Origin of the sequence: Synechococcus sp. CS-1328, assembly GCF_025128095.1 — a bacterium.
Classification (GTDB): Bacteria; Cyanobacteriota; Cyanobacteriia; order PCC-6307; family Cyanobiaceae; genus CBW1002.
In genome coordinates this window covers 1-55,354 of record NZ_JAHLYT010000068.1, presented here as the reverse complement: position 1 = coordinate 55,354, position 55,354 = coordinate 1, and the positions used below count along the sequence as shown (strand labels likewise).

Here is a 55,354-nt window from a genome sequence, read left to right as displayed (position 1 = left end):
TGGATCTCTGGTGGTGAGACGGCGGCGTTCCTCAGCAGCCTGGAGGGCCTGGCGATCAGGGCCTGGCGGATCACGATCGCCAAGTACGAGCCGGTCAGCTTCATCGCCTGGCCCTGATCGTCCGTTGGCCCTGCCCCCACCTGGGGACAATCGGTAAACAGGTTCACTTCGTCACCGCGATTGGGCAGCCTGAGCGGCAGTGTGATCGTCACTGCTGCAAACCATGACGACGGGCACCTGCCTCTATCGCAACACCAGCCATAAGATGGTGATCCTGCGTTGTATCGGTCCGGAGGCTTTCTTTCAGGAGAAGGTGGTCTTCCCGTTCGAGGACTGGCTGTTTCGCTGTCCCCCACACAGCCGAATCGACATCTGGACCCATGGCCTCACGGGGGCGGAGCAACTCGATTCGATCAACGCGAAAGACCTGCTGCTGCCAGCCGAGGTTGTGACTGTTTAAGGGGGGCTGAGCAGGGGAGATGCGGTCTCCCAGCATCCTCCGACGACGTAGAGGAACGAACGTCCGTGTCTCCAGTAACGGGGATACGGGCCACAGATCCCTGCGTGGTCCCGATCTCGCTACTGCTCAACGGGCCAGCAGTGTGTTCCAGCCGTTGGGGCTCAGACCCTGCCCGAGAGGAGCACCACGGCCAGCAACAAGAGCGCCAACACAAGTTCGCTCAGCATCGTCTCCATACGGTCCGAGCAGAGCTGCTTTGGATCCGCACCGCCCAGCACCCCTGGGAGCGTGGATCCAAAGCTGGGGCAGATCTCGAGAGCCGCAGCAAGGACAAGGCCTGTCTATGGCCACGTGTACGTGCAAGCCCAGCATCCCAGTCCCGCAACACCACACCTGCAGGCTGCCGCCGATGAACAGGGTGATGCCGATCCTCCAGACCTCACAGACCCCATGGCCGAGCGGCTTCCCGGACCCGTGCCACCTGTGGAGGCCAGGCCCCCCGCCCGAGCAGAGGAGAGGCTCTACTCAGGGATCCAATCAAGCGAAAAGCGACCGCGACCTTCCCTAGGGTGGCCAAAACCCATGTGCCTCCCATGACGGCTGAAGCCTCCCCAGCTGCCGCCCTGTTTGAGGTGCACATGCAGGCAGAGATCAACGGCGATCTCGAATCCACCATGGCCACGATGGTGGACGACCCCCATCTCCTCAATCTGGGCTCGGGAACCGGTGGCCAGGGCGCCGAGGGCGTAAGGACGTTCTATGCCACCCGGCTGATCGGCCAGTTCTTTCCGCCCGATGTGGAGTTCATCCCGATCTCGCGCACGGTGGATGGAGAGCGGTTGGTGGATGAACTGGTGATTCGCTTCACCCACAACGAGCCCATCGGCCACCTGCTGCCGGGGGTGACCCCCACGGGCCGCCGGGTGGAGATGGCCTTGGTGGTCATCGTTGGCGTGCGCGATGACAAGGTGGCCTACGAGCACATCTACTGGGATCAAGCCGGACTTCTGGCCCAGTTGGGCCTGCTGGATCCTGCTGGGCTGCCGATCGCCCCGCACACGGCCGACCAGCTGTTGAGCTTCACTCGTCAGAGCTGAATCACTGATCGGCTTCGGTGCCTAAAAGTGATCGGTGTGGTGATGCACCACACACCACACCACCCGCCAGTCGCAGGCCTCTTTGCGGAAGATCGTGGTGGCGCGGATGTCTACCGGGATCTCCTCACCGGTCTTGGTCATGCCATTGGTCCGTTCTACGCCCACCATGTAGCCCATCTCAGCGCTTTCAACGAAGCGACGGTTGTCAGCCACCAGGGTGACCTTGAAGCCCATGCCGGACTCCTTGGCGAACTGTTCAAACACCGCTGTCCGCCCCGTGCAGAGATCACCGGTGGGGCCGAGGTGGCTGATGTCGTCGCCCTCGGACCAGATCTCCGCATAGGGTGCGCAATCGCCCGCCAGCATCTGGTTGCCCGCTGCGTAGAAAGCGTCAGCGGCGCCAGGGAGCGTGGTGGGCATGGCAAAGACTTGCAAGGGAGTCGGTCGATTCAGAAACAGCACCGCGACCGGCAGCCGTTCACGCCGCGGCTCATGCCTCTTGGCACTCCTGCATGGATCCACGCCACCGACGCGTGAATCGGCTGAACCTGACCAGTGCTCCTGCCGATGCCCGGGTGATTCGGGCTGCTCAGGTAGCCATCGCGACCTCGTCGACGGGCCCGTCGGCTCCCGAGGTGAGGGGACTACCTTTTGCATGGGGCTGCCGGACTTCCCCTTCCGGCAGAGATCAGCGAACCTCGACGCCGATGGATGGCAGGCGGACGTCCTCAGGACGTTCGAGAACCCCTGACCGGACGTGGGTTCCCACCGTCGCCAACGTCTCCAGACAAGCCACGGTGAACTGAAGCCAACCATGAATCAGCCTTCCATCCCCCGGTCCACAGGCGTGGCCACTGATAGGGCTGCGGTTCACCAGACAGCCATGCCACCAGGGTTGCGGTCGTGGATGCTGCAAGTTCGCGGCGGTTCCAGTCGCCTTTGGGCTGGCCATCACCTCCCAACAGCTTCAGGGCACCCAGGCAGCCGAACATGACTTTGTCACCCATCGTTCGATGGAGGGATGGCAGAAACTCGCCAAGCAGCGCCTGGTGGTCATCCCTGGCGCGGCGCACCATGCCCTGCTGGAGAGGCCCGAGGCCTATGGCGCGCACTTAGAGGCCTTTATACAGGCACACGATAAATCAGGGATCAATGCTGGGTAGTTCCCTGAATACAGGGGGGATCTTCGTGTAGATCAAGTGGTTGGCTGTTGCGCTTCAGGTGTTGGCTATTTGCGGTGAATCGACCAGAGCGGCATCGGTGAGCCTAAAGAGACTCTGGATAACCACCTGTTGAGAAACTGCCTTCTAGATAGGGACACGAGTCTCAAGCCTTAGGGAAGCTCTGGAAAACCACGATCTTTACGATCTTGATTCGTGAAAGCCCTTGCAGCGCTGTGACTCCCCTGGCCGTGACCGGGGTTTTCCAGAGTCTCCTTAGCTCGAGCATTTTCTTGGGTTATCCAGACCCTCCCTAAGGAAGAGGCCCCTGGGTGCCGTGATCTTGGCCATCGTGGCCTCCGAGAAGAAGATCCGTAGCTCAATCTGTCATTCTTTCTGTTGCTCATCCTGCATCTCAGGTCCCCGAGCGTGTGGCGGCGGTGAATTCGTAGCCCAGAGCCCTCCCGATCTGGGCCACCTGGGCCAGGAGCTCCATAGCCAGCTCCAGATCCATGGCCGTGAGCTCGCCATCAATGACCGTTTCAGACAGGTGCGTCGGCCAGGGCAAAGGCCAGCAGACCCCCCAGCAGCCAGGCGCCGAGGCGGCCGGTCCGGCGAAACGCGCGGCATAGAACGGAGCGAACAGCCAGCCCGAACCAATCGTGCTGGTCACCACGGCCAGGGTCATCGAGCGCAGGCCGAGCTGGCGGGAGAGGCCGCTGTCGCTCATCGATGCAAGGGGAGCAACTGGGCTGCGGCCATCCTGCTGGCGGATGGACCGCCCTTGCTAGGACGCCCCCGCCCGCTCCCCCAGGGCGAGGCCGGGCGCCACCTCGGTGAGGGTGCCCACCACGAAACGATCGTCTCCGTCCTTGACGACCCGGCCCGCTTCCACGACCCAGAGCGGCCGGCCCGAGCGGGTGGTGAGGTGGTAGCGCACGGTCCAGCGACCCTGGGTCCAGTCCCGGGCTGCCTCCACCCGGCCACGATCGTCCGGCACGATCGCCTTGACGAACAGCTCCGGATGTTCACAGAGTTCGGCGGGCGACCAGCCCGTCAGGGAGTGGATGCGCTGGCTCACGTACAGAAGCTCGCTCATTCCCTGATTCCACTTCCAGACCACCGCATCGAGGGCATCGGTGAGGCTGGAGAACTCGTTGAGGGCCGCCTCCGCCGCCCGGCTCATCTCCATCAGCTCGGACACATCGGTGAGGGTGACGATGGCGCCGCGGCGTCGGCCTTCCAGATCCTGGTAGGGCAGCACCTGAACCAGGTAGGAGACGTCTTCACTGCTGGCCTCGAGGCTGCGCCGCGGTTCCCCCTGCAGCACCGCCTCCAGGGCCTCCGGCAGCTGCGGCAGCGGCAGGGTGGTTGGAACGCGCAGCAACGGCTTGCCGAGATCGCTGGCCATCAAGGCGAAGACCCGCACCGCCAGAGGGGTGAAACGGGTGACGCAGAGTTGGCGATCGACGATCACCATGCCCTGGCTGAGCGAACTCTGGATGTTTTCCAGATCGGCGTTGAGCCGCTCCAGCTGTTCGGTGCGGCAGCTCAGGGTCTGGTTCAGCGTCGCCAGTTCTTGGTTGGTGACCTGCATCTCCTCATTGGAGGCCTCCAGCTCCTCGTTGGACGACTGCAGCTCCTCGGAGGAGGCCTGCAGCTCCTCGGAAAAGGACTCCAGATCTTCATTCGCCTGCTCCAGTTCGAGCAAGGAACGCTGCAGGGTCTCCTGACTGGTTAGCAGTTCACGCTCGAGGCGCTGGATTTCACGATCAAAGGCGGCAGCCCGTTCTCCCGGTGGCGCCGTTGTGGTGAGGCTTGCCTCCTCCTCCCCCTGCGGCACAAAGCTGAGCAGCCGGATGGAACGCCCATCCACCAGCAGGCTGCGAAGCTCCAGCCGCACCCACTGGTCGAGGTCTTCCAGATGCACGGAGGCACTGCGTGTGGTGGTGTTGACGGCGGGGGCAAGCAGGAACAGGGCCCTGGCCTCGCTGCGCAGTTCGGGCCGCAGAAACGATTGGGCGGCCGTCGTGAGGCGCCCTTCCGGCAAGCGGCAGTAGGGGGTGATGTCGCCGATCACCTCCACCAGATCATGCCGTTCATCCAGGACAAGGCTGGGCTGGCAGAAGGTACGGATCAGCACCTCAAGCAGGGCCATGTGCTGCTCGGGGATGCTCTCCCGCAGCAAGGTGATCGAACTGGCAGGCGTCGCTGCCAGCGCCTGCCGGCCCCCGGCGGGACCTGGCGGCAGTGACTGGCGCGCGAGCGTGTCGCCGGAGCGGCGGTACAGGTTCTGTTCCCCATCGGCCACATGGAAACCGCTGATGCGGCTACCAAGGGCGTCCGCATGGCCGAGGAACAACAGCCCTCCGGGCACCAGGGCAAAGCAGAACAGGGCCAGCACCCGTTCCTGAACGGGTGCGGTGAAATCGATCAGCGTGTTGCGGCAGGCGATCAGATCGAGCCGCGGAAATGGTGGGTCCTTGCCCATATCGTGACGGGCGAAGACCATGCAGGTCCGCAGCGATTCGCAGATCACGTGTTCGGCTCCCCGATCCATCAGGAAGCGCTGGCGTAACTCCGCTGGGATACCAGCCACTGCGGCGTCTGGATAGACCCCGCGGCGGGCAATCGACAGACTCTGCTCACTCAGATCCGTCGCGAAGATCTTTAGCTGGGCAGCCAGATCGTGGGGATGGCCCAGAAGCTCACTGATCAACATGGCGATCGAGTAGGCCTCTTCGCCGCTGGCGCAGCCCGGAATCCAGACCCGCAGGGAGTGCGGTGCCTGGCGCCTGGACAGGCCATCGAGCAGGAGCCGTCTCAGGGCCGAAAAGGCTTGGGGATCGCGAAAGAAGGCGGTGCCTGGAACCAGCAGGGTCTGGGCCAGTGCCTGGGCCTCTTCAGGGTCACTCTCCAGCAGGGGCAGGTAGGTCTGCAGGTCGCTGAGCTGATGGGTCGCCATGCGTCGTTCCACCCGGCGGCGCAACGACGACTCCGTGTAGAGGGACGCATCCAGACCGGTGGCACGCATCAAGGGCTCGATCACGGCGGACAAGCCAAATGGGGTGGCCGGCAGGCTGGAGCCAGGTGCTGCGGCCTCTCCGGCTGCCGCAGCGGTGAGGCTGTTCAGTCCGGCCAGATGCTGCCCGATCGCACCCGCCTCCAGCACCAGCACAGCGCCGCCGAGGGTGATGGCCGCCCGCGGCATGGCGCCGAACTTCGCCTCCTCCGGGTTCTGGGCCAGGGTGAGTCCGCCCGCTTCCTTGACCGAGCGCAGCCCGAAGGCGCCATCGCTGCCAGTGCCGGACAGCACCACGGCCACCCCGTTGGCACCCCATTCTCTGGCGATCGAGGCCAACAGCAGGTCGATGCTGGGGGCCGGACCGTAGCGAGGAGCCGGTGCCTGAAGACTCAGGCGGTTCGCCACGACCGTGACGTCGTGGTTGGGCGGCACGATCGCGAGCACATCGGGCTGCAGTGGCGCCCCATCGCGAGCCATGACCACAGGCAGTCGGCTGGTCCGGGCCAGCAGCTCGAGCAGATGGCTGTGATGGTCGGGATCGAGGTGCTGAGCCACCACGTAGGCCTGTCGTCCGCCGGCTTTCAGTTGGGTGACCAGATCCGTCAAGGCCGCCAGTCCCCCGGCCGAGGCCCCGATGCCCACCACCCGGGTGATCGTCATGTCCTGGGAGGTGTTCATTCTTGCCGAACCGCCAGTCTTGCCTCAGTGCAGCCATGCCCGGCAGAGCATGGTGGCCTGGTGTGAATCGACGAGGGCTCGCCACGGAAGGAGCACGCCATGTGCGAGGGAGAGCCGCTGCTGGTCGTCAGCCTAGATCTCTGGATCGGTGATGCATTGGCTGGCGAAACAGGCCAGGAGCCAGGAGCCAGCGGCGCTGAGCCAGCGGTTATCAGAACCATGCAGAATCATTGGTGATGTGCAAGTCGTTGTTCGTCGGACGGCGTCTCCTGTGGCCTCGATCCATTAGCGTTTTCAAACTGTCGAAAGCGGCAGTGGCATCGATGAACCAACTCGTGATCCGCCGATCCGCCATCCGATCAGCCTGCGGAATTGCCCTGGCCAGCGCTTAGCGTGGGCACGTCGATCCCGCAGCCATTCGAGCCGCAGCCCCAGGCTGCCGGTCTTGTTAATCCATTTCGGGACAGGCTGCTGCTGATCGATACCATCGACCGCAGTGCCGAGTTGATCAGCACGGTGGTTCCACTGCGGCAGCTCGAAGCCGCCTCCACTTCCGTGCCGTGGTGGCACTACGGATTCGAGTCGTCGTTCGGTGGCGTTGCGCTGGTGGCTGCCATCCTTCCCGCCTGTCATCTGCAAACGCAAGAGCACGATGGACTCACCGTTCTGCTGGGCTATGGAGGGGAGCAACGGATTCGCCAGGAGTCCTACGACTGGACCTGTCAGGCGGATGACTGCCTGATTCTCAACGGCGCCTCCTATTCCTGCGACACCACAGCGGTGAGCACCCTGCTGTTTCATCTGCGGCCGGAGCGGCTCCTGAGTACGGCCATGGTGATGAAAGGGCTGCAGCACGGCCCAGCAGCCTGGAAGGACCTGATTCAGCAGAGTCAGTGCAGGAGGCTCTCCGCCGATCGCGACGGACCACCGCTTCAGGCCCTGCTTCGCCAGGAGATCAGCCTGGTCAATCAGCTGGTCGATGCCAGTCCGGCGTTGATTGAACGCCTGCAGGTGGATGAGCGGATCTACCGGCTGATGGCGGCGATGATCCTGCCGGACTTGCTTCAGGACAGCCCCCTGGATCGACTCCACCAGAAGGATCTGCAGGGGCGCGATATATTTGATGAGATGATCGACTACATCAAACACAACCTCGCCGAGCCGCTCAACCTCACGATGTTGGAGTCGTATAGCCATTACTCCAGGCGCGCTCTGCAATATGCCTTCAAGGAGCGGCTGGGATGTACGGCAACCCAGTGGATCCGCAACCAGCGGTTGGATCAGGCGCGCCGTTTTCTGCAGAATCCTTCGCCTGGCGATTCGGTGGCTCAGATCGCCACCCAGTGCGGCTACCGCTCGCTCAGCCTGTTCAGCGTCGATTTCCAGCAAAGGTTCCATGTCAAGCCCTCCCAGTTGCTGCGGGAGGCCCGGGCCACTCGTCCGCCGCAGTCGCGCTGAGGGTCGCGGGCATCTGCTCTGTCAGGGGAGCCTGGTGTTGCCAGGTTGGATGGTGAAGGGAGTCGCGGCGTAGAACGGCAGTCGTTGTTCAGGCCCCGCTGCTGATGCCGTCCTTCGTGCTTGCCTTGCTGCTTCCTCCGCTGTCGGTTGCCGCGCCGGGAGCCGCCTTCGCCTGGTCGCTGGTGCTGGCAGGTGCCGTGGTGATCGCCAGCCTGATTCCTCTCGGGGCTGGCCGCAGCCAGGCCGATTTCAGCCTGGCGGATCTCTCGGCGCCGCGGGCGATGTTCGAGCGCTTGCCGGCCTGGGGGAAGCGGGCCCACTGGGCCCATCAGAACAGCTTTGAGGCCTTCGGCCTGCATGCGCCGGCCTGCCTGCTCTGCCTGATCCACGCCCCGTCGGTGCAGGCGGCCGTTCCCTGGATCGCCCTGGCGGCCTGGCTGCATCCGGCCGCCCGTTTGCTCTACATCGGGGCCTACCTCGCCGATCTGCCGCCCCTGCGCAGCCTCTGCTGGATCAGCGGCCTGCTCTGCACCGCGCTTCTCTATCTGGCCGGTCTGCAGGGGGTGCTGGCCGGCTGATGGGGCCCCGTGCCCTGCTTAGGTCTTGTGGTCTTGCAGACCCTTGAGGGCGGCGAGCAGGGAGGCGGGGCTCTGGGGGTCGACCATCAACACCGAGCCGCCTTGGGCCCGGGCCATTTCCTGCCCCATGGCCATCCAGTCCTTGGCCAGCAGCAGCCGCAGGCTTTCGGCTGCGGCGGGATGGGTCTCGATCACCCGGGCCAGTTCCATGGCCGCTTCTGCCCGGGCCGCGGCCAGCACCTTCTGCTGATTCGCCTGGGCTTCGGCCTCCATCACCAGCGCCGTCTTCTTCGCTTCAGCGTCGAGCACAAGGGCATCGGCGCGGCCCTTGGCGCCGTTGAGCTGGGCTTCGCGCTCCCCCTCGGAGCGCAGGATCGCCGCCCGCTTTTCCCGCTCGGCGGTCATCTGTTTTTCCATCGCCTGCTGCACCCCCTGGGAGGGCACGATGTCGCGCATCTCGACCCTGGTCACCTTGACGCCCCAGGGATCGGTGGCGGTGTCGAGTTCCTTGAGCAGCGCCTCGTTCACCTCCTGGCGGGTGGTGAAGGTCTGATCGAGGTCGAGCTTGCCCATCTCGGCACGGATCTGGGTCAGCACCAGGTTGACCATGGCCGCCTGGAGGTTGTCGACGCCGTAGTAAGCGCGGGCGTGCTCCAGCAGCTGCCAGTACACCACCGCATCCACCTCGATCGAGACGTTGTCGCGGGTGATGCACTGCTGCGGTGGGATGTCCAGCACCCGCTCCTTGAGCGATTCGTGGCTCACCACCTTCTCCACCATCGGCATCACGAAGGACAGCCCCGGTTTGAGCTGGCGGTCGTACTTGCCCAGGCGTTCCACCAGCATCGAGCGGCCGCCGCTGGTGATCTTGACGCTGCTGATCCCGAGGACCGCCAGCAGGGCCATGGCGGGCAGGGAGAGCAAGGCTTCCATCGGGGCGGTGCCACAGAGCTCCCAACCTAGGCAGGATGAGAGCAGCGACAACCCGTCCTTGGCCTCTCTGATCTGGCTTGCCATTGCCGGCGGCCTGCTGCTGCTGGAGCTGGCCGGTGCCGATTTCGACGGTTGGCTGGTGGGTGCCGTGGTGGCCCTGCTCCTTTCGATCCTCACCGCCCTCGTGCCCCTGGCGCCCGTGGTGCAGGGCCTGCTGGCTGCCGCCCTGGCCGGAGCTGGCTACACCCTCCTGTGGCGCTGGTCGCACCAGCGGCGGGGGCGGGAGTTGCCACACCAGCAGGCGCAGGAGACGGCGGAGGTGATCGCCGGCTTTGACCGGCAGGGCCAGGGCCGGGTGCGCTGGAACGGTCAGAGCTGGGCGGCCGAAAGCCTCGAGCCGGAGCGGCGCCTCGAGGCGGGTCAACAGGTGACCGTGATGGGACGGGAGGGCAACCGGCTGCAGATCCTGCCGCGCTGATCCGGCAGGCCCCTCAGTCCAGGCCCCTCAGTCGAAGAACAGCAGGCTCACCACCTTGCCCATGTCCTCGGCGACCCGGCAGCTGGCCAGCAGGGTTTCGCTGTCGTGGAAGGCGTAGCAGATCAGCTGATCGCAGCGGGTGATGATGTCCTGATTGCAGAGGCTGCTCGCCATCGGCAGGGGCAGCTCATCGTGCTCAGGCTTCTCAACCAGGTGCAGCACCCGATCCAGTTGATCGCGGGATTCGCTCGGCTGACGATCGAGGCTCTGGGGCAGCAGCACCGTGAGGCGGGAGGCATCCACCTCCAGCACGCTGCGGATCACCGCAGCATTGACCCCCTGGGCTCCGGAGGTGATCAGGTTGTGGCCCTCCTGGGCCAGGGAGCGGGCCACCACCTCCACCAGATGCACCGAAACCACAGGCAGATGGCGGCTGCCGAGGATGGCGATGCGCCGCTTGCTGCGGTCCTGGAGCATGGCCAGCTCCTGGGCCAGCGTGTCGATCCGGTCCATGGCCGGCAGATCAAGGGACCGGGTCACCAGGTGCTAATCGCCACAGTGGTTGGGGTGAAACTAGCAGCGATCCGGAGGGTTCCGGGATCGGGCTACACCGCCGCTGGACATTGCAGTCGGTCGAACAGCTGGCTGAAATCGCAGTGCTCCTCCACGAGGCGCACGGCGTAGGTGGCCTTGACCGACTCATGCAACCGCACATGCCCGAAGGCCCGCTCGATCACCTCCACGGTGGTGAGGGTGTCGTGTTCCACCTTCAGCAGCGGCACCTCCAGTTCCTCGGCCCGGTTGATCAGCTGCGGCAGGGGATCGCCGGCCCCGGTCAGGATCAGGCACTGGGTGCTGGCCTCCAGCGCCGCCAGCTGGATGTCGGTGCGGTCCGCCCCGGTCACCACCGCCATGTTGCGCCGCCGCCGGAAGAATTCCATGGCGGAATTCACATTCATCGCACCGATCGAGAGCGTTTCGACCAGCAGGTCGAGGCGATCACGGCAGCAGAGCACCTCGGCTTCCAGGCGCCGGCCCAGTTCCTCCACGGTGACGCTGCGCAGCAGCGGGCTGCGCGGCATCACCCCGTAGACCGGCATGCCCAGCCGCTCCAGGGCCGGTTGCACGTCTTCGCGGACCCGTGCCACCGCCTCCAGGGACACGGCGTTGAGCACCACTCCGGCCAGGCGCTCACCCAGCTGTTGCCGGGCCTGCAGCAGGGGGTCGACACTGCTGCTGTCGGTCCAGAGATGGACCAGCACCACGGACGCGTCGAGCCCCTCCGCAAGCTGGGGCAGGCTGAGGCCATAGAGCAATCCTTCGCTGAGGCTGCCGGCGGCCTCCAGCAGGGCCAGGCCGTCTCCGGATCCGATCAGGGTCTGGTGGAGCTGCTCCAGGGCCGGATCGCTGGAGAGATCGCCGCGCATCAGCCGGTCGCGGGCGTTGTCCGGATCGAGCACGGCCAGGGAGGGCAGCAGATGGTCGTCGTCGAGGTGCAGGGTGTCAGCGATGAAGCGCACGTCGGCATCGATCCCCGTGGCCCCCGGCTCGGGGGTGGTGGCCAGGGGCTTGCCGAAGCGGATCGCCACCCCCCGCTGCAGCAGCTGCCTGGCCAGCCCCAGCACCACGGCCGATTTGCCGCTGAAGGGTTCGCAGGAGCCGATCAGCAGGGGGGTGGGCATGACATGGCCTCACTGACCGAAGGATTGGCGGTCAATTTAGTCATCGTGCTTCAGGCGGTTCCTGATGGCGTTCCCTGCCCGATCAGCAGCCAGCGCCAGAAGCTGGCCGGCAGCACCTCCCCCTCCCGCTCCATCAGCAACGACAGCAACTGGTGGGTGGGGATGTTGAAGGAGTAGGAGATCGGCTGTCCATCGGGCCTGAGCTTGTCGGTGAAGCTGAGCGTGCAGCGGGCCGGTTCCAGGGGGGCCGGCTCCGCCTGCCAGCGCAGCACGAAGGCATGGGTGCCGCCGCCGCGCAGAGGCCGCTTGCCCTGAAATTCCCCCAGGGCCAGCTGACGCAGCGCCTCCTCCATCAGGGACTGGCGTCCGAGTCCGCCGCAATAGGGGGCGAACAGGGGCAGCAGGGCTGCGTCCAGCAGGGGGGTGGGCATCAGCCTCGAAGGGATCCGAACGTGCTGCGGACCATGCTGGCGCGAAACCCCTGCCCCGCGCCAGACCCAATGAGTGGCCCGTCTGCCGATCACCCGCCCCGCAGCCGCCCCACGGTGGCGATCACCGGCGCCAGCGGCGCCCTCGGGCAGGCCCTGCTGCAGGCCTGGCACTGCCGTGGCGCCGAGCTGCTGGCCCTCACCCATGGCACCGCGGAGTTGATGGTTCTGGACGCGGCCGGTAACGCGATTCCCCTGCGCCAGGTCAGCTGGCAGGTGGGGCAGGAGGAGGCGCTGGGCCCAGTGCTGGAAAGCGTGGATGTGCTCGTGCTCAACCATGGCGTGAATCTCTACGGTGCCCGCGACAGTGCCGCTGTCGCCACCTCCCTGGAGGTCAATGCCCTGAGCAGCTGGCGCCTGCTGGAGCTGTTTGCCCAGGTGGCTGAGCGGCGCAGCGCGGTTGATCGGCAGGGGCGACACCGCCCCGAGGTGTGGCTCAACACCTCGGAAGCGGAGATCCAGCCGGCCCTCAGCCCGCTTTACGAGATCAGCAAGCGCCTGCTGGGGCAGCTGCTCAGCCTGCGGGCCCTGGATCTGGCCGGCCAGCCAGGCTCAGGGCTGCGTCTGCGCCGCCTGGTGCTCGGACCGTTCCGCTCAGCCCTCAATCCGATCGGGCTGATGAGCAGCGGCTTTGTCGCCCGCGAGATCCTGCGCCAGGCGGACTGGGATCTGGGGCTGATCATCGTGACGCCCAATCCGCTCACCTATGTGCTGATGCCGTTGACGGCTCTGAGCCGCTGGCTGTATTTCAGGCTATGCAGCCGCCGCTCCTGGGACGCTCCGCAGCCCTGAGCGCCGTTCAGAAGTCGCGGTCGGTGAGGATCTCGCAGCCGTCGCTGGTCACCACGATGGTGTGCTCCCACTGGGCCGAGAGGCTGCCATCCACGGTCACCACCGTCCAGCGGTCGCGCAGGGTGCGGCAATCCTTGCTGCCGGCATTGAGGATCGGCTCCACCGCCAGGGTCATGCCGGCCCGCAGCTTCATGTTGGGCAGATCGCGGGTGCGGTAGTTGAACACCGAAGGCTCCTCATGCAGGTTGCGCCCCACGCCATGGCCGGTGTAGTCCTCCACCACCGCATAGCCGTGCGCCTCGACGTGATCCTGCACGGCGCCAGCGATGTCCAGCAGTGTGTTGCCGGCCTTGATGCGCGCCAGCCCCTGCATCAACGATTCCTGGGCGACGCGGGACAGGCGCTGGGCTTCCTCACTGACTACCTCGCCGACGCAGATGGTCACGCAGCTGTCGCCGTGGTAGCCGTCGAAGTAGGCACCGGTGTCCACCTTGACCAGGTCGCCGGCCTTGATCACCCGCTTGGGGCTGGGGATGCCGTGCACCACCTCGTTGTTGATGCTGGCGCAGATGCTGGCCGGAAAGCCGTGGTAGCCCATGAAGCTGGGCACCGCCCCCATGGAGCGGATGCGGGTCTCGGCATGGCGGTCGAGATCGGCGGTGGTCATGCCTGGTTTCACCAGCTCGATGATCTCGCGCAGCACCGTGGCCACGATGCGGCTGGCCTTGCGCATGGTCTCCACCTCGCGCGCCGACTTGATCTCAACGCCGCGGCGGCTCTTCTGAATCCGGGGCCCGGTCTGGGTGACCCCATTGGCGGCGGCGGCGGCCGTGGTGCTGGCCAGCAGATCGGCGAACAGATTCATCGGGCCATGCACGAGGCGTGATTGCAAGTTATCAATGGCGGGGATGTCACTGCCGTGGAGAACGATGGCGGGAAGGAACCCGGTGGCCCCACACCCCTCCCTGCTGGTGCGTCTGCGCCAGTGGCACGGCAGCCTGGCCCCGGTCGTGCTGGCGCCGCTGCTGCTCACGGTTGGCAGTGGGGTGGCCTACCGCGTGCTGCGCGACTGGGCCGGCTGGGACCGGGATCGGGCCCACCTGCTGATGGTGCTGCACGAGGGCGAATGGCTGCGCCACTGGTTCGGTCCCCATGGTGAAACCGTCTACGTGGTGCTGAATGGCCTGGGGCTGGCCTCGATGCTGCTCAGCGGTGCGGCCATGGCCTTCCAGCGCCTGCAGCGCCAATGGCAAAAGCTGCGTCAGGGCGTTGCTCAGGGCTGATTCCAGGGGGCTGAGGACCGAGGTCGACCCGTGAGAAGGTAATCTCCTTGTTTGGCCAGGTGTCGCGGAGCTGGATGGCTGCCGTTACGGCACCCTTGGAACCGCAGGCTCCGGACTGCGATTCCTTGGAATCGCAGTTTCGGCTGCGAACGTGCCCCACGGACCTTCCGCCATCCCCAACCTCCGGACCACCCCCGAACACCGACCAGCCCGTGACTGAGACCGCAGTGACAGAGACCGCAGAGAACCAGGCTGAAGCGACAGCCGACGTGGCGGAAACCAGCGCCGTGGCCACCCCCGCTGCGGCGGCCGGAGCCACCACCGGCCGGCTCAGCCCCCAGGATCTGATCCGCGCCTTTGAGGCTGAGCAGCTCAAGAGCGATCTCCCCGACATCTATGTGGGCGACACTGTCAAGGTGGGCGTCCGCATCCGTGAGGGCAACAAGGAGCGGGTCCAGCCCTACGAGGGGGTTGTGATCGCCAAGCGCCACGGTGGCCTCAACTCCACGATCACCGTGCGCCGGATCTTCCAGGGCGTGGGTGTGGAGCGGGTGTTCATGCTCCACAGCCCCCAGGTCGCCTCGATCAAGGTGGAGCGCCGCGGTAAGGTGCGCCGTGCGAAGCTCTTCTATCTGCGAGACCGGGTGGGCAAGGCCACCCGTGTGAAGCAGCGCTTCGATCGCTGAGGTTCAGCCCTCGTTTCAACGGGGACATCGCCTTGCGCCGTTAGTTCAGTTGGTAGAACGCAGGTCTCCAAAACCTGATGTCGGGGGTTCAAGTCCTCCACGGCGCGTTCGATGTCCCCCCATGCCGTTTCGTCATCCAGAACATGGAGTTGGATCTACAGCCCGGCGATGTGGTGAAGGTGCTTGAATCTGCTGCCCTCGGCTGGGTTCGTGCTCGTGTGATCCGTGTCAAGTCGGGTGGCCGTGTGGTTGTCCAGAGTGATCAGGGTCGTGAATTCACGGCCCGCGGTAATCAGGTTCGCCTGATTGAGCCGGCAGGCTTCAGGCCCTGACAGCGTCTGAGTTTGAAGGCCGTATCTCCATCTCAACTGGCAGATGGTAGAGCGCTGTCTCAACTGGCAGTGCGCTGAGGATTTTCGTAGCAATCTCCTGGTTTGAGCCTGACACATCACTGTCAGGCTCAATTCGCCTTCACTGACTCAAAGTTTCTGCGGCTGAGGTTGTCATCCTCTTCCCATCCGCAGCTCTGCCGCCATGGCCGAGTCTTCACCGACTCCTGGCCCTGGTGGCTTTGCATTGCAGTACTGACGGTCTCCGACGAGAAACCGATCTCTGCCTTTCCAGGCCACGACATGGCTGCCGTCAGGTCTGGTCCGTGGCCGGTTCGGGTGCCGGCCTGCGGGGCTGCAATCGGTTGACGAAGGGACGGTTGAACGCCGATACTGATTTGGTCGGAGGGCGGAAACGTCACTGATTCGGCCACCACGTTCAGATTTGATCTTCGGTTTCAATCCAAAGGACTTCGATCCAGCGGACGTTTCCAAAGATTGCTGCTGTTGTAGGTTGCCTCTGGCCTGCCTTCTGGCCTGGCTGGGACTGTAGTTCAATCGGTTAGAGCACCGCCCTGTCACGGCGGAAGTTGCGGGTTCGAGCCCCGTCAGTCCCGTTTTTGATTCATCCGGAGAACGCCGAAGGTGACGGTACGGGTTCGTCTGGCTCCCAGTCCTACCGGCACGCTGCACATCGGCACAGCCCGAACGGCAGTTTTCAACTGGCTCTTCGCCCGGCGCCAGGGTGGCCAGTTTCTGCTGCGGATCGAGGACACCGACAAGGAGCGCAGCCGGCAGGAGTACACCGACAACATCCTCGAAGGCCTGGCCTGGCTCGGTCTGGACTGGGACGGGGAGCCGGTGATCCAGAGCGCCCGCCTGGCGGAGCATCAGATGGCCATCGAGCAGTTGCTGGCCAGCGGCCACGCCTATCGCTGCTACGCCACCGAAGCCGAACTGACGGCGATGCGGGAGCAGCAGGCGGCGGCCAGCAAGGCCCCCCGCTACGACAACCGCCACCGGGATCTCAGCCCCGAGCAGGAAGCCGCCTTCATTGCCGAAGGCCGGCAGGCGGTGATCCGCTTCCGCATCGACGACGCTGCCACGATCAGCTGGACGGATCTGGTGCGCGGTCCGATGCGCTGGGCCGGCAGTGACCTCGGCGGAGACATGGTGGTGGCACGCCGGGCCCCCGCCGATCGGATCGGGGACCCGCTCTACAACCTGGTGGTGGTGGTGGACGATGCCGCCATGGCGATCACCCACGTGATCCGCGGCGAAGACCACATCGCCAACACGGCCAAGCAGCTGCTGCTCTACGACGCCCTGGGGTTGCCCCAGCCGGTCTTCGCCCACACGCCGCTGATCCTCAACAAGGAGGGCCGCAAGCTCTCCAAGCGCGATGGTGTCACCTCGATCAGCGACTTCCGCGGCATGGGGTATGACGCTGTCGCCCTTGCCAATTACATGACCCTGCTGGGCTGGTCCCCGCCGGAAGGGATGGGGGAACGGTTCACCCTCAGCGAAGCTGCCGCCGTGTTCGATTTCGAGCGCGTCAACAAAGCGGGCGCCCGCTTTGACTGGGACAAGCTGAACTGGCTGAACGGCCAGATCCTGCATGCTCTGCCCGCCAGCGAACTGAGAGAGCAGCTCCTGCCGCTCTGGGCCGAGCAAGGCTGGATTCCATTTGCCCAGATCGAGATAGATCCGATCAAGTCGTCAGACCCGATCGAGTCAGATCCAATCAAGCCAGCACAGATTGCAGCGTCACAGAGTCAATCCTGGCAGCTGTCGCTTTGCGAGCTGATCGGCTCCTCCCTCACCTTGCTCGCCGATGGTGTGGACCAGGCCAAGCCCTTCTTCGAGCGGCCGGAGCTGGATCAAGCCGCGCGCGACCAGATCGGTTCCGCCCCAGCCCAGGCAGCCCTTGCCGCCCTGCTGGAGGCGCTGCGCGGCCATGGCGTCGAGGCCCCGCTGGAGGCGGAGCAGGCCCAGCAGCTGCTGGGTGCCGCCTGCAAGGCGGCCGATGTCAAGAAGGGGGTCTTGATGAAAAGTCTGCGGGCCGCCCTGTTGGGCAGCCTGCAGGGCCCAGACCTGCTCAGCACCTGGTTGTTGCTGCACCACGACGGCGAGGACGTTCAGCGCATCGAGCGCTGCCTCTGAGGTGCACGACCATCAACTGAGCCCCGATCAGCTGGCCCTGGCCTCAGGCTGAGGGTTGTGCGGTGGCCTTGCCGGCTTCTGCGTTGCCGCTCTGGGGATCACCGGCCTCTGGGGAGCCGACCTCGGAATCGACGGGGCTGATCAGCTGCAGCCGTTGGGCCAGCAGCCGGGCACTGAGTCCCTGCAGACCGACGGTCATCAGGATGGTGAGGAACACCAGCCCCTGCAGTCGGCCGGCCCCAACCACCCCTGCCTCCTCGAGGCGAATCGCGAACAGGCTGGCCACGGCTGCGGTGACGATCCCCCGTGGGGCCAGCCAGCTGAGCAGGGTGCGCTGGGGCAGGGTGTACCCCATGCCCCAGGTGGCCAGGCCAATCGCCACCGGACGCACCACCACCATCAGGGCCAGAACGCAGGCCACCCCGCCCCAGCCGAGCGGGCTCAGCTCCGCCCAGCTGACATCGGCCGCCAGCAGCGGGAACAGCATCGTGATCGCCAACTGGGCCAGCTGACGAATCAGTCCGTCGAGTTCCTCCGCATTGGTATCGGGGCGGCGCCCCACCACCACTCCGGCGGCCACGGCAGCGGGCAGGCCCGATTCGGGCAACCAGTGCTCACAGGAGGAGTACATCAGGAACAACACCCCCAGAGTGAGCTGCAGCCGCAGGCCGGCCCGGGAGCTGGAGGGCAGGCGCCTCAGGGCTTCGGCCAGCAGGGCGCCGCACGCCAGGCCCACCACCAACCCCACTCCGAGGCGCAGCATCAGGCCGCTGGCCACGGATCGCCAGCCCTGCAGATCGCCCAGCACCAGCTCGAGCAATAACAGCGCCAGCACCGCACCGATCGGTTCGAGCACCAGCCCTTCCCCCTCCAGAACCTCCCCCAGCGGGGGCATCAGACGGATCTGCCGCACCAGGGGGGTGACCACCGTGGGCCCGGTGGCCAGAACGATGGCGCTGAACACACTGGCCAGTGGCCAGCTCAGGCCAGCCAGCCAGTGGGCCGCCAGCAGGCCGCCCACCAGGGCGAGCACCAGGCGCACCAGCACGATCCGCACCACGAGCCACTTGAGCGCATCACCGGGCAGGCGCAGGTTGATGCCGCCGTCGAAGAGCACCAGGCTGACCAGCAGGCCCACCACGGTCTCGAGGCCGATGCCGAGATCGAGCGGTTCCACCAATCCCAGCCCCGAGCGACCGATCAACAGGCCTGCAGAGAGCAGCAGCACGACCCCCGGCAGGCCGGTGAGCAGGGCGATGGTCTGGGCCACGGCTCCGGAGAACACCGTGATCCCCCACAGCAGAGTCAGCCTGTCCGGAGTCATGACGGCTGCCTCTGGTGGAACTCAGTCATCCACCGATCCGAACTGGGGCTCGACCCGGATGCCGATCACGGCGCTGGGGCGTACCACCAGGTATTCACCCTCCAGTTCACCGATCGGCACATTCACAAAGGCGTCCGGCGCCGATGCGGTGAGCACGCTGCCGTACCACTGCTGGAAGGCCTCCAAGGTGCGGAAGTGGATCATTTCGCGCTGGCCGCCAAGAAGAAGCAGATGGATGGCATAGCGGCGGATGGTGCGGGCCATGGGGGCGTGACGCATCGGCGGTTCGGGACCCCAGGATGCCGCAACGGGGCCGGAAGGGCTTGCCGACCGCTGAATCTCGAGAGACAGGCAGCTGGCCACTTGCTCCTGGAAAGTCCATAGGCTTTCCCCAGTACCGCTCTGATCGATGCCGGCTTCCAGCGGCGATTCCACCCATGGGGCTTCTGATGGTCAGGAGTCCCGGCCCCGCCGGAATCGCCGGCCGCGCCGACGGGAGCTGCTGTGCCCAGCCCATCCCGACCAGCGCATGGAGGGCAACGGCCGCAAGTATTTTCTCCACCTGCTCAGCCCCGAGCAACTGCGCCAGCGCGGTATGAACGCCAAGCGGGCCAGGTTGGTGTTGCAGGCCTATCCGGTGCTGGTGTTATCGAACGAGTGGCTGGAGGAGCTGTTCTGCCCCGCCTGCGGCAGTTCACGCTGGTGCCATGTGATCCGAAACGAGGGTCTGGATCATTCCGTTCGCTGGGCAGCCCGGGACCTCTGGGAGCAGGTGGCCCACGTCGATCCTGTCGTGGCGAATCCAAGCGTGAGCGAATACAGCCGCCGCGAAGCCCGGCGCCACCGTGATCGGCGGGTCGATGGCGGTCGGTGGAGGGACGCCTAACCCGGAGGCTCAGGCCTTGGTCCAGAGGCAGACATTGGCTTGGCGGGGCCGCAGCCCCAGCAGCCACCCCAGCGTCTGAGCAGCGGTGGGGGGATGGGCTTGTCGCCAGGCCATCCAGTCCGCCTCGGTGGCCAGCTCGGCCAGGATCCTGCCGTCGGCATCCACGATCAGGCAATGACCGCCGCCGCTGGATCCGGTGATGGCGGTGTTGATTGCCTCCACCGGCAGGCGGCCGCTGGCCCCGCTGCGCGTGTGGGCCAGCAGCCTCAGATCCATGGTTCCGTAGCAAACCGCCGCCCGTTCCACCACGCCATCCGGCAAGGCCACAGGGGGCTTCTTCTGAGCGAGGGGCTCGGCCGGCCGGCGGGGGAGCAGGAGGGAGCCGCGTTGCAGCTGGGCAGGTAAGGCTCCGGCCGGATCAGGGCCGGGCAGCCGCACCAGACTTTCGATCGAGAGCAGGCAGGCCCAGCCCGCCAGGCCGATCAAGACAATCCGCCGCAGTGAAGAGGCCTTCCTCGGATCCTGCGTGCTCATGGCACGTTGGAGCGGCGTCGGCGCAGATGCCACTCCAGCAAGAGCAGGTAGGCCCCACAGACCAGGCTGCCGGCCAGCAGGGAGAAGAGCTGGGCGCCGACGCCACCGTGCCAGAAGGCGAAGCCGCGCAGGGCGGCCAGGAGACCAGGCCCCGGATCCTCCACGGTGAAGGCCAGCAGGGCGATGCGGATCCCATTGATCAGGAACACGCCGATGGTGGTCACCATGATCAGCGCCACGACTCCAATCCACCGTCCGCGGCGGGGCAATGGCAGCAGGATCAGCAGCGTCACCAGGCTTGCCAGGCAGAAGCTGAGCGTGCTGCGGCCCGTGCAGGTGCCATCCACCAGCAACACCTGGGCGCTCATCACGATCTGATTGCCCTCCGCAAAGGCGGGCTGGCCCACCAGCCAGAGCAGCTGGGCGCTGATCCGGGCCGTGGCCAGCGCCAGCGGTTCCACCGGCAGCAGCAGGTTGACCATCCCCTGGGCTGGAAGCAGCAGGCCAAGCACCGCCAACTGCCTCAGCACTGGCGCGCCCCAGGACAGGCCCACCAGCAAGGCCAGGCCGATCAGCGCCACTAAAGGCACCAACCAGAAGAGTGGGTCGTAGAGGCGGCCAGCGAAGCTCAGCACCAGCAGGCACCAGAGCACTGCCAGAACTCCGGCCCACCAGCGACTGGCAGGAATGGCGGCAAGAGCAGGTACGTTGCTTTGCTCGTCCTGCTCGATCAGCAGGGTGGCGCCGGCCAGCCAGGGAAGGGCGGCCATGATCGTGAAATCCGGGACACCGGCCCGGCCGGCCAGGGTGATCTGGCTGCTGGCCAGGCCGGCCAGCAGCGCCAGCCGGGCCAGCGCGATCATGGGAATGAGCCCTCGCTGGAGGCTTCAGCGGCTTCGACGGCCAGCCGGTCGGCACGGGCCTCGAGGATGCGATCGCGGGTGTCGATCAGGGAGCGGGGCCACAGCAGCGAGGCGGCCAGATGGAACAGGCCATAGATGAGGGCGCTCAGCCCCAGCCGCAGGGCCTGGCGGGTGAGATTGCCGCTGGCATCGGCGCGGCGACGGGTGCTCTGCTGGCGGAGGTTGGCTTCGGCACGATCCAGCAGCTCGGCGGCGCGAGTGCGCTGCGCCGCCAGGGGGCTGTCATCGGCGGCGGACGGTTGCTCCTGGCGCAGGGCTTCGAGCATGCCTGGCTGGTTGGCCATGAGCTGCCGCAGGCTGGAGCCATCGGAGGCCGCGGCCACGGCCTGGCGCAGCCGCTGCAGCCCCACCAGGCTGGTCTGCAACTCGGCCTCGAGCTGGCTGATGCCGCTGCGCTCCACCGCGAGGGCCGTGCCGACCACCGCGAGGGCGGTGAGCAGATACAGCAAGGCCGCCAGCCTCAGCAAGGGCCGCAACAGCCGCAGCAGGCGCCATTCCAGAAAGGCGGGCAAGGTGGTGCCGGTGAGGCCGAAATAAAGCAGAACCACGGCCACCACGGGCACGGTCGAGTTGCCGATCAGCTCGGCCAGAACGGCGAACGCTCGCTGGGGATCATGGAGGGGCAGCGGCAGCGTGGCACCGACCAGCGTGATCAGAAACGTGAGCAGCAGCGTGTAGGCGCTGAGGCGGGCCAGGCTGCGGGCCCGAGGTCCGCTGAAGTCCATCACCGCAGCTCCGTTGAACGGGAGGGTAGGCGCCACCCATCGAACGTCCATACAATCGTGCCAACCCGGACAGGCCATGACCAGCGGCGCCACGCCTTCGATCACGCCGCAGGCGGGTGTGGTGGCGTTGCCCCTGCCAGCCTTGGGGGAGCAGCAGGAGAGCGGGTTCCGGCCCCAGGATCTGCTGAAGGTGCTGCGCCGGCGCCAGCGGCCCTTCCTGATCACGCTGGTGCTGGTCTCGGCGTTCTTCGGGTTGAAAACCGTCTGGCAGCGTGTGGATGCACCCGTGTTCCAGGGTGGCTTCAGTCTGCTGATCAGCGATCCGATCAACCAACCGCGATCAAATACAGCGGGGTCCAGTGGCACTGACATCGCCTCGGTGGCCCTGAACGAGAGTCGGCTCGATGTGCCCACCCTGATTCGAGTGCTGGAGAGCCCTGCGGTGCTGGAGCCCGTGTACAGCCAGCTGCGCAAGCAGGATCCGTCAACACCCCTGCCTTCCGTCTCGGTGTCGCTGGTGCCGGCAGGTCCGAGTGCTCCGGGCTTGCTGGCTTCCGGGGTGCTGGCTGTGGATTCCCGCGGACGGGATCCAGCCCTGGTGCGCCGCGCGCTCGAACTGACCGAGAAGGCCTATCTCGACTGGTCACTGCAGCAACGTCGCGAAAAACTGAGCGAGGGGGTGCGCTTCCTCGATGAACAGGCGCCGGCCCTGCAGGCCCGCTTCAGGGCCCTGCAGAGCGAGGTGGAAGCCTTCCGCCGCGCCAATTCCGTGCTGTTGCCCGAGGAGGAGGCAACGGCCGTGTGGCAGCAGGTGAGCGAGCTGCGCTCCGAACTGGCCAGCCAGCAGGCGGAGCGCCAAAGGTTGGCGAAGCTGCGCGACGACGTGGCGGCGGGCCGTCTGACGGCGCGATCCTTCAGCAGTGGCGGCGGGGAGCGCCGCGGCGATGGTGACGCCAGCAGCCTCCAGGTCAATTTGCCTGATCAGGCCCTGCTGGAGAAGCTCAACGACCTCGAAGAGCAGATTGCCGCGGCCCAGGCCACTTATCAGCGCTCCTCGCCGTTCCTGCGCGATCTGCTCTCGGCCCGTGACCAGCTGCGCCCGGAGGTGCGGCGCAAGGAACTGGAGGCGATGAATGCAGCCATGCTGCAGATGGACAGCTCCATGGCCGTGAACAGGGCCAAGGTGGACCAGCTGGAAGCACAGTTCGAGAAGCAACCGGCGCTGCTGCGTCAGTACGCCGATCTCCAACGCCAGTTGCAGGCGGCCGAAGCCAACCTGGCCAGCTATCAGCGCACCCAGGAGCAATTTCAGCTGGAGATCGCCCAGAACAATGTGCCCTGGAAGATCATCGCCCCCACGGCGGTGAACACCAACCCTGTGGAACCCAACCTGGGCAAGGGTCTTCTCCAGGGTTTGCTGCTGGGCCTGGCGGCAGGCGCTGGGGTCGCTGTCTTGCGCGACCGGCTCGACCATGTCTTCCACAGCCCTGCCGAGGTGCGCAACGACCTGAAGCAGCCGCTACTGGGCCACATCCCTTACATCTCCTTCTTTGAGGGGGTGAGGGCAGAGAAACGCTTTCTGCTTCACGACCTCGACAATCAGCAAAGCGGCGTGGCTGGATACCAGCGCTTCCACTACCAGGAGGCCTTTCGCAACCTCTACACCAGCCTGCGGTTCCTGAGTACGGAAACCCCTGTGCGCTCCCTGGCACTGAGCAGTTCCCAGCCCTCGGAGGGCAAGAGCCTGGCGATCGTGCTGCTGGCCAAGACGATGCATGAGCTGGGCCGCAGGGTGCTGCTGGTGGATGCCGACCTTCGCAAGCCGCAGATGCACCATCGGCTTGGACTTGACAACGTCGAAGGTCTCAGCAACCTGATCACCGAAGACGGGCTTCACTGGAGAGACGTGGTGCAGACGGTGCCGGACTACCCGAACTGGGACACGATCACGGCAGGGCCACGACCGCCCGATCCACCACGCTTGCTGAGTTCAGCGCGGATGGGTGAGCTGGTGGCAGACATCGCTGCGAACGGCGGCTATGACCTGGTGCTGTATGACACACCGCCGGCCCTGGGCCTGGCGGATGCTTCCCTGGTGGCGGAACATCTCGATGGGATTGTGTTGCTGGTCAGCCTGAACCGGGTGGACCGTGCCTTGCCGGAGGAGGCGATCAAGCGGATCGCGGCCGCCGGTGCGCCGTTGCTGGGTGTGGTCTCGAATTCGCGGGTTCAGAGCGGAAGTCTCGATGGCATCTATGGGTACGGGTACGGCGGAACCGGTCGGAGCGGCTATGGCTACGGCGGATCAACGGCCGAGGCCGCGCTTGATCCCAGCACCGCCTATGCCTACTACCGCCACGGCCAAGGAGCAGATGTGCCGGCCCAACCCCGCGGCGGCATCATGACCCTGGTTCCCAATCAGACCAATCGTCGGCGCTGGACCCGGTCTCTGCGGCGGTGGATCGACAGTTGACCAAGCTCTTGATTTTTAGTATCTCAATGTTACTCAAGGGGTGGAAGTCTTCTGGTGGGAGAATGATTGAGCTGTGAGAACTGAGTCGATCAACCCCATGGCACTACGGCGCCAGCCTGCCCATCACATTGCTGCAAGGAAGCGTTCTGGCTGGAAGGCTAGCCTGCTCACGTTGATTGGGTGTATGGCTTGGGGTGTGAGCTCCCAGCAGCCTGTAAAAGCGATCACGATCACGATCAACAACTTTACGGATGTCTACAGTGTTTCGAATTGGACCTCTGTGCCCGGCACTGGCAGCATCAATACCTCTGGCGCTCCGAATCTGATTGCACTCACCAGCGGTAACAACGGCAGCGGGACTTTCAGTCAGACAACCTTTGGAATTATTGCTCAAGGTACTGGTACCATCAGTTTTCGGTGGCGCTACAGCACGTCGGACTCTGACGGGCCTGTATGGGATCCTTTTGGCTATTCGTTGAATTCGGTGTTTACCCAATTGACCAATGATTCTGGCGGCAACAATCAAAGTGCCACGATTTCGGTTCCGGTTGTGATTGGTGATCTGTTTCAGTTTACCCAGCGCACTCAGGATAATTTCTTTGGCAGCGCTACCACCAGAATTGACCGGTTCAGTGCTCCGAAATTTGTTCCAGCGCCTGCTCCTGCCTTGGCTCTCGTCCCCCTGCTCACAGCCGTGTCCGTTCTGAGGCGACGCTATCGCTCGAGCCACCCCCGCTGATGGAGGCGTTGGGTGCTCATAGCATCTCAAGTGTATAGACGGTTGGTCTTGTTGGTGCGAAGAGGCATGCTTTCGCTTCGGCAGGTCATTGCACTAGTAGGTGTATGTCTCGGAACAGAGAGACCTGCCTATGGGATTACCAATTGCCTTGAAAACGTTGCCGCTAGCTATGTCAGTGCAAGCGGCCTTCTTTTGGGTCTTCACCTTTATTGCATTTTTGGCTTGTTTGTCAGTCCATGCACGGGCTCGGTCGCAGTATCGGCTTTTTGATATCAATTTGGGCTTGATTATGTCACAATCAGTTAGCTTTAATGCTACTGATGATATTGGAGATCAAATTGCTGATTTTGTGTTTAGCAATGGTGATCCCTGCAATGGAGCCAATCGACGTGCATGCGTTGCGGGCTCGGTTGCGCTCAGTTTTAGTATCTCCACTCCTCTCAATGAGGTGGCTGGCCAAGCGGTGGGGTTGAGCCTTCCTGGTTCCTGTCATGGTCCTGCTAATTCTGGTCCTGGCTTGAGAGCATTCACAGCCATCTCGGGCTTGATTCGCGCTTTACCTTTACCCTCCTCAGCCGCTCTGGAGTTTCCTCTGGGAGCAGCGATTCACTACCGCCGCAAGCGAATGAAAGCCCTGTGAAGTTCCTGAAGTGTGCTGATCATCTTTGCTCAGATTACCTGCATCCCCACCTTCCCCTCCGGCAAGTGGCGGTAGATCAACTGGCGGTAGCGCTCGCTCACCAGCTCCGGGGTGGCGGTGCGCCGCAGGTGTGCCAAGCCGGCGGCTCCATGGGCGGCGGATCGGGTGGGATCGGCCATCAGCTCTCGGATCCAAGCCACCAGGGCGTTGGCGTCACCGTTGGCGAACCAGCGGCCGCAGTTGCTGCTCTCCACCAGCTGGTGAAGCTCTGAGCCGGGGGGGCTGATGGCGGCGATCGGGGTGGCGGCGGCCAGGTGGCCGTAGAGCTTGCAGGGGGCCACTACGCCCACCGCCTCGATCGACACACTGACCACCGCCAGATCGGCTGCCGCCAGGGATTGTGGCAGGGCTTCCGGTTCCTGATACGGAAGAAAGCGCACATTGCTCAGGTCCCATTCGCGGGCCAGCTGCAGAAGGCGCCGGTGCTGCGGACCATCGCCCACGATCAGGAACTGGATGGTTGGTTCGCCCTTTAGCACCAGGGCGGCGCCGAGCAGGGTCACCAGGTCGTGGCAGCGGCCCTGGTTGCCGGAATACATCACGCTGAAGCGATTCTCCAGTCCGTAGCGCAGCACAAACCAGTTTCGCTGCTTCGGCAGGGGCCTGATCCGTTCGGGATCGGCCCAGCTGGGGATCACGTGCAGCCGTCCGGCGATGCCGGGGGCCTGGCACAGCACCCGTTCGGCCATCAGTTCACTCAGCACCACCACCTCAGCCGCCCCCTCGAAGGCCGGTCGGTTGAGTTGCCGCCACAGCCGGCAGAGCCAGTGGTCGCCGGGAAGCACGCGCAGCTCCTCGAGGACGTCGGGGTAGAGGTCGTAAACAATCAGCAGGTAGGGCGTGCGGGTGAGGCAGTGCACCATCCAACCGAAGATCGGCAGGTAAGGCGGCTCAGTCGTGTAGATGATCAGGTCGCCGCGGCGCACATAGCGCAGCAGGCGCAGGGCGCTGCGCAGGCAGAAGATCAGGCTGTTCACAGCGCGACCGCGGATGCGACGGGGCCAGAAGCGCGAGGCACGCGTGCGCCGAATGCAGCGGTTGGGCTGGAACTCGATCCGCTCGGCGTCTGTGGCCGGTCCGGCATAAGCGGGCATGCCGGTGAGGATTTGAATCTGCAGACCCTCGGCCGCCAGACGTGCGGTGAGATCCTCCAGTAGCTGGCCGGTGGCGGCGTAGTCGGGCGGGAAGAACTGGCTCACCACCGTCACCCGACACGATCGGCTTCTGTTGCGATGCCAATCCAGGCGCTTGCTCAGTAGCTGGATCCGGGTTGGCCCTCTCATCGGAATCGCCGTCTGCCGCGCTCCTTGATCTGGAGAGTGAGCTGCGGCACGGGATGCAGTCACTGAACGCCTGAGAGTGGTTCTACAGCATTTCTACTCAGGCCATCGCTTCTGGCTCGTTTCTCGACCTGCCAGTGGAGCGGCTCGAGCTTCGCCAGCCGACAAGGCAGGCGGGATTGCCTTTCAGGCCAACCTGGGATGGTTGGGGCTGGACATCCTGCAGTACCTTGCCGAGCTGAGCGATTCAGCCCTGCTGGAGCAATAGCTGGAGGACATCGTGCTGCTGCTGCGCTGGAATCGGATGGATGGCGGCGACAGGGGCCAACGGCCTTGTTGCAGCAGAGCCTGTCGCTAAAGTTGAAACCGTTGCTGAGATGCTGGCTCATTGATTCGCCACCTGCTGCCCCTCATCTGCATCTCAACAGCACTGCTGGCATCGGCGGTCCCAGCACAAGCGATCGTCTACGTCTTCAACAGCGCACAGGTGAGCTATACAAGTACCAGCGGTTTTCTCTCTGGTTGCAATCCTTTCGGCGGATTCTTAGGCCTAATTGGAAGCCCCTGCACAGGTACAGCGACAATTACAGGGCAGTTTGACATCAGCAGCGGCAGCATCGCCAGCTCCTCTGTGTTCTTCAATGCAACCGGTGGAGACACGGCTGATTTCACGTTCACCAACGTCGGCACCTACACACCTGCTGCCAATCTTCTGACGTTCAGCACTGGCAGTGTCTCGCTGAATCTCAGTTTGGCGGGGGCTATCACCGAAACCCCCTTTCAAACCATCGCTTTGTCAACACCTGGAAACTACACCAACCCCGCCAACTCAGGGTTGAGTCCCGATCTGAGAACGTTCACCTCCGTTTCTGGTTCCATTCGCGCCGTGCCTTCCCCCTTCTTGGCGCTCCTGCTGCTGCCCATCGGCTCACTGGCACTGCTTCGCCGTCGGGTGCTCACTCGGCTCGCTACGAAATGAACGGCAGTCGTCGTCGAATTCTGCACCGTTGGCTACGGACTTTCGAGCCTCTGCCCCACCACCACCGCCGGGTTGCCGCGCAGGATGGCGCCGGATGGCACATCACCGCTCACCACAGCCCCAAGACAGATCACGGCGCCAGGGGAAACCACCGTGCCGGGCGCCAGCACCGCCCGGGCTGCTATCCACGCGTCTGAACCAACGGAGATTGGCCCCAGACGCTGCTCGAAACCGGGGGAGCGGAAGTCGTGGTTGCCGGTGCAGAGGTAGGCGCCCTGCGACACGCACACCCGATCGCTAAGCGTCACCATGGCCAGGTTGTCCAGCCAGGCGTCCTCCCCTAGCCAGCAATGCTGCCCCACGCTCAGCCGCCATGGGAAGGTGACCCGCAGGCCGGGCTTAAGACGGCAACCGTTGCCGATCCGTGCGCCGAACAGCCGCAACAGGGCTACTCGCCAGGCGGATCCCGGCAGGCAGCGGGCGGCGAGCAGGGGAGCACCACCGCAGAACCAGAGGGTCTGAACCAGCCAGGGCCGCCCCGGAGACCACCCGGGCGGGGTGCGGTAGGCGGCAAGGTTCTGGCGCAGTGGGGTCGCGGTGATCTGATCAGCCATCACAGGGGCTTCCATCCGGCCATCAGCATCGACTTCCACATCCCAGGCAGACGCCCTGCCCCTCTGCAGTGCAGATCCTGGAAGCCAGCCTCTTGCAAGAGCTGGGAGAGGCTGCGGCGGCTCCAGAACTTGATGTGGCCACCCTCCCAGAGCGCTGTGAAATGGGCATCCAAGCGCCCACTGGCCGCGAGGGTCAGATTCTTGAGGTAGCCGTGGTAGGGCGTGGAGCAGATCAGCTGTCCCCCGGGTCTCAAGGCCTCAAAGGCCGCTGTGGCCCAGTCTCGAGGTGAGAAGCAGTGCTTCACAACCTCGGTGCTGATCACCACGTCAAAAGGTGGAAGGGAGAGAGCTTTCAGCTCCTCGGCGCTGGCAACCGCCTGGTGAAAGGTGATCGTTGGGTGGCGACGCTGGGCCACGGCAATGCCGCTTGGGCTTGGATCGACTCCCACCACCCGATAGCCGCGCTGGTGGAGCAGATCACAGAGCGCTCCATTGCCACAGCCCAGGTCGAGCACGCGGCTCCCAGAACCTGGCCCCAGCTCAAGGAAGCACAGCAATGGCCTGATCAGATAGGCCTGAGTATGGGGAACTCCATCACCCCAGCCGTAGTCCAGCATGCGCGCTTCGGCACCCCGCTCAGCCATCTTGGCGGGCCTCCCAGAGTATCAGGCTGAACAGGAGTTCCACGTAGGTGCGCTGGAAGGCATAGAACCAGCCACGCCAGCCGTCCAGCAGGCCGCGATGCCACACCAGGCAGAGCAGCAGCACGGCAAAGGGGGCAATCAGGTGGCGCTTGCGTAGGCGATCAGCACGGGAGAGCTGCTGTTGGGGGGTGCTGAGCAGTTTCTGTACCTCCAGATGTAGATATCGCCGCTGGGAATCCAGCCAGCGGTCGAGTGGTTTGCGGTCGTCATGGAGCACCGGCTCGTGTAGAGCGATCACATGGCCTTGGGGCACGAAGCGGTGAGCGTGGCCATCGTCCACGTAGGTGCCACTTGCCGGGCGCATCAGGTTGATGCGAGGCGGCAGGAGCGAACTGCGGAGCGGGCGTCCGTAAACCAGATAGCGAAAGGGCGTACGCACCGCATCCACTTCGGGCTCAACGTCCGCGATCAGGTGCGCCAGTTCGATACGGAAGGCGGCAGTGATGCCGTGATCGGCATCGAGGCTGAGACACCAGGGGGTGTTGATCAGGCCCAGTCCGAAGTTGGCCTGACGCGCAAAGCTGTCAAAGGCGCGCGTCACCACCTCGACCTGAGGGAAGTCTGCCAGGATCGTCAATGTGGCATCGGTACTGCCGCTGTCGACCACCACGATGCGTTGAGCCCAGCGCAGGCCTTCGAGAGTGCGGCCGATGTTGGCTTCCTCGTTGAACGTGAGGATCAGCGGAGTGATCTGATCGAGGGGGTCAGGCATCAGTCGATCAGCCCGGGGTAGACGGCAGCCAGGTGGGCGCGGAAGCGATGACGTGCTGCTGCTGGATTGGCGTTATCAGCGATCCAGGCCAGGGCCCCTTCGCTGAGTCTCTGACGCCGTTCAGGGTGGCCGCAGATGGCGGCGATGGCTTCCGCCAGAGCCGCTGGCTCGTGGCAGACCAGGGCGCCGGTTCTGCCTGGCAGCACGAAATCCTCCGGGCCGCCGCAGCGGGTGCTCACCACCGGCACACCACAGGCCATCGCCTCCACGGCGGCAATGCAGAGGCCCTCCTGGTGGGAGGGGATCACGAAGAGGTCCCAGCGGCGCAGCACCGACGCCAGTTGATCGCGGCTCTGGTAGGGGTAGCAGTGCACCCGATCGGCGATGCCGCGGGCTGCCAGCGCCGGGTGCAGGAAGGTGGCATCGTCCTCGCCGGTGAGCTCCAGCTGCACCGGCTGGCCCTGCCGGCTGAGCAGGGCCACGGCATCGAGCAGCAAGGGGAGCTGCTTGCGGGGATCGCCGTAGCGGCCCGCGAAGCCGATGCGCCAGGGCACCCGGGCGGCCGGATCGGGCCGGAACAGGGTCGGGTCGGGGGGCAGCAGCAGCACTCCGGCCGGTGCCCGTCCCGCGAGGGCCTCCAGGGCGGCAGCGGTGTGGCGGCTGATCGTGAGGATGCGACCCTGGGGGGCCCGCAGCACTCGCCTCTCCATCGCCCGCAGCACCGGCCCGTTCACGGCGGCATCGAGCAGGCGCCGGGGCCAGGGGAAGCGCCGCACCCGGTCAACGCGGTCGTCGTGCCAGGGGGTGCCGATCCAGGCGAGGAACGGCACACCGAACGGCAGGAAGCGGTGGGCGCAGAGGGGATTGCCGGTGACGGCCAGGTGCAGATCGGCGCCGGCGATCAGCTTCTGCCAGTGGTGACCGGGCAGGTAGTGGGTGAATTCGAGCTCCGGCAGCCAGCAGCCGATGCCCGCACCCGGAACGCCGTTCCAGGGCCTGCGATCCACAGCCCCGGGGCGTGCGCCACTGAGCACGCGGTGCAGCGGCACGGACAGCCGGTGGGCGCGACTCCAGGGCTCGTACCAGGCCACCAGACTGGAGATTCCGATTCTAGCCAGCTCACTTACCACCCAGCGGGTCTTGGCAGGCACGCCGCCGCTGAAAGGCTGGATGGTGCTGATCAGGGCCCGGGGGGTGCTCACGTGGCGGTGCCTATCTGGGTGGCCCCGCCGCCACGGCTGCCACCGGTGGCGTCTCAGAGCGCGCGTTCTGCCGGGCTGTCTCCTGGCCGAGCAAGCAGGGCACGGCAAAGACGGTGCCGATGCTGAGACCGCTGAGAAGCAGCACGAAGGGATCGCCGTACACGCCGGCGGCGGCCGCAAAGAAGGGAATCTGGGCGAGGGTGAATGACAGCAGTCCCAGTTCCAGAGTGGCTGTGGTAGTTGCCAGCAGGCGAATCAGAGCGAGATTTCGCACCAAGGCGCGCACCAGTTGAATCGCCAAGGGCACAAGGATCAGCAGACCTGGGATGCCCAGCTCGGCGGCCAGCTTGCCTCCGCCACTCTCCATCACGAAGGCGGATTGTCCTCCCTCCGCAGCCCCAAGCTGCAGGTCGCCGGTCTGGGCGAGGCTGCCAGCGCCGAGCCCGAGGACACCGGAGATCTGCAGCCCACTCAGGAAGCCACGTACACCGAGAACGTTGAACCGCTCCAACAGATCATTCTGGGCGGTAGCGGCACGGCTGATGTACTCACCGAAATCATCGCCAAGGATGGTGTCCGGCAAAAGGACCATCAGCACTAGGGCAAGACTGCCTGCAGAAATGAAGGTGGCGAGCAGGCGTCCGGCGGAGCGGCCGGGGGCGTTGCGGGCCAGCAGCCACACGAACACGGCTGCGAACACCACCACGTACACGATCCCTTTGCGGCGCCCGGTGGTGAGAGAGAGCAGGGAAAAGGCACCGGACAGCAGCAGCCAGCCGAAGCGCGACCTGTGCCGGCCGGCTGAGGCGGCCATCACGATGGCCAGGGCGGCCGAGGCGCTCAGGTGCCACGACGCGAGCTCACTGGTGCGCCAAAGGCCGCTGGATCCGAACACGAAGAAGCCGGGGCGGAAGTCGATGCGAATGCCACCGCCCACCTCCTGAAACAGGGGGATGTCCACCCCCTGGTAGTCGAGAAACACGGTGCCGGCCACCACGGCCGAGCACAGCAGGTACACCTGCAGCAGGCGGCGCAGAAAGAGTTGCTGCAGGCCGAGCTGGAAACCAACCCACAGTCCCAGCAGAGGCGCCAGGTAGAAGCCCACACCGATCAGGGTGCGCAGCGGCACGCCCGTGCGCACCAGAGCGTTCGCCGCCTGCAGGGCGACCAGCAGCACGAACAGGGGCACCCAGCGGTTGAGGGCAGGAGCTGGCCAGAACATCTCCTTCAGCTGCAGCTGCCCGCGGCGCTTCTGCAGCAGCACCACGGCGGTGGCGAGAAAAGCGATCAGCACCAGACCCACATAGAGGCCGGGCTGGCCGGGCGTGAGCTTGCGGATCGGATCCTGCAGGAAACCGATCACCAGCGTGAGCAGCAGGCCGCCGCGCCAGTCGCCGCCGAGCAACACGAGGGCCAGCAGCGTGAACAGAACCAGCGGCAGCAGCAGCGTCAACGGATCAGGGCGGCGTAGATGTGCTCCAGGCGCTCGGCGATGCCGGCCCAGCCGTAGTGGCTGAGGGCAAGGCTACGGGCGGAAGCCCGCATCGGCTCGTCCGGCCCGGCCAGCGCGGCTTCCAGGACGGCCGCCAGCTCGGCAGGGGCGGAGGGGCAGATCATGCCGGCGCCGGCTTGCCTTACGGCCGGGGCCACCGCCACCTCGGGGCTCAAGATCACTGGAGTGCCCGCAGCGAGGGCTTCGACGGCGGCGATGCCGAAGTTTTCGGACGCCGAAGGCAGCACGAACCAATGGGCCTGGCGGAGGGCCTGCCACTTCGCCTCGCCCTCCAGAAAGCCGAGCCAGCGGCAGCGATCGGCGAGCCCCAGTTGCCGGGCAAGGTCCCGCAGGCCGGCCACGTAGGCAGGATCTCCAGCCCCGGCGATGCGCAACTCCCAGGCGGCCGAGGGCTGGCGGCGCTGCAGAAGGGAGAGGGCGTCGAGCAGCTGCTCCAGCTGCTTCTTGGCATGGAGTCGAGACAGAAAGAGAAACACGGTGGGGGGTGGCGCAAGCTGAGGCACGGCGGCAAGGGCTGCTGGGGCCTCCACACCCAGCGGCAGCACGAAGGAGGGAGTGACCAGGCCAAGGGCCGCGGCTTCATCCCGCTCCGCATCGCTGGTGAAGTGCAGCGCGACTGCTCCTTCAAGGTTGCGGCGCTCGATCAGCCCCATCAGCAGGCGCTTGCGGCCGGGGCTGCGGCGCAGGCTCCAGTGGTTGAGCTGGCCGATGGGGCGCAACAGGTAGGGCACCTGCGCAAGGCGGGCCTGGGCCATGGCGGTGGTGGACGGCCAGGAGAAGAGCGCGTGCACATGCAACAACGCGAAGTCGCCGAGATGGCTGGCCAGCCAGCGGTTGAGGCCGGGAGTGATCGCGAATTCCCGCAGCGGCCGCAGCGGCGGGCTCCAGCGGGGAAAGACCAGCACCGGCACACCCTGCCGCTCACACCAATCGCCCAGGAGAAGGGAGGAATCGACGCCAGGCCCGTTGTCGTTGCTGGTGAGGATGGCCGCATCAACGCCGCGGCGGCGCAGGGCCGCGACCATCGCCAGCACCGCCGCTGACGGGCCACCCCGCAGCGGGCTGATCGAGGGAATCACATGGAGTACTCGGCCCAGGGACACGTCAGATGTTCATGTCCAGCAGATGAAACGCCGGTGCGGTGCGAAGCCTTCGGCGGGCCCAGCGGAGATCGCGGATCCAGAGTTGGTTCGCGCAGGAAGACGACTGCCAGGACTGAAGATGGCGCGACCAGGGGTCATAGTCGCAGGGGATGAAGCGCAGCTCACGCATCATTGCCGAAACTTCCTGGGATCGATTCTCCAGTAACAGGGCCCGCACCGCCGGGCCGGCAAGGGCCGCGATGCCGCCGCGAAGCACCTCAGCTTCGAATCCTTCAACGTCGACCTTCCAACAAAACGCACGGGCGGAGTCCGGCAGCGAGTCGACAGTCACCATCGGCACGATCGTGGCCAGGCCTGGGTAGTCGCCCGTCACCACCCGATTCATCGGGCCCTGATCAGCGCTGAAATTCACCCGTGTGGAAGCGGAACCGACACAGGCATTCACGGTGGTGACCTGATGATAAATCTGATTGATGGCCACATTGGCTCGCAAGAACCGAAGAGCGTGCGGATTGGGCTCACAGGCGATGCAGCGGGCGCCAACAACCGCGGCAGTAATCACCGTATAGGAACCCACGTTGCTCCCGATGTCGAGCATCAGGTCATCCGGCCTCAGGAGGTGTAGAACGAAAGCCATATCGGGCCATTCATGCAGACCGGCATACAGGTTTCCGGTGGCGCCGTGCATGGTTCGTTCATGTACAAGTGAAGCACCATTCACCCAACGCAATGCATACGGCTCTGTGGTGAAGAAACACCGGACCTGCCACCACAGCCATCGCCTCAGTGCCGCAATTCTGTTTCTGCTTGCCAGGGGATGATTCCAGATCCAGCGGAGAGTGGTGGTCAGCATCCGTTCAACCCAGGACAAGGCCGAGATGCCGGCTCAGCCAGTAGCGCAGCACGATCAGCGCCCAGCGGCGGGCCCAAGGGCGGAGGTCCATGTCGGCGGGAGTGCTGGGAAGGACGAGTGTCCCCTGGCCTGGCCGCAGGGGTGACCCGGTCTGCTCGAACCAGCTCTGGAAGGGAAACGCGAAGCCTCGCTTGCGTTCCAGGGAGACCGCCTGCAGCAGCTCCGGCACGGCGCGCTGCAGCAGCCCCTTGCCAGGCGCCAGGCGCTGAAGGGCGGGGATGGTGCTGAGCTCTCCAAGTAGCTGGGCATCCACCAGGGGCAGGCGCAGCTCCAGGCCATGGGCCATGGAATAGGTGTCACTATCGCGCAGGAGCTGGGGGCCCATGTAGCGGCTGCTCTCCAGCCAGGCGATCTGGTCGGCCAGGGTGGGGCAGGCGCCAGCCGGCAGCACATCCAAGTCCGCCGGAGGCGGAGCGAACACATGAGCCGGTGTGTCGATCTGCCAGTGCTGCAGCAGCAGCCGCACCTCATCCTGGGCAAACAGCCCCCGCTGGCAGCGATGGGCGGCCTCGACATTGCCCGGGCCGGACAGATAGGCCGCCAGCCGGCGGGCCCTGTGCGTGCGGCGACGGGACAGCAGTCGGGCCACAGAAGACCGGCCTGGGCCCAGGGCGCGATGCAGGCGCAGGAGGCGGGGGATGGCACGGAAGCTGGGGTAGCCGCCGAACAGCTCATCGCCGCCTAGGCCGCTGAGCACCACCTTCAGCCCTTCGGCCCGAGCCAGGGCCGACACGCAATAGGTGTTGAAGCCATCCACCGACGGCTGATCAATGGCCGCCAGAAAGCCTGGCAGCAACTCTGCGGCGGCGGCCGCATCAAGCTGCAGAGGCACATGGCGGGCACCAAAGTATTGGGCCAACTGCGCCGCCCGCGGGGATTCATCGAAGCCCTGCTGCTCGAAACCGATCGAGAGAGTGGTGAGCGCAGGCGGGGCAAGGGCGAGCAGAGCGCCAGAATCCAGGCCACCGGAGAGAAACAGGCCCACAGGCACATCGCTGATCAGATGGGCCTGCACGGAATTCTCCAAGGCCTGGCGCGTTCGCTGCGCCGCGTCGCCCTCCGGCACCGGCAAGCCAACGGAAACGGGTGCGTAGTTCGGCCGCCACTGCCGCCGCTGGGTCCAATGGCCGTTCTGCCAGGTGCCACTGTGGCCGGGGGGGAGGCTGCGCACACCGGCCACTAGGGTGAGCGGTTCAGGCACGCTGCCCGTCTCCAGGAAGCCAGCCAGAGCCTGGGAATCGAGGCGCTGCTCGATCAAGCCGCTGGCCAGCAGTGCGCGCACCTCCGAGGCGAACAGCAGATCACCCTCCGGGCCGTGCCAGAGGTAGAGTGGCTTGATGCCGTAGGGATCACGAGCCATCAGGGCGCTGCGGTGTTGGCGATCCCAGAGGCAGAAGGCATACATGCCGCGCAGCCGGAGCAGGGCGGCCTCACCTTGGCGAGCAAGCAGCTCCAGCAGCACCTCTGTGTCGCTGCTGGAGCGGAAATGGTGTCCCTCGGCTTCCAGCTCAGAGCGCAGTGCATGCTGGTTGTAGATCTCGCCGTTGAACACCAGCACGCAGCGGCCGCAAGCCGAGACCATCGGCTGATGGCCGGCGGAGGAGAGATCCTGGATGGCCAGACGGCTGTGTAGCAGAAGGGCAAATGGGCCTACTGAGGAATGCTCCTGCCAACAGCCAGTTGCATCAGGGCCGCGTTGCGCTATGGCGTCCTGAAGATCTTGCGCATGCCTGGGCAGATCTGCCGGGGCATGAGAGGCCGACGGTCCCAACCACCCGGCAATCCCGCACATCAAGCCGACGGGGTAAGGTCAATCACACTGCGGTTTCCCTTACGGTATTGCGCCCAACAGAAAACGTTGCTAGTTGACGAGCCAATAAGTAGGCGAGAATTCACGAGTATTTCCAGCTCCTGTAAAAACTCAATTGTAGCCTGAAATCGAGCGGAAGGCGGCAACAAGTTAAACGACCTCTGGCAATAGCCTTTTCTCTGTCGGCAAGGGCTAGAGATTATGGTCGCCGAGCCGCACTGTCGACGTAACTCCTCCACGGCCTGCTGGTCATCAGTGGCAACATAAATAGGCAAACCGGAATGGACCTCGGGCGGAAGCCCTTCGACAAAGTCTGCAATCGGGCAGAGGGGTGCTTCTGATATCTTGTCACCCCTTCGGATGTGAAGTGAAATATAGTCATCGCCGAGGGTGCGGCTCAGCCGAGCTGTATAGTCGTTGACGGCTTTTGTTGTATCACGATTGTAGACGAAAAGACTTTCAATGATGACTTCTTGGGCGGTCCACCAATCGCAATCTGACTGAAGAAAATTCCGCAGGGCATTATAAGAGGCGGATGAGGGTGTCTTTGGGGGGTTGAATGAATACATCATATTGCCTACGGCGCCTTTGAGGATCGCGTTGGCGGCTAGGCGTTTTACTGGGAATCTGCGCGAAAGGCCATAGGCTGGCTTGTTAAGAAATGACAGTATGGGGCTTTTTACGACTTCAAACAGTGGCAAGAAGTAGTCTTCAAAGCCATGCTCAACGCAATAGCCTTGTGGTCTACTCACCGATCCAAGCTTAAACTGAAGGCCAGATGCGAAACAGGCGTTTAGTAGCTTAAGCATGCCGATCATCTCCGCGCAAAAGCCTCCCCCGTTTCCTAGTTGCCAGACGAACGAATGACCATAGGATGAGTTAATGGTCAAATATCGCTCCCTTAGGTTTGTGAGGGCTTGTTCGGGCAGCATTTCAGAGGGCAGAGAGGCTTTGGCTAAATTCGGTCGAGCAGGCACCCACGGGAGTGGGGTATTAAAATGAACACATTATCAAAAGCCAACTGGCAAATCTTATCGATTCTACTCTTGAGTTTGAGATTTTCTCCATTGGTTTGTCAGAAAAGTGCCACTTGAGCACACTGGTCTTTTCGTAGCTGCTCAGCAGCAGGTTGCGCAGCCAAGTGTGCTCAAGGTGGCACTGTTTCCTGATCAGTCGGAATCAGCTCGTGGAGTGTGCTCCTGCATGGTGGCTGCCATCACCAGCCACCCCGGAAGGGATGAAATCTTGGCTCATGGCCTCTCCGATACAGTCTATGAGCCGAAACACAACTAGTGGATAGTCCTGCATCTGCAGCTTGGGAAAGAAGTGGACTCGCAAGGCCTCAATGATCTAGACGCTCCACACCTCTTTCTCGAGTTGGTGACGATCGATCGGGATTGCCATTCCATAAGCAGACTCTAGACTGGTTGCGGCGTTAGGGCTTGATCAGGCCGATCGGCACTTGCCAGGGTCTGATCGCCTCCATTTCTGCCAGAAATGACTGACCTGCAGGTGCCCGTTGTCGGTGGCCTGCCGTTCGTCCGAACTCTTGGACTCTGAGTCACTGATGAAATCCATCCTGGCCTGTGTTCACTGGGAGGTTTTCCCAAGAACTGCCTGTAACCCAGTGGTGCCTGAAAGTGATTCGGCTAGGCGGAACGCTGCCTTCCAGCCAACCGCTCGAGCCAGTTGCCGGTAAAGGAAAAGATCAAGTCCGCGTCGCTGCCCTTCACGGGTGATCTTCAAAGCCTGGCTGATTAAAGATTCGGCCCACCCATCCAGTCCGCCGGCTCCACATTGGCGTGCCAAGAGAAATTGGGAGCGAGCATATGTCTGCATTTCAGGAGAAGAGTAAGCAAGCCCGTAACGGACCGCATGGCCAAGGATTAGGGTTTTGGCCCTTGCCCGTTGCTCAAGCCGTTGGGGGTCCAGCGGATCGACCTCACGGCTTAAGCGGACACCATCATGATCTCGATGCTCGGAAACAATCTGATTGCACCACACCAGCTGACCACCAAGTGCTGCAATTCGGCAGTCGTACTCCCAGTCCTCTTCGAGGCACAGATCTGTCCACGGACCAGCTTGATCGCAGATGCTGCGGCGGTAGAGCGGGGTAGCTGTTTCCCACCAGCGTTCCAGTAAAAAGCGGGGAAACATGCAAGGGATTGGGATCCCTGTGGCTTTTAATGGTTCTGGATGAAGAACGTTGGAAGCATCGCGATACAATGTGATTCCATAGGCTACATCGGCTCCGGCCTGTTGACGAAGAGCAGTGACCTGGATCTTGAACTTGTTGGGTAACAGCACATCGTCGCTATCAAGATATTGGATGTACTCGCCACGAGCCGCCTGCCGACCAGTTTCGCGTGCCAACCCCGGCCCGCCATTGGGCCGTGAGAAGATCCGAATTTCCTCAGGATAAGCGGCCTGCAACTGATTAGCAATCGCAGCAGTATCCATGTCATTGCTACCATCGTCGATAACCAGAATCTCTATCGGCCTGTAGTTTTGAGCCAGAACACTTGCCACAGCCTGCTGAAGCTGAACTGGCCGGTTGTGCACAGGGATGATCGTGCTGACCAGATCCGGAATCATCTGCTTTGGGCTGGCTGCAAGTAGAGAGGTGCCCACAATTCCAGCAGTAACAGCTTCCAGGCCAGGTTTCGGTAGATGGAGAGGGGCAAGGGCCAGGGCTCACCCTGAATCCCCCGCTTCAGATATGCCTCCATTGCTGGTCGCAGTCCAAGTCTCTCGGTGAGATTTCCGCGCTGCAGCAGATGCTCCGCGGTGAACCGCCGCAGCGAGGCATCACGATCCAGCCAATCGGTGGGAAGGGGAGCTCCAAATTTGTGGCGCCTGGTGATCCTGGGAGGAAGCAGGTTGCTGCGCTTTGCAATCGCCTGCAGGAGCTGCTTTTTCTGGGAGGGCAACTGGATGGGAGGTAAAGGGCTTGCGTAGGCAATATCAGCGATCCGGGGATCGAGATAGGGGCAACGAGCCTCGATGCTCTCGGCCATGCTGGCTTTGTCCACCTTCATGACGTAGTTGGCGGGGAGCTGCCGTCGGCTCTCGAAGAGGCGGATGGCGTGCATCGAATCCCCTCCGGCATCGCGACTGAAGCCACGCATCGTTTCCAGAAAAGTTCCGAAATTGCTGCCATAACGACGGCCTACATACCTGCGATAGAGGCTGAAGAGCGCACGCAACCCGAGGCGTTTGGGAAGATTCAGAAAGACATCGTAGCCACCGAATAACTCATCGGCACCTTCACCCACCAACACAACCTTGAGGCCCAACTCCCGGCAACGGCGATACAGCAGCCGCGTGCTGATGGTCCCCAGATCGGAAAAGAGATCATCGAACACCCACGCACCAGATTCGATTTCAGCACGCACCTCATTGATTGAGATGGTGCAGCTATAATGATTTGATCCAATGTGATTAGCTACAATTTCGGCCTCTGCTCGTTCATCAATGCTTGAGTTCTCGAACCCCATGGTGATCGTGGTGAGCTCTCCTCGGCGAGCAGCGAGTGCAGCGATCAGGCTGGAATCGAGCCCACCGGAAAGGAGCAGCCCCACGGGCACATCGGCAACGAGGTGTTCAGCCACTACCTGTTCGAGTGTGTTCCCCAGCTTCTTGGAGATTGCCTCGATACCCTTGGAAGACGATGATGGTCTTGGTGGGTGATACCAGAAGGTCTGCTCACGGATGGCCACCTCCTGGTTTCCAGTGGGGCCTAGGCTCAGGCGCTCGCCTGGCCCAAGCCTCTGAACTTGCGCGAGGATGGTGCGTGACGTTTCAATAATGTAACCGAATTCAAGATACTGCTGCAGCCCTCGCTCATCAAGGTCTCTTTGGAATCCCGGTAAATGGAGCAGGGCTTTGAGCTCAGAAGCAAAACCGAATCCCCCTCGGAACCGGGTTAGGTAGAGAGGCTTCATACCCATGGCATCACGGGCCAGATGGAGCAAGCCTGAGCGTGGATCCCAAATGGCAAAGGCAAACATTCCTGCCAGGCGCGGCAGAGCATCAAGGCCCCACTCCAGGTAGGAGCGCAGCAACACTTCGGTGTCTCCGCTGCTGTTGAAGTGATGGCTGCAGGCTCTGAGCTCGCGACGCAGTGCGGAGTAGTTGTAAATCTCGCCGTTGAAGCTAAGGGCCACTCCAGTACCCTCATCCACAAGTGGCTGATGGGACGTCTGCGATAGATCCAGGATGCTGAGGCGCCTGTGGGCTAGGGCTACACCCTTCGCACTGTCTGTAATCTGACCCTGGTCGTCGGGCCCGCGATGCGCCAAGGCATCGGCCATGGCCTCCAGCACCCTCATATCAGGAACTGCCTGAGGGGGCACGATCCAACCTGCTATCCCACACATGCTGCGATCACCGTTGGGAGCAGTCCACTTTTATGGGATCAACATCTGGCAACCGAGTTTACCTCACTACGCCGGAAACAACTCCAATGGGCGCCCAGGGCTGATGGCAAAGACCATCCCCGGCCTGGAGAAGCGGTAGAGGCAACTCTCGATACCCATGCGGGCAAGAATCCAGCTCAGCACCAGAAAGAAACTCACCTGCGGATCGTAGATATCCTCCACGAACATCCAGCCTGTCGGCCTGCACCGCTTCAGGAAAGCCTCGATGCTGCGCAGGTTGGCAGAGGCTGAATGGAGCCCATCATCAATGATCACATCCAGCACTGGAGGAAGCTGTCCAAGCAAGGTCTGCAACGCATTGCGGTCCAGTTGGTCAACGAAGTAAGTATGAATCCTGAAGACCTCGAAAAGGATGGCCTGATCGATATCCGCACCGTGGATGGTGGCAGTGGGCAACCAGTTCCGCCAGGCTCTGAGCGATGCGCCGGGCACCCCCTTCTCGGTCATGTTGGAAACGATCCTGGGATTGGTAGTTCCGATTCCGATCTCCAGAAGCTGGGCCACAGAGGCAGGTTCTTTGAGTGCCTTGCCATACAGCAGGTGATAGGCATGGGCTGATGCCTTGTCGCTGCCGGCAGCACGAAAGCATTCGCCAAGAGCTTGGCATCGTGGATCGCCGTCATCCGTGATGGCGATGATTCGATTCTCCCTCCATCCAGGGCTCTGGATCTCGATGAAATGCAGCAGATCGTCGTAGCAGTGTGCAGCCGCATCCAGTGTCAGTGCGCAGCGTTGCTGCACATCACCCGAGGAAAAGGGGGCGTGGCAGGCCAGCGTGCCCACCAGGCGATGCTCTCTGCGATCACGCCACCGGCTCAGCAGACTCCCGAATCCAAGCCGGCCCCTGAGATCAGCCGGGAGGATCCTGTGATAGGCCGACTGCAGCAGATCACCGGCCTTCACGCCACGCTCCCGAGCATCCCGTTCACAGCGGTTGCCGCACCTTCGGCACTTTGATCCACGCCGTAGTGCTCCATCACCTGGCGTCGTGCCTCCGCCCCCATGCCGGAGGCTCTCACAGGAGAGGTTGAGAGCGTGCGCATCGCCTCGGCCAGGGCCTCCACATCACCGCAGGGATACACAAGGCCTGTTCTGCCGCTAAGCACCAGATCCTCCCCGCAGCCCACATGATCGCTCACAATCGCCGGCAGGCCGCAGGCCATCGCTTCGTTCACCACCAGACCCCAGGTCTCGCCGGAATCCGAGGGCAGCACCAGGGCATCTGCAGCGCCATAGGCACGCGGCAGCTCACCCTGGTTGAGAAAGCCGGCGAAGCTCACCGGAAGCCGGTGCTGGCTGGCAAGCGATCGGCACATCGGCTCAAGCTCCCCTGAGCCCACGATCAGAGCATGCACAGCTGTTGGCAGCCCATTTCCCATGAGGGACTGCAGGGCCTGCAGCAGATCCATCGGCCGCTTCTTGGCCTGGAGCTTGCCCACAAACAGGAAGCAGAACGCCCCTTCCGGGATCCCCCACACCTGCCGCTGCGCCTCCCGGTGGGGCCGCAGCTGCTCCACATGGCCGGCAAAGAAGGCGTTATCCACGAAATATGGAGAAGGCCAGATCCGATTCTCCGCAGCGCCATGGGCGCGATAGAAGCGTGCATTGGCCTTGCCGATCGCCAGCAAGGCCTGTGCCCGTTGCACCAGAACCCTGTGGAGCTGACGCACCGGCCAGGCGCGCCTGCGGAGATCGTTCGCTTCGGTGCGCAGCAGGATTGGCAGGCGCCGGAGTGAGGCAGCCACCAGCAGCTGCAGCATGCCCAGGCATTGCCAGCCGGTGATCAGCACCGCGTCGGGCGGCACGCCATCCGGCGTGCACACCAGCTCCGCCAGGGGGTTGAGCAGCCACAGCCCCAGATAGGCGCTCAGATCACCGCTGCCCCGCACACCTCGGGCCACACGCCAGCGGTAGCCGTCGAGCAGCGGCACATCCCACTGAAAGGCCCTCCCGAAACCCACGCCCTGCTGCTGGGCATCGGGCAGGCAGAGAAACAGTACCTCCACTTCCAGGCCGGCCGTGGCGGCCAGCCGGCGGAAGAGCGGCGCCTGGTACTGGATCGGATGGGTGGTGACGATCAGCAGCCGCCGGGGACCGGATCTCAACAGCCTGGGCCCGCGCATCTGCAGGCGCAAGGCCCAGGCCAGGCCGCGAAGCTCCGCCAGCAGAGTGAGCGGGATCCACCAGGGATGGCTGAGGTGATGCCGGGTGCGCACCGAGCGGCCCAGCTCACCGCAGGCATGCACCAGAGCCACCGCCGGAGGCTCGGTGCGCAGCAGGTGGTAGTAGCGGCCAACGGCATGATCCGGGCGGCTGGTGCGCAGGTGATCGCCATAGCTGCGGGTGCCGCCCCGGGCCGCGTGGAGGTGGTGCACCAGGGCGGCCGGTTCGTAGCGAATCCGATGGCCGGCCCGGAGCCAGCGGTGGGAGAACTCGTCCTCGAAGCGATAGGCCACGCGCACGAAGTTTTCGTCGAAGCCTCCGATCGCCACGGCCTGCCGCCTGGGCATCGACACATTGCAGCCGATGAAGTGCTCACAGACGCGGGGCAGCAGGGTGTTGAAGCCGAAGGGCTCCAGCTCTTCGGGGTCTGCCCGGCCCCGAAGCCAGGGCTGCAGCGCCCGGCCGGCGATCAGGGCGCCGGGCCAGGCCTCGGCGGCCCGGTGGTGGGCCTGCAGCAGCCCCGGATCGGGGATGAGGTCGTCATCGAGAAAGAGGATGCGCTCCCCACGGGCCTCCAGCAGCGCCAGGTTCATGGCAGCGGTGATGCTGGGTGCCTCCTGGCGGAGCCAGCGCAACACGCCCTGCTCCTGCCACTGCCGCAGCCGCGCGGTGGTGGCGGCCTCATGCTGCGGCGTCTGATCGATCAGCAGCAGCTCCCCGGGCGAGGGGTCGAGGGCCAGCAGCGCCGTGAGCGTGTCGAGCAGCACCCGCTCGCGGCCGTAGCTGGGAATGGCGACGCTGAGCACCATCAGGACACCAGCAGCCGCAGCCGGGCCCGCAGATGCAGAGGATCCAGCCGCAGGGCCTCGCGCAGGTAGGCGCGGCAAGCCTGGGGGTGCCGCCCGCGCAGACAGGCGGCGATGAAGTAGGCGCCACGGGCCTGGCGGCGGGTGCCGGCCCTGCCGCCACGGCATCGGGCGCTGAGCCGCTCAGCCTTCACGAGCCAGGCGGTTTCCGGGAGCCCCAGGCGGCGGGCGGCGCTGCAGCGCCGGATCAGCACGTGAAAGCGCAGCTGCTCGCGGCGGTGCTGACCGCTGATGGAGCCGGGGCTTGATTCGGCCTGGTACAGCACCTCGGGATGAATACGATGACTCCCCAGCTCCACCAGCCGGCTCCAGAGGTCCATGTCCTGGGCGTAGTGGAACGGAGCGCGGTAGCCACCCACCTGGCGGTAGGCCGCGCGGCTGAACATCACCGAGCCGTGATGGGCAGGACCCACCAGACCACTCTGCAGGCGGTGCTCGGGGATGCGGCTGACGAACAGCTCCAGAGGGGGTTCCCCGGCGCCGGCACCCGGACGGGTCGGCACCACGAAGCGCGCGGCGGAGGAGCAGAGCACGGCGCCGGGATCCGCCTGCAACAGCGCGACTTGGCGGTCGAGGCGGCCCGGCAGGGAGAGATCACCGGCATCCTGGCGGGCGATCCACTGGCCTTGAGCCGCTGCGCAGCCGCTGATCAGGGCCTGCGTGAGCCCGCGCGGCGCGGTGGTGATCACGAGGAGGCGGGGGTCGCGGGCCGCGTGCTGGGCCAGAAGCTCCGGCGTGGGATCGCACGACCCATCGTCGACGACAACGAACTCGAGCGGCACGTCCTCCTGGCTGAGCACCGATTCCAGCGTGGCCGCAAGCGATGGCCCTCCATTGCGCACCGCCATCACCACGGACACCAAAGGTTCACTCACGACCCGATCCCCGGGTTCTGCCGGATCCCCGTGGCCCGGATCGGGCCAGAGCAGCGCGGTGGATCCATCCGGTGGTTCTCCTTGTAGCTCTGGCCGTCGGCGATCCCGGCATCCGCTGAAGCCCGCAGGGCCGCCACCTGAAAGGCGAACTTGTGGGGCAGAAGGATGTCGTCGCTGTCGAGAAACTGGATGAACTCACCGCGGGCGCGCTCCAGGCCGCTCTGGCGGGTGCGGCCGGGCCCGGCGTTCGCCTGCTGGATCACCCGGATGCAGCCGGGATGAGCCTGGCGAAGCGCTTCGGCCACCTCCGGCGTGTGATCGCTGGAGCCGTCATCCACCACGATGATCTCGATCGGGCGGTGGGTCTGCGCCAGCACGCTCACCACGGCTTCCCGCAGGAGAGCGTGCCGGTTGAACACCGGGATGATGGTGGTCACCATCCCCGCCGTCATGGGCACGGTGGATCGGGGGGATCGATCCCTGGCAGGCCACGCAGGGCCGCATCGAGATCGGCCCCGCAGCGCTCCCAGGTGAAGCGGGTGCTCGCGCGGTTGAGGGCTGCGGCGGCGAGAGCCGCACGGCGGGCAGGAGAGCGGGCCAGATCGGCGAGGGCCTGAGCGAGGGACTCGGAGTCCTCCGGTGGCACGAGCGCGCCGCAGGAGCCGCCGTCCAGCAGAAAGGGGATGCCACCCACCGCCGAGCCGATCACCGGCACACCGGCGAGCATGGCCTCGAGCACCACCGTGGGCAGAGGGTCGCTGCGCGAAGGCACCACGAGCACATGGGCACTGCGGAGAAAGGGGGCCAGCCTGGAGCGGGGCCGGGGGCCAAGGAACCGCACCTGGGCCTGCAGTCCGAGATCCTCCACCTTGCGCCGCAACTGCTCCACCTGGAGGTCGGTCCCACTACCCAGGAGGCTGAGCTCGTAGCTCTGCGCTTGCCGCCGCAAGCGTGCGCAGGCCTCGACCAGCACATCCACTCCCTTGACAGGGCTCAGGGTGCCCACGAAGAGCAGACGCAGAGATCCGTGCGGATCTAGGAGAGCGGCCTTGGCTGTGGCGTGGTGCTGCGGAAGGCCGATCTCGCACGGATCCACGCCGTTCGGAATCAGCCGCAGCGCCTGCCTGCGCGCCCCATGCCGGCAGGCAAGCTCCGCCATCGCCGGAGACAGTGCCACCACAAGGGCCGCCTGCCTGAACGCCGGAGCCGTGGTGAGGCGATAGAGCCAGCTCAGCAGTGGGTCATACGTGCCGGGTGGACGATCGAAGATCACGCCATGGGCAACCATCACAAAGGGAATCTGAGCGCTCCATTGAAGCCAGCCTCCGGCGAGGGCCGCATCCGGATGGCTGTGGAAGATCACCGCCTGGAGCTTTGCCTGCCGCCGCAGCCGCCGAAGCAGGGCCAGGGCGGAGAAGCTGAAGGCGAGCGCGTCGGGGAGATGGGCGAAACGACGCAGTGCCGTGAATCGCGGGGGCCTGAGCTGCTCGCGCTCAACCCCAGCGGGGAGGGCATCGGGAAAGCTGTCCGAGATCAGCACCACCGGCCAGCCCCTCCTGGCCAGCTGGTCCGCATGGTTCACGGCCACGTTTGCCACCGAGCCCGTTCCGCCGATGCCGGCACAAACGATCGCCACTGTGCCAGGCACGGTCAGGTATGCAGCAGGGATCTCAAGATCCAGGGTCTCCGGTGCAGATCGGCCGCGAGACGGCTGAAACCGGATATGGGCGTTCCCGCAATCGCCGGGAGAATCAGCTCCTGAGCACGCGCCATGGCCAGAAGATCTGTGAGCACGCCAACATCCAACTCCCAACCAGCTATGTCTGGGTTGTAATGAAGGCTTCGCCCCTGGGCATCAGGAATGGGGGCCACGGTCAGTAACTCAACGCCGTTAAGCCGGCGCCTGGTCTCCTCAAGTGCCGCGACGTCATCCGTGCAGACAAGCAATGGCATTCCAACAACCAGCGGAGCAATCCGATCGAGAAAGCCCGAAACATCAACTCGCATATCTGTATTACGAATATGAATGGCGCGATACTCGCGTGGCATCCGCCTCAACCGGGCAAGCACCTGGCCTTGCACTTCTGGCTTCAGCCGAAAGATCTGAAGAGCAGGATATCCTCCGCCACCTCCACATTGCTCATGAACAAGGATGTCGTGCGGATACCTGACAAAATCAAAGCGAACTCCAACACGGGCAACCGGATCGACATGCAGGCCAATCCGAGGATCGTATATCGAGAAATGATCGCGAAGAGCACCCTTGATCTCCTCGGGAAAAACGCTGAGCTCAGCCAGATCACACCACTCGCTGGACGACTGATCGAGAATATGAATAGGTAAGCACTCAGATATCACCCTGAAGTAATGGATCATGTGCTGGAGTTGCCCCGCGCGTGATCCATCAATAAGCAGAGCCCTTCGAAAATGGCGAGCATAAAGCAGGCACCACGTTATCTGGGCGCAACAGTCGGCGAAACCGCCACGCGGCCTGCACAGCACATATCCCTGACAGGTCGATGCATTCCATCTGGAAAAGCGCAAAGCCTGAATGGCCGATGCAATGCCAGAGGACCATCGCTTCGCCAGCGGCATCCTTGACCTCGAAACTACATACGGCTCCACAACCCTGTTCAGATCTGCTATCAATTCTGAAGGCGGTCGATGCGAAGATGCCGATCTTCGGCTAGTCGTTTCCTTACAAGATCTAGATTGGGATTGCGGGCAGCGTGCTTGAGCAGCTGGCGTCGATGCCAGAGGTGCACGATGGGCTCGTAGCCCCAGTTCCAGCACCGCAGCGTCTGGCAACGGTCCCACAATTCATTGTCTTCCCCACCCCACCCTTCAAAGGCTTCATCCATCCCACCGATCTCCCAGAAGGCCTGACGCGTGATGGCGACGCTGCCGCCGGCTTCGAGGTTCTGCACGATGCTCTCCGCGGGCCACTCGTCGAGTGCGGCAGCTGTATTGAGAACAGCAGTTGTGTGGAGTTCGCTCAGATGGAAGACATAGCGTTTCGGATTCACCACCTGGTAGCCGAGCTCCACTTTCGGCAGTATCCGCTGCAGATAGCCGCACGGAACCAGCATGTCGTTGTCGTGCAGAAGCAACACCGGTGCTCTTGCTTCCAGTGCTCCTGCATTGAAGGCCCTGGAGCGGTTGTAAGGAGCGTCTGGGCGAGCCGGAGGCGTGTGCATGTGGCGCACCCAGCCCGGCAGCAGCGGGCCGATTTGGGGGTGTTCATCCTGCTCGATCACCACGCACTCAAAGGCCACATCGGTCTGGGCGGCAAGGGATTCGAGGGTGACCAGCAGCAGCGGCAGGCGATCGAGGCCGCGATGACCGATCAGCACGCTGACCTGAGGTTGATCGTCTAACAGCGGAGACTGAGGGCTGCGGCGGATGGGTGCATCGTTCAAACAACGCCGAAGCAGACGCTGCCCCAACCGTGGCTGGATCTTGGGCGCATGCAGGTGGGATGTGAACTCCCATCGGCAGGCAAAGCCGCTGCCGTCAGGAGCCGGATCCAGCCGCTCGCGGCGGTTCGCCAGTCCCAGGTAGCGGCGGCCTGAGCTGCGCAGGGCCCGCTCGTACCGCCAGCGGTCCTTGATCCACACGCCCAGCCATTCACGCATCGTGATCCAGCTCGGCCGCCAAATCAAAAAGCCCCTGCTCGTCTGCATCTCCATGGGCGGTGTGGGGCCACTCCCCACCAGGAGAGGTATGCCGAAAGCCGCGGCTCAGGCGCCGGCGGAGCGCCTCGGCCAATCCGGGGCCAACCAGGCGCTCCAGACGGCCGGAGGGAGGTAATGGTGGCTCCGGAAGCACCGGCCCGCGGGGCGGCAGAGCCAGCACCTGCGCGAAGGACTCGCACCAGACCCGGTGCGCAGCATCGGCAGAGTAGCGCTCCTGCACCAGCCGCCGGCCCGCGTTCACCAGACCGGCGCGAACCTCCAGATCGGAAACACGCTTCAGAGCATCTGCCGCGGCGGCCATGTCGCCCACTGGGAAGAGCAGGGCGTTGCAGCCGTGGCGCAAGGCGCCCTCCAGCCCGGAGCCGAGATAGGCGCTGCTCACCACCGCCAACCCGGCAGCCATCGCCTCCCAGGCCACAATCGGCCCGGTTTCCCAGCTAGAAGTGATCAGTAGCACCTGGTGGGTCGCATAGACCTCCTGCAGCAGCTGGGGGCCCGACAGCGCGCCTGGCATCGATGCCACTCCAGCCTTGAGCCAAGGCGCCAGGGCCCTGGCCAGGCTGTCACGCTCCGGTCCATCGCCGGCCACGGTGAGATGGAAGGGAATTCCTACGGCATCGAGCTGCCGCAGGATGCCGGCAAGGTCTGCCACCCGCTTCTGCGCCGCCTCGAGGCGGCCCACCCAGGCAATGCGCAGCGGGGCTGACGGGCGCGGGACAGCCGCACCACCGGCGACCACTGGCGAGGGCAAGACCACACCGTATGGGGCATAAAACACCCGCCCCGCTGGCACGCCGGCGAGGCGCTCGAGCAGGCGGCAGCTGAGCTTGTTGGTGGCGATCACCGCGTCGAGCAGATCCACTTCGGCTGCCACGTCCGCGATCAGATCGGCGGCCAGAGCATGGAGGCTCAGCACAACCCGGCCGCGAAAACCGCGCGATCGAGCGCGGCGCACGGCCGCATAGAGATCGGCGATGTTCACTCCTACCACCAGATCGGGGCGCTCCCGGAGCAGCACGGCCGTGATGGATCGCCTGCGCCCCTCGGCGCTGCCGGTGGGGTTCATGAGCTGAACCGCAGGCAGCCGGGGAAACACCTCGAGGTATCGATCCAGGCGGTGCCAGGCGCCGGAGGGGAGCGCCACCTTCACCTGCCAGTGCGGGTCTGCTTGAAGAGCAGCCACTAAATCGTTAAGCCACACCTGCACGCCCCCCAGGCAGTAGGCCGAGGGGGCCAAAAAAAGCACACGGTGAGGCGTCAACACTCCGGATGCTGGAGTAGAAGTTGCGCCCTCAGCCTGGGGTGGTCTGCGATGGCTTTCACCGGGTGATAGAGGTGGTCAGGGCGCATCTCCTCCACACGCCAGTCGTGCCGCCAGAGGATGCCACTGAGCTCTTCAGCCACGGACACCTGGTAGCCGTTGTGCAGGGCAAGGGTGTGGAAAATGAACTCGATGAAGGGGTAGTGTTCACGGCCGATTCGCTCCACCAAGCTCTGTGGAAGCCGCAACCTCGCCCCCACTGCGGCGGCGCGCCGCCGAAAGGCGTTGCGCCGTTCGAGCGCGGCAGAATGCTGTTGCACGAAGGCAGCCACGGCAGCGATCATCCGCTGGCTGATGCGCATGGCACAAACCATGCCGTGGGCCCAGGGTAACGGCAGCCGTCCGACCGGAACGCCTTGAAACCAGGGCCAACCACTCTCCCCGCCGATTGCTTCAGACTGATGGAGAACTGTGCGGGCGGACCCCACCAGCAGGTCGGCCTCAGGATTGGCCAGATCGAGCTTGAGGAGCGTCGCAGGATCGGCCAGGAACACATCGTCCTCGATCAGCCAGCAGTGGCGGGAAGGGGAAGCATTGTGGCTGAGATGAAACAGCGCCTTGTCCCAGGCGCTGCAATGAAGGCTCTTGCGCACGGCTGGATTAAAATGATGAAAGCCGGCAGCGTGGCACCGCTCATCTGGGTGGCGGATGATCCGCACACCGGCCGAAAGTGCGCCATCCCAGCCCGGGTCGTCGACGACCACATCAACCCTGTAGCCAAGATCTGCAAAACGGTCATAGAAACCGATCTGGGATAGAAGCGGACGGTGGCAAAGGAAGACGATCGCCTTTTGATCGTTCGCCACCTCGGGTGATCCACTCATAGCCCTGGTTTGACCAGGCCAAGGGCACGCCGCCAGAGGCGCTGCGGCCATGGAGGGGGATCTGGAGGCAGGGCGAAGCGAAGAGCGGCAGGGGCGGAAGACAGCAATGAGGCCACCACGCTGAACGAGGAGTTTGAGGGATGCACCAGCGCATCGCAGCGCGCCAGCAGCAGCAGATCGATCACAGCATCGCGCGTCTTCTCGTCAGCATTGGGGCCATAGTCGCTGAGATGCACCGGTAGGCCAGGTGGAGGCAGGTGCTTCTTCCGCACCACCAGGCGCGGCAGGTGATCTCGGAACCGTGCCTCGGTGTCGCAATTGTCTGTGGCCATAAACACCACCGCATCAGGCCATCGCCTGTGCAGGTTGCGGATGGCCCGAAGCACGGTGCTGTCGCGGCGGGCCTTCTCCGCAGCGCCGGGCTCCGTTGTGTCCCGAAGGTGCACACCGATTGTGGGGGGCTGGAGATGTTCAGCCGCAAACCGGCTCAGCTCCCCAGCGATCTCTGACGCGGGTTGGAGGATGGCGTGCAGCGGCCCGATCAGGGGCTCGGCAGCAAGATGGGCGGGTAGGCCGGTGAAGTCTGTGAGCACGATCACATCTTGCGGATAGGCGGCTTCGAACAGATCCGCCGAGAGCAGCACCTTGGTGCGGGCTCTCTCCCAGTGACTCCATCCCTGCTCGAGGTAGAGCTCATGCACCGGTTCGCGCAGTCGGCCACCCCAGATCGGGGGGTGCACATCCCGGCCATGCCAGAACCCGGCAGGCAAGTCGCCAGCGGCAAGGCCGCGATCGAGCTCGAAGAACGCCGGAAACATGTTGGTTCCGAAAGGTCCGAACGACCCATCGCTCCAGTCCACCAGGACTTTTCGGCCTGTCGCGGCTCCATAGGTGATGGCGACAATCACAACCCGCAGCGCATCCCCAAGACCGGCACCGCGGCTGGACTTCACCAGGAGCACCTTGCTCGGCATCAGAGGCCCAACTTCCACCAGAGCAAGGCAAGTCGCTGATAGGCGGCCTCGCTGATGCGCTTCTTGATCTGGAATCGCCAGCGCATGCCTGGCTGAGGGGGCGCAAAGCTGGGATCGTCGCCCTCGCAGGGGTTGAAGCAGGCTTTCCAGAGATGGCCATGGCGGTAGAGATGATGCACCACGCGCGTGTGCCGGGCGTCCATGTGGTGTCTTGCGAGGTGTTCTGCAAGCAGAGACTCTGGATGGATAAATAATCCCTCTTGGAGATAGGCGCCGATCTCCTCAAACCGATTGGCATAGATGGTCATCAACTCCGGGGGGGCGATGGCGAAGCGGTCATTGAGACCTCCCCAGTTGTCGTGGGCTGGGACATAAAGCACATCGGGCTGCAACTGTTCCAATGGCTCGATGGAGGTCATGTAGAGATTATCGAATCGCAGCCGCAATACCCAGTCGAATCTGGTGCCGTGGTGAGCGGACCAAGCGCGTCGCAGCTGATCAGCCTGGTGAATGCCGCGTAGCTGGCGGAGATAGCCTAAGAGGGGATGCGTGGTCGTCCAGGCCCGGCATTCCACATCGTGTCCCACCGGATTCTGTGGTAGCAGATTGCTCAGGTCGGGCTCTGTGGGCTCATGGATGAAGTCATGAAAGGGAAGAAAGAAGGCTGCTTCAGATCCTGGGCTTGCCGGGAAATGGCCGAAGAAGAACAAGGCATCATCCTTGAGTGGCCTGAGAATGTGCTTTCGCAGCGAGGGCAGGGTCTGGCGGAAGGCCCGCACTTGACCAGAAAAACACAGGGCAATATTCATCTCTGGCTCAAGAGTTTGCTGAAAAACCTGGCCACCCCTGCGAAAATTGGGTAATTGCCCAGGACAGATGCGAGGTCACCGGGAGCGCAGCGGCTCCCTGTTCTCCTACGTGTCGATCGAGGAGCGGATCCCGGCCAGCCATCCGCTGCGGCGGATCCGGAAGCTGGCGGATCAGGCCCTCGATCGCCTCAATCCCACCTTCTGTGAGCTCTACGCCGCAGAAGGTCGGCCCTCGGTGCCACCCGAGCAGCTGCTACTGGCCTCGTTGTTACAGGCGTTCTACGGCATCCGCTCCGAGCGGCTGTTGCTGGAGCAGCTCCACTACAACCTGCTGTACCGCTGGTTTGTGGGCCTGAGCCCGGATGATCCGATCTGGCACCCCACCACGTTCACCAAGAACCGCGAGCGGCTTCTCAATGACGACGTCATGGGGCGTTTCCTCGAGAAGCTGATGGGTGCTCCCGAGGTCAAGCCGCTGCTCAGCGACGAGCACTTCTCAGTGGATGGCACCCTGCTGCATGCCTGGGCCTCCCATGCCTCGCTGGAGCGGATCGACGGTCAGGAGGACCCACCGCCCCCGCCGTCAGGCCCGGGCGAGGGTTTTGGCGCTCCAAAGCCCGGCAAGAAGCGGGCGAAAGGCGATTTCCGAGGCATCAAGCTCAGCAACAAGACCCACCGCTCCGGCAGTGATCCCGACGCCTTGCTGGCCCGGAAATCCAACGCCCACCCGGCTCAACCGAGCTACCGGGGTCATGTGCTCATGGACAACCGCCATGCCCTGATCGTCGATTGCAAGGTCACGCAAGCCACGGGCACCGGGGAGCGGGATGCCGCCAAAGCCATGGCCGCGGATCGTCCCGGTGCCCACCAGAAAACCATCGGTGCCGACAAGAACTACGACACCAGGGGCTTTGTCGCCGAGATGCGCCGCATCGGCGTGACGCCGCACGTGGCGCAGAACACCGCCCGCTCTGGTGGTTCCGCCATCGATGGCCGCACCACCCGCCACCAGGGCTACGCCAAGTCGATCAATGCCCGCCGCGGCATTGAGAAGGTGTTCGGCTGGATCAAACAGTGGGGCGGTCTGCGTCAGTTCAAGCTGCGTGGCACCGACAAGGTGAGTGCGGTGTTTGGCCTGCACCTGATCGCCTACAACCTGATCCGCCTGGGCAACCTGCTCAAACCGGCGATGGCGGCGGCATGAACAGGTGGTTGCCCAGGGGTGTGCCCAAGCGGCAGCGGTCAAATAGCTCCTGCAGGGCAAAACGCCTGAATTCGGGCCTCCTGATGCGCTGAAACGCTGAAAACCAGCCCGAATGGAGCGTGATCAGCTCTCCGGAGAGAAAAACGCGGCCATTCAGGCGGTTTTTCTGCAAACTCTTAACTCGATCCAAATAAATGCAGGATCTCCAAGATTCATCTTAAGACATACCAGTCATCCCACTGAGAGAGCTCGATATGTCTGCGTTCATATCCTTTCGAAGACAATAGCTTGAAAATTTCGGCGCGCGTTGTCTCGCAGTAGTTGTGCTCTACGGTGATTACGCGAATAGCTCGCTTGTCAAAGTCGAGGCGCGACAAAATGCCATACTCAGATCCTTCAGTATCGACTGAGAGGTACCCAATCTCGCTAGGAGCTTTATGGAAATCAAGCAGGTCATTCAAACTCACAGTTTCAACTCTATAGCTACTGGACTGAGACATTCGAATCTGGGATGCCCAGTCACCTGAGTTTGCAAATTGAGCAACTGTACTCAGCTCAGGATAATCCACTTCAAGGAACTCAACCTGCTTGCCGGTTTGGTCAGACACACAGCGTAGGTCTATGGAACAAGACCGGTTCCGCTGGAGGCGTTCATGCCATACCAGGGCTGGTTCAGCGAGAAGACCCTTCCAACCTAGAACTTTTTCAAACATCCAGGTATTGCTTAATGAGACACCATCTGTCGCACCAAATTCAACGAAATAGGAGTTATAGGGGGTGTCAGCCAGCTCACTTAGCGCAAATAAATCTTGAGCAAGCTGGGCTTTTGAGAATGCTAGATACTGACCTATGGCTTCCCTCTTCTCTTGTGATAACTTCGCCCATAGTCGAGCAAAAGGAGGTAGCTCTCGGGCTTCTTCTGCGTTGGCTTGGAGCCTACAAAGAGCCTGTTGTGAGATAATATCATATCCCAGCTGACGCGTAGCCTCCTTGGCCAATCTTTTGAAGAATCTAGCGTAATTCATGCTGCTTAGGTGCCAACAGGATAGAGTGGTCTTTGGACCAGTGATTAGATCAGCTCTTTCATAAATGTAGTTCGTTTATGCAACTAACATAAGAACCTTCATAAAACCCTAGCGAGTTGCATTTGAATGCCTGCATAAGTTCGCCTGAGAAGGGATACATCTTAACCGCATGTGGCCGAAAAAGAGTCTGGCTCTTTTCGGGTAAAAACTGCATCAAGCTGACACAGGCTGCCATTTGGACTAGAAATAAGATTATATACATTGTACAGCGAAAAGCCTGCATCATGGAAGTAGCTTAGAACCTCTTCAAAGCGCTTTTGCCCAACATATGTATCTTGAAGAATAATCTCAGTATAGACAATCTCAATCGAGCGCTTCGCGCATGCCCCAAGGGCACCCTTAAGAACAAGTGGCTCAGCTCCCTGCACGTCAAGCTTGAGGATGTCGATGGAAGGGATGGATAGCTCTTGCAGAACACAATCTAATGTTTTGAAACCGCAGTTCTGAATGCATTTTAGATCCAACAATCCTTCGCCCCAGACAATTGGTCCATTGACATGTGCCAAGAGAAGCGAGTTTGTTGCAGAATTTGCGTTAGGGAGACTCTGGAAAACCCCGCCACCCTGCGCGAGAATAGCCGTGTGATCGCAGGCGTGGACAGGCTTCATGGCCCCCAAGCAGTTTGGTTTTGGTGATTACGAGCAGTCCACGGCCAAAAAGCGCACCCGGCGAGAG

General features: G+C 63.8%; 54 protein-coding genes, 2 tRNA genes and 1 pseudogene (1 of these 57 cut by a window edge). 19 read left to right on the top strand and 38 right to left on the bottom strand.

Annotated features, from left to right (window positions below; genetic code table 11):
- From KQ310_RS12540 to KQ310_RS12530, 3 genes are all read left to right on the top strand, one after another.
- Positions 1-117 carry the 3' end of a hypothetical protein gene (locus KQ310_RS12540; protein ID WP_259722069.1) on the top strand. It extends 273 nt beyond the left edge of the window, so only the last 117 of its 390 coding nucleotides appear in the window; its start codon lies off the left edge, out of view; the stop codon is at positions 115-117.
- Between the two features lie 106 nt (positions 118-223).
- The gene (locus KQ310_RS12535; protein ID WP_259722068.1) at positions 224-460 is read left to right on the top strand and encodes a DUF1830 domain-containing protein; all 237 of its coding nucleotides are present in this window, start codon (positions 224-226) and stop codon (positions 458-460) included.
- A gap of 593 nt (positions 461-1,053) precedes the next feature.
- A complete protein-coding gene (locus KQ310_RS12530; RefSeq protein WP_259722067.1) occupies positions 1,054-1,557 on the top strand; it encodes an ester cyclase in 504 nt (167 codons plus the stop codon).
- A gap of 21 nt (positions 1,558-1,578) precedes the next feature.
- Here KQ310_RS12530 and KQ310_RS12525 read toward each other — a convergent pair whose 3' ends face one another.
- From KQ310_RS12525 to KQ310_RS12515, 3 genes and pseudogenes are all read right to left on the bottom strand, one after another.
- Positions 1,579-1,977 (bottom strand): nuclear transport factor 2 family protein, encoded by a 399-nt coding sequence (locus tag KQ310_RS12525; RefSeq protein WP_259722066.1) that lies wholly within the window; start codon positions 1,975-1,977, stop codon positions 1,579-1,581.
- A 1,297-nt stretch (positions 1,978-3,274) separates the two neighbouring features.
- Positions 3,275-3,447, bottom strand: a pseudogene (locus KQ310_RS12520) (APC family permease); the annotation flags it as partial.
- Between the two features lie 57 nt (positions 3,448-3,504).
- Positions 3,505-6,420, bottom strand: coding sequence for a chemotaxis protein CheB (locus KQ310_RS12515; protein ID WP_259722065.1), 2,916 nt, complete (start codon positions 6,418-6,420; stop codon positions 3,505-3,507).
- A gap of 393 nt (positions 6,421-6,813) precedes the next feature.
- Between KQ310_RS12515 and KQ310_RS12510 the strand changes: the two genes are divergently transcribed.
- Together KQ310_RS12510 and KQ310_RS12505 are read left to right on the top strand one after the other, a co-directional pair.
- Entirely contained in the window at positions 6,814-7,878 is a 1,065-nt protein-coding gene (locus KQ310_RS12510; protein ID WP_259722064.1) for an AraC family transcriptional regulator, read from the top strand.
- A 104-nt stretch (positions 7,879-7,982) separates the two neighbouring features.
- Entirely contained in the window at positions 7,983-8,456 is a 474-nt protein-coding gene (locus KQ310_RS12505) for an MAPEG family protein (RefSeq protein ID WP_259722063.1), read from the top strand.
- 18 nt (positions 8,457-8,474) lie between these two features.
- Here the strand turns inward: KQ310_RS12505 and KQ310_RS12500 are convergent, their stop codons facing one another.
- Positions 8,475-9,389, bottom strand: a complete 915-nt coding sequence (locus KQ310_RS12500; protein ID WP_259722062.1) for an SPFH domain-containing protein — start codon at positions 9,387-9,389, stop codon at positions 8,475-8,477.
- A gap of 58 nt (positions 9,390-9,447) precedes the next feature.
- Here KQ310_RS12500 and KQ310_RS12495 point away from each other — a divergent pair, with 58 nt between their 5' ends.
- Complete coding sequence (locus tag KQ310_RS12495) at positions 9,448-9,867, top strand: NfeD family protein (protein WP_259722061.1); 420 nt, start codon at positions 9,448-9,450, stop codon at positions 9,865-9,867.
- A gap of 27 nt (positions 9,868-9,894) precedes the next feature.
- Here KQ310_RS12495 and KQ310_RS12490 read toward each other — a convergent pair whose 3' ends face one another.
- The 3 genes from KQ310_RS12490 to ebsA all read right to left on the bottom strand — a co-directional run bounded on the left by KQ310_RS12490 (position 9,895) and on the right by ebsA (position 11,980).
- Positions 9,895-10,407, bottom strand: coding sequence for a DNA-protecting protein DprA (locus KQ310_RS12490; protein WP_259722060.1), 513 nt, complete (start codon positions 10,405-10,407; stop codon positions 9,895-9,897).
- A 65-nt stretch (positions 10,408-10,472) separates the two neighbouring features.
- Complete coding sequence (locus KQ310_RS12485; RefSeq protein WP_259722059.1) at positions 10,473-11,549, bottom strand: phosphotransacetylase family protein; 1,077 nt, start codon at positions 11,547-11,549, stop codon at positions 10,473-10,475.
- A gap of 50 nt (positions 11,550-11,599) precedes the next feature.
- Positions 11,600-11,980, bottom strand: a complete 381-nt coding sequence (gene ebsA, locus KQ310_RS12480; RefSeq protein ID WP_259722058.1) for a type IV pilus biogenesis protein EbsA — start codon at positions 11,978-11,980, stop codon at positions 11,600-11,602.
- A gap of 69 nt (positions 11,981-12,049) precedes the next feature.
- Here ebsA and KQ310_RS12475 point away from each other — a divergent pair, with 69 nt between their 5' ends.
- A complete protein-coding gene (locus tag KQ310_RS12475; RefSeq protein ID WP_259722057.1) occupies positions 12,050-12,829 on the top strand; it encodes a short-chain dehydrogenase in 780 nt (259 codons plus the stop codon).
- 7 nt (positions 12,830-12,836) lie between these two features.
- On the opposite strand, the gene map is transcribed toward KQ310_RS12475, so the two are convergent.
- On the bottom strand, positions 12,837-13,694 hold the full coding sequence (gene map / locus KQ310_RS12470) for a type I methionyl aminopeptidase (RefSeq protein WP_259722056.1): 858 nt from the start codon (positions 13,692-13,694) through the stop codon (positions 12,837-12,839).
- 82 nt (positions 13,695-13,776) lie between these two features.
- Between map and KQ310_RS12465 the strand changes: the two genes are divergently transcribed.
- The 6 genes from KQ310_RS12465 (at position 13,777) to gltX (ending at position 17,290) form a co-directional block, all read left to right on the top strand.
- On the top strand, positions 13,777-14,112 hold the full coding sequence (locus KQ310_RS12465) for a peptidase (protein ID WP_259722055.1): 336 nt from the start codon (positions 13,777-13,779) through the stop codon (positions 14,110-14,112).
- A 269-nt stretch (positions 14,113-14,381) separates the two neighbouring features.
- Positions 14,382-14,798 carry a 50S ribosomal protein L19 gene (gene rplS / locus KQ310_RS12460; protein WP_259722111.1) on the top strand — a complete coding sequence of 139 codons (417 nt, stop codon included), beginning with the start codon at positions 14,382-14,384 and terminating at the stop codon, positions 14,796-14,798.
- 34 nt (positions 14,799-14,832) lie between these two features.
- A tRNA-Trp gene (locus KQ310_RS12455) sits at positions 14,833-14,905 on the top strand.
- A gap of 36 nt (positions 14,906-14,941) precedes the next feature.
- Positions 14,942-15,130, top strand: coding sequence for a hyperconserved protein Hcp (locus tag KQ310_RS12450; protein WP_006043540.1), 189 nt, complete (start codon positions 14,942-14,944; stop codon positions 15,128-15,130).
- 540 nt (positions 15,131-15,670) lie between these two features.
- A tRNA-Asp gene (locus KQ310_RS12445) sits at positions 15,671-15,744 on the top strand.
- 28 nt (positions 15,745-15,772) lie between these two features.
- Complete coding sequence (gene gltX, locus KQ310_RS12440; RefSeq protein WP_259722054.1) at positions 15,773-17,290, top strand: glutamate--tRNA ligase; 1,518 nt, start codon at positions 15,773-15,775, stop codon at positions 17,288-17,290.
- A 43-nt stretch (positions 17,291-17,333) separates the two neighbouring features.
- Here the strand turns inward: gltX and KQ310_RS12435 are convergent, their stop codons facing one another.
- Together KQ310_RS12435 and KQ310_RS12430 are read right to left on the bottom strand one after the other, a co-directional pair.
- A complete protein-coding gene (locus tag KQ310_RS12435) occupies positions 17,334-18,614 on the bottom strand; it encodes a sodium:proton antiporter (protein ID WP_259722053.1) in 1,281 nt (426 codons plus the stop codon).
- A 21-nt stretch (positions 18,615-18,635) separates the two neighbouring features.
- On the bottom strand, positions 18,636-18,878 hold the full coding sequence (locus KQ310_RS12430; protein WP_259722052.1) for a hypothetical protein: 243 nt from the start codon (positions 18,876-18,878) through the stop codon (positions 18,636-18,638).
- A gap of 145 nt (positions 18,879-19,023) precedes the next feature.
- Here KQ310_RS12430 and KQ310_RS12425 point away from each other — a divergent pair, with 145 nt between their 5' ends.
- Positions 19,024-19,500, top strand: a complete 477-nt coding sequence (locus KQ310_RS12425; RefSeq protein WP_259722051.1) for a hypothetical protein — start codon at positions 19,024-19,026, stop codon at positions 19,498-19,500.
- Positions 19,501-19,509: 9 nt separating this feature from the next.
- On the opposite strand, the gene KQ310_RS12420 is transcribed toward KQ310_RS12425, so the two are convergent.
- The 3 genes from KQ310_RS12420 to KQ310_RS12410 are packed head-to-tail and all read right to left on the bottom strand — an operon-like array spanning position 19,510 to position 21,718.
- Positions 19,510-20,034 carry a hypothetical protein gene (locus tag KQ310_RS12420; RefSeq protein WP_259722050.1) on the bottom strand — a complete coding sequence of 175 codons (525 nt, stop codon included), beginning with the start codon at positions 20,032-20,034 and terminating at the stop codon, positions 19,510-19,512.
- Positions 20,031-20,897 (bottom strand): exosortase/archaeosortase family protein, encoded by an 867-nt coding sequence (locus KQ310_RS12415; protein WP_259722049.1) that lies wholly within the window; start codon positions 20,895-20,897, stop codon positions 20,031-20,033. The genes KQ310_RS12420 and KQ310_RS12415 overlap by 4 nt, the downstream gene beginning before the upstream one ends.
- Positions 20,894-21,718, bottom strand: coding sequence for an HpsJ family protein (locus KQ310_RS12410; RefSeq protein ID WP_259722048.1), 825 nt, complete (start codon positions 21,716-21,718; stop codon positions 20,894-20,896). Before KQ310_RS12410 ends, KQ310_RS12415 begins: the two co-directional genes overlap by 4 nt.
- Before the next feature lie 40 nt (positions 21,719-21,758).
- Between KQ310_RS12410 and KQ310_RS12405 the strand changes: the two genes are divergently transcribed.
- The 3 genes from KQ310_RS12405 (at position 21,759) to KQ310_RS12395 (ending at position 25,534) form a co-directional block, all read left to right on the top strand.
- Entirely contained in the window at positions 21,759-24,155 is a 2,397-nt protein-coding gene (locus tag KQ310_RS12405; RefSeq protein WP_259722047.1) for a polysaccharide biosynthesis tyrosine autokinase, read from the top strand.
- A 97-nt stretch (positions 24,156-24,252) separates the two neighbouring features.
- The gene (locus tag KQ310_RS12400; protein WP_259722046.1) at positions 24,253-24,894 is read left to right on the top strand and encodes a hypothetical protein; all 642 of its coding nucleotides are present in this window, start codon (positions 24,253-24,255) and stop codon (positions 24,892-24,894) included.
- Between the two features lie 130 nt (positions 24,895-25,024).
- Entirely contained in the window at positions 25,025-25,534 is a 510-nt protein-coding gene (locus KQ310_RS12395) for a hypothetical protein (protein ID WP_259722045.1), read from the top strand.
- A gap of 29 nt (positions 25,535-25,563) precedes the next feature.
- Here KQ310_RS12395 and KQ310_RS12390 read toward each other — a convergent pair whose 3' ends face one another.
- Positions 25,564-26,802 carry a glycosyltransferase family 4 protein gene (locus KQ310_RS12390; protein WP_259722044.1) on the bottom strand — a complete coding sequence of 413 codons (1,239 nt, stop codon included), beginning with the start codon at positions 26,800-26,802 and terminating at the stop codon, positions 25,564-25,566.
- Positions 26,803-27,262: 460 nt separating this feature from the next.
- Here KQ310_RS12390 and KQ310_RS12385 point away from each other — a divergent pair, with 460 nt between their 5' ends.
- The gene (locus tag KQ310_RS12385) at positions 27,263-27,853 is read left to right on the top strand and encodes a hypothetical protein (RefSeq protein ID WP_259722043.1); all 591 of its coding nucleotides are present in this window, start codon (positions 27,263-27,265) and stop codon (positions 27,851-27,853) included.
- Positions 27,854-27,885: 32 nt separating this feature from the next.
- Here the strand turns inward: KQ310_RS12385 and KQ310_RS12380 are convergent, their stop codons facing one another.
- The 22 genes from KQ310_RS12380 to KQ310_RS12275 all read right to left on the bottom strand — a co-directional run bounded on the left by KQ310_RS12380 (position 27,886) and on the right by KQ310_RS12275 (position 52,390).
- Entirely contained in the window at positions 27,886-28,467 is a 582-nt protein-coding gene (locus KQ310_RS12380; protein ID WP_259722042.1) for a WcaF family extracellular polysaccharide biosynthesis acetyltransferase, read from the bottom strand.
- The gene (locus tag KQ310_RS12375; RefSeq protein ID WP_259722041.1) at positions 28,467-29,111 is read right to left on the bottom strand and encodes a bifunctional 2-polyprenyl-6-hydroxyphenol methylase/3-demethylubiquinol 3-O-methyltransferase UbiG; all 645 of its coding nucleotides are present in this window, start codon (positions 29,109-29,111) and stop codon (positions 28,467-28,469) included. The genes KQ310_RS12380 and KQ310_RS12375 overlap by 1 nt, the downstream gene beginning before the upstream one ends.
- Positions 29,104-29,883 carry a glycosyltransferase family 2 protein gene (locus tag KQ310_RS12370; RefSeq protein WP_259722040.1) on the bottom strand — a complete coding sequence of 260 codons (780 nt, stop codon included), beginning with the start codon at positions 29,881-29,883 and terminating at the stop codon, positions 29,104-29,106. The genes KQ310_RS12375 and KQ310_RS12370 overlap by 8 nt, the downstream gene beginning before the upstream one ends.
- On the bottom strand, positions 29,883-31,085 hold the full coding sequence (locus KQ310_RS12365) for a glycosyltransferase family 4 protein (protein WP_259722039.1): 1,203 nt from the start codon (positions 31,083-31,085) through the stop codon (positions 29,883-29,885). The genes KQ310_RS12370 and KQ310_RS12365 overlap by 1 nt, the downstream gene beginning before the upstream one ends.
- Positions 31,086-31,095: 10 nt before the next feature.
- On the bottom strand, positions 31,096-32,538 hold the full coding sequence (locus KQ310_RS12360; protein ID WP_259722038.1) for a hypothetical protein: 1,443 nt from the start codon (positions 32,536-32,538) through the stop codon (positions 31,096-31,098).
- Positions 32,535-33,701 carry a glycosyltransferase gene (locus tag KQ310_RS12355; RefSeq protein ID WP_259722037.1) on the bottom strand — a complete coding sequence of 389 codons (1,167 nt, stop codon included), beginning with the start codon at positions 33,699-33,701 and terminating at the stop codon, positions 32,535-32,537. Before KQ310_RS12355 ends, KQ310_RS12360 begins: the two co-directional genes overlap by 4 nt.
- 1 nt (position 33,702) lies before the next feature.
- Complete coding sequence (locus KQ310_RS12350; protein WP_259722036.1) at positions 33,703-34,389, bottom strand: FkbM family methyltransferase; 687 nt, start codon at positions 34,387-34,389, stop codon at positions 33,703-33,705.
- 169 nt (positions 34,390-34,558) lie between these two features.
- Positions 34,559-36,406, bottom strand: a complete 1,848-nt coding sequence (gene asnB, locus KQ310_RS12345) for an asparagine synthase (glutamine-hydrolyzing) (RefSeq protein WP_259722035.1) — start codon at positions 36,404-36,406, stop codon at positions 34,559-34,561.
- Entirely contained in the window at positions 36,406-37,356 is a 951-nt protein-coding gene (locus tag KQ310_RS12340; RefSeq protein ID WP_259722034.1) for a hypothetical protein, read from the bottom strand. The genes asnB (KQ310_RS12345) and KQ310_RS12340 overlap by 1 nt, the downstream gene beginning before the upstream one ends.
- A 658-nt stretch (positions 37,357-38,014) precedes the next feature.
- Entirely contained in the window at positions 38,015-39,019 is a 1,005-nt protein-coding gene (locus KQ310_RS12335; protein ID WP_259722033.1) for a glycosyltransferase family A protein, read from the bottom strand.
- Positions 39,016-40,803, bottom strand: coding sequence for an asparagine synthase (glutamine-hydrolyzing) (gene asnB / locus KQ310_RS12330; RefSeq protein ID WP_259722032.1), 1,788 nt, complete (start codon positions 40,801-40,803; stop codon positions 39,016-39,018). The genes KQ310_RS12335 and asnB (KQ310_RS12330) overlap by 4 nt, the downstream gene beginning before the upstream one ends.
- A 66-nt stretch (positions 40,804-40,869) precedes the next feature.
- On the bottom strand, positions 40,870-41,646 hold the full coding sequence (locus KQ310_RS12325; protein WP_259722031.1) for a class I SAM-dependent methyltransferase: 777 nt from the start codon (positions 41,644-41,646) through the stop codon (positions 40,870-40,872).
- A gap of 116 nt (positions 41,647-41,762) precedes the next feature.
- Positions 41,763-43,835 (bottom strand): glycosyltransferase, encoded by a 2,073-nt coding sequence (locus KQ310_RS12320; protein ID WP_259722030.1) that lies wholly within the window; start codon positions 43,833-43,835, stop codon positions 41,763-41,765.
- Positions 43,835-44,767 (bottom strand): glycosyltransferase family 2 protein, encoded by a 933-nt coding sequence (locus tag KQ310_RS12315; protein ID WP_259722029.1) that lies wholly within the window; start codon positions 44,765-44,767, stop codon positions 43,835-43,837. The genes KQ310_RS12320 and KQ310_RS12315 overlap by 1 nt, the downstream gene beginning before the upstream one ends.
- Complete coding sequence (locus KQ310_RS12310; protein WP_259722028.1) at positions 44,764-45,207, bottom strand: glycosyltransferase family A protein; 444 nt, start codon at positions 45,205-45,207, stop codon at positions 44,764-44,766. The genes KQ310_RS12315 and KQ310_RS12310 overlap by 4 nt, the downstream gene beginning before the upstream one ends.
- Before the next feature lie 8 nt (positions 45,208-45,215).
- Positions 45,216-46,415, bottom strand: a complete 1,200-nt coding sequence (locus KQ310_RS12305; protein WP_259722027.1) for a glycosyltransferase family 4 protein — start codon at positions 46,413-46,415, stop codon at positions 45,216-45,218.
- A 2-nt stretch (positions 46,416-46,417) separates the two neighbouring features.
- On the bottom strand, positions 46,418-47,143 hold the full coding sequence (locus KQ310_RS12300; protein WP_259722026.1) for a hypothetical protein: 726 nt from the start codon (positions 47,141-47,143) through the stop codon (positions 46,418-46,420).
- Positions 47,144-47,412: 269 nt separating this feature from the next.
- The gene (locus tag KQ310_RS12295; RefSeq protein ID WP_259722025.1) at positions 47,413-48,402 is read right to left on the bottom strand and encodes a glycosyltransferase family 2 protein; all 990 of its coding nucleotides are present in this window, start codon (positions 48,400-48,402) and stop codon (positions 47,413-47,415) included.
- Complete coding sequence (locus KQ310_RS12290; protein WP_259722024.1) at positions 48,395-49,699, bottom strand: glycosyltransferase family 4 protein; 1,305 nt, start codon at positions 49,697-49,699, stop codon at positions 48,395-48,397. Before KQ310_RS12290 ends, KQ310_RS12295 begins: the two co-directional genes overlap by 8 nt.
- A gap of 20 nt (positions 49,700-49,719) precedes the next feature.
- Positions 49,720-50,658: a hypothetical protein gene (locus tag KQ310_RS12285; RefSeq protein ID WP_259722023.1), complete on the bottom strand. Its 939-nt coding sequence runs from the start codon at positions 50,656-50,658 to the stop codon at positions 49,720-49,722.
- Positions 50,604-51,581: a nodulation protein NodZ gene (locus KQ310_RS12280; protein ID WP_259722022.1), complete on the bottom strand. Its 978-nt coding sequence runs from the start codon at positions 51,579-51,581 to the stop codon at positions 50,604-50,606. Before KQ310_RS12280 ends, KQ310_RS12285 begins: the two co-directional genes overlap by 55 nt.
- A complete protein-coding gene (locus KQ310_RS12275; protein WP_259722021.1) occupies positions 51,581-52,390 on the bottom strand; it encodes a hypothetical protein in 810 nt (269 codons plus the stop codon). Before KQ310_RS12275 ends, KQ310_RS12280 begins: the two co-directional genes overlap by 1 nt.
- Positions 52,391-52,457: 67 nt before the next feature.
- Here KQ310_RS12275 and KQ310_RS12270 point away from each other — a divergent pair, with 67 nt between their 5' ends.
- A complete protein-coding gene (locus tag KQ310_RS12270) occupies positions 52,458-53,594 on the top strand; it encodes an IS5 family transposase (RefSeq protein ID WP_259722020.1) in 1,137 nt (378 codons plus the stop codon).
- A 212-nt stretch (positions 53,595-53,806) separates the two neighbouring features.
- Here the strand turns inward: KQ310_RS12270 and KQ310_RS12265 are convergent, their stop codons facing one another.
- Positions 53,807-54,592: an FkbM family methyltransferase gene (locus KQ310_RS12265; RefSeq protein ID WP_259722019.1), complete on the bottom strand. Its 786-nt coding sequence runs from the start codon at positions 54,590-54,592 to the stop codon at positions 53,807-53,809.
- A gap of 188 nt (positions 54,593-54,780) precedes the next feature.
- Entirely contained in the window at positions 54,781-55,287 is a 507-nt protein-coding gene (locus KQ310_RS12260) for an FkbM family methyltransferase (RefSeq protein ID WP_259722018.1), read from the bottom strand.
- Positions 55,288-55,354 lie beyond the last annotated feature (67 nt).

What these genes read in the sequence shown, in the direction of transcription:
- KQ310_RS12450 (WP_006043540.1), top strand. Translation starts at nt 14,942, where the DNA reads ATGGAGTTGGATCTACAGCCCGGCGATGTGGTGAAGGTGCTTGAATCT.
- KQ310_RS12485 (WP_259722059.1), bottom strand. Translation starts at nt 11,549, where the DNA reads ATGCCCACCCCCCTGCTGATCGGCTCCTGCGAACCCTTCAGCGGCAAA.
- KQ310_RS12295 (WP_259722025.1), bottom strand. Translation starts at nt 48,402, where the DNA reads ATGCGTGAATGGCTGGGCGTGTGGATCAAGGACCGCTGGCGGTACGAG.
- KQ310_RS12515 (WP_259722065.1), bottom strand. Translation starts at nt 6,420, where the DNA reads ATGAACACCTCCCAGGACATGACGATCACCCGGGTGGTGGGCATCGGG.
- KQ310_RS12530 (WP_259722067.1), top strand. Translation starts at nt 1,054, where the DNA reads ATGACGGCTGAAGCCTCCCCAGCTGCCGCCCTGTTTGAGGTGCACATG.
- KQ310_RS12310 (WP_259722028.1), bottom strand. Translation starts at nt 45,207, where the DNA reads ATGGTGACCACCATCATCCCGGTGTTCAACCGGCACGCTCTCCTGCGG.
- ebsA (WP_259722058.1), bottom strand. Translation starts at nt 11,980, where the DNA reads ATGCCCACCCCCCTGCTGGACGCAGCCCTGCTGCCCCTGTTCGCCCCC.
- KQ310_RS12335 (WP_259722033.1), bottom strand. Translation starts at nt 39,019, where the DNA reads ATGATTCCGGATCTGGTCAGCACGATCATCCCTGTGCACAACCGGCCA.
- KQ310_RS12375 (WP_259722041.1), bottom strand. Translation starts at nt 29,111, where the DNA reads ATGGCTGAGCGGGGTGCCGAAGCGCGCATGCTGGACTACGGCTGGGGT.
- KQ310_RS12300 (WP_259722026.1), bottom strand. Translation starts at nt 47,143, where the DNA reads ATGATCCATTACTTCAGGGTGATATCTGAGTGCTTACCTATTCATATT.
- KQ310_RS12415 (WP_259722049.1), bottom strand. Translation starts at nt 20,897, where the DNA reads ATGATCGCGCTGGCCCGGCTGGCGCTGCTGGCCGGCCTGGCCAGCAGC.
- KQ310_RS12535 (WP_259722068.1), top strand. Translation starts at nt 224, where the DNA reads ATGACGACGGGCACCTGCCTCTATCGCAACACCAGCCATAAGATGGTG.
- KQ310_RS12475 (WP_259722057.1), top strand. Translation starts at nt 12,050, where the DNA reads ATGAGTGGCCCGTCTGCCGATCACCCGCCCCGCAGCCGCCCCACGGTG.
- KQ310_RS12340 (WP_259722034.1), bottom strand. Translation starts at nt 37,356, where the DNA reads ATGCTGCCCGAACAAGCCCTCACAAACCTAAGGGAGCGATATTTGACC.
- KQ310_RS12430 (WP_259722052.1), bottom strand. Translation starts at nt 18,878, where the DNA reads ATGGCCCGCACCATCCGCCGCTATGCCATCCATCTGCTTCTTCTTGGC.
- KQ310_RS12400 (WP_259722046.1), top strand. Translation starts at nt 24,253, where the DNA reads ATGGCACTACGGCGCCAGCCTGCCCATCACATTGCTGCAAGGAAGCGT.
- KQ310_RS12420 (WP_259722050.1), bottom strand. Translation starts at nt 20,034, where the DNA reads ATGAGCACGCAGGATCCGAGGAAGGCCTCTTCACTGCGGCGGATTGTC.
- asnB (WP_259722035.1), bottom strand. Translation starts at nt 36,406, where the DNA reads ATGTGCGGGATTGCCGGGTGGTTGGGACCGTCGGCCTCTCATGCCCCG.
- KQ310_RS12405 (WP_259722047.1), top strand. Translation starts at nt 21,759, where the DNA reads ATGACCAGCGGCGCCACGCCTTCGATCACGCCGCAGGCGGGTGTGGTG.
- KQ310_RS12395 (WP_259722045.1), top strand. Translation starts at nt 25,025, where the DNA reads ATGGGATTACCAATTGCCTTGAAAACGTTGCCGCTAGCTATGTCAGTG.
- KQ310_RS12320 (WP_259722030.1), bottom strand. Translation starts at nt 43,835, where the DNA reads ATGGTGCTCAGCGTCGCCATTCCCAGCTACGGCCGCGAGCGGGTGCTG.
- KQ310_RS12370 (WP_259722040.1), bottom strand. Translation starts at nt 29,883, where the DNA reads ATGCCTGACCCCCTCGATCAGATCACTCCGCTGATCCTCACGTTCAAC.
- map (WP_259722056.1), bottom strand. Translation starts at nt 13,694, where the DNA reads ATGAATCTGTTCGCCGATCTGCTGGCCAGCACCACGGCCGCCGCCGCC.
- KQ310_RS12285 (WP_259722023.1), bottom strand. Translation starts at nt 50,658, where the DNA reads ATGGCCGCAGCGCCTCTGGCGGCGTGCCCTTGGCCTGGTCAAACCAGG.
- KQ310_RS12505 (WP_259722063.1), top strand. Translation starts at nt 7,983, where the DNA reads ATGCCGTCCTTCGTGCTTGCCTTGCTGCTTCCTCCGCTGTCGGTTGCC.
- KQ310_RS12525 (WP_259722066.1), bottom strand. Translation starts at nt 1,977, where the DNA reads ATGCCCACCACGCTCCCTGGCGCCGCTGACGCTTTCTACGCAGCGGGC.
- KQ310_RS12350 (WP_259722036.1), bottom strand. Translation starts at nt 34,389, where the DNA reads ATGCACGGCGCCACCGGAAACCTGTATGCCGGTCTGCATGAATGGCCC.
- KQ310_RS12435 (WP_259722053.1), bottom strand. Translation starts at nt 18,614, where the DNA reads ATGACTCCGGACAGGCTGACTCTGCTGTGGGGGATCACGGTGTTCTCC.
- KQ310_RS12425 (WP_259722051.1), top strand. Translation starts at nt 19,024, where the DNA reads ATGCCGGCTTCCAGCGGCGATTCCACCCATGGGGCTTCTGATGGTCAG.
- KQ310_RS12500 (WP_259722062.1), bottom strand. Translation starts at nt 9,389, where the DNA reads ATGGAAGCCTTGCTCTCCCTGCCCGCCATGGCCCTGCTGGCGGTCCTC.
- KQ310_RS12270 (WP_259722020.1), top strand. Translation starts at nt 52,458, where the DNA reads ATGCGAGGTCACCGGGAGCGCAGCGGCTCCCTGTTCTCCTACGTGTCG.
- KQ310_RS12275 (WP_259722021.1), bottom strand. Translation starts at nt 52,390, where the DNA reads ATGAATATTGCCCTGTGTTTTTCTGGTCAAGTGCGGGCCTTCCGCCAG.
- KQ310_RS12380 (WP_259722042.1), bottom strand. Translation starts at nt 28,467, where the DNA reads ATGGCTGATCAGATCACCGCGACCCCACTGCGCCAGAACCTTGCCGCC.
- KQ310_RS12280 (WP_259722022.1), bottom strand. Translation starts at nt 51,581, where the DNA reads ATGCCGAGCAAGGTGCTCCTGGTGAAGTCCAGCCGCGGTGCCGGTCTT.
- KQ310_RS12260 (WP_259722018.1), bottom strand. Translation starts at nt 55,287, where the DNA reads ATGAAGCCTGTCCACGCCTGCGATCACACGGCTATTCTCGCGCAGGGT.
- asnB (WP_259722032.1), bottom strand. Translation starts at nt 40,803, where the DNA reads ATGTGTGGGATAGCAGGTTGGATCGTGCCCCCTCAGGCAGTTCCTGAT.